This is a genomic window from Moorena sp. SIO3A2 (assembly GCF_010672265.1).
GTDB lineage: Bacteria > Cyanobacteriota > Cyanobacteriia > Cyanobacteriales > Coleofasciculaceae > Moorena > Moorena producens.
Genome location: NZ_JAAHHC010000005.1, coordinates 173,015 through 230,685, shown reverse-complemented (window position 1 = coordinate 230,685; position 57,671 = coordinate 173,015). Strand labels below are relative to the sequence as shown.

Annotated in this window: 56 protein-coding genes, 1 tRNA gene and 1 pseudogene (2 of these 58 running past the window's edge); 33 read left to right on the top strand and 25 right to left on the bottom strand. The window is 43.8% G+C overall.

The genetic code is table 11. From position 1 onward, the window contains the following. From F6K64_RS07220 to F6K64_RS07210, 3 genes are all read left to right on the top strand, one after another. On the top strand, positions 1–3 hold the 3' portion of the coding sequence (locus tag F6K64_RS07220; RefSeq protein ID WP_287265138.1) for an NADH-quinone oxidoreductase subunit M. 1,494 nt of this gene lie to the left of the window's left edge; the window shows 3 of its 1,497 coding nt (coding positions 1,495–1,497); the start codon falls outside the window, past its left edge; it ends in the stop codon at positions 1–3. 153 nt (positions 4–156) lie between these two features. Beyond that, entirely contained in the window at positions 157–438 is a 282-nt protein-coding gene (locus tag F6K64_RS07215) for a hypothetical protein (RefSeq protein ID WP_131827181.1), read from the top strand. Beyond that, positions 428–1,573, top strand: coding sequence for a CO2 hydration protein (locus F6K64_RS07210; RefSeq protein WP_008185059.1), 1,146 nt, complete (start codon positions 428–430; stop codon positions 1,571–1,573). The genes F6K64_RS07215 and F6K64_RS07210 overlap by 11 nt, the downstream gene beginning before the upstream one ends. Here F6K64_RS07210 and F6K64_RS07205 read toward each other — a convergent pair. The 5 genes from F6K64_RS07205 to psbZ all read right to left on the bottom strand — a co-directional run bounded on the left by F6K64_RS07205 (position 1,570) and on the right by psbZ (position 4,524). Beyond that, positions 1,570–2,838 (bottom strand): glutamate-5-semialdehyde dehydrogenase, encoded by a 1,269-nt coding sequence (locus F6K64_RS07205; RefSeq protein WP_052308445.1) that lies wholly within the window; start codon positions 2,836–2,838, stop codon positions 1,570–1,572. The genes F6K64_RS07210 and F6K64_RS07205 overlap by 4 nt on opposite strands. Before the next feature lie 6 nt (positions 2,839–2,844). Further along, the gene (locus tag F6K64_RS07200; RefSeq protein ID WP_287247643.1) at positions 2,845–3,252 is read right to left on the bottom strand and encodes a hypothetical protein; all 408 of its coding nucleotides are present in this window, start codon (positions 3,250–3,252) and stop codon (positions 2,845–2,847) included. 249 nt (positions 3,253–3,501) lie between these two features. Continuing rightward, positions 3,502–3,573, bottom strand: a tRNA-Gly gene (locus F6K64_RS07195). Positions 3,574–3,686: 113 nt separating this feature from the next. Beyond that, on the bottom strand, positions 3,687–4,274 hold the full coding sequence (gene ribH / locus F6K64_RS07190; RefSeq protein WP_287247641.1) for a 6,7-dimethyl-8-ribityllumazine synthase: 588 nt from the start codon (positions 4,272–4,274) through the stop codon (positions 3,687–3,689). Positions 4,275–4,335: 61 nt separating this feature from the next. Beyond that, a complete protein-coding gene (psbZ, locus tag F6K64_RS07185; RefSeq protein ID WP_070394766.1) occupies positions 4,336–4,524 on the bottom strand; it encodes a photosystem II reaction center protein PsbZ in 189 nt (62 codons plus the stop codon). A 337-nt stretch (positions 4,525–4,861) separates the two neighbouring features. Between psbZ and F6K64_RS07180 the strand changes: the two genes are divergently transcribed. Next, entirely contained in the window at positions 4,862–8,053 is a 3,192-nt protein-coding gene (locus tag F6K64_RS07180) for a CBS domain-containing protein (protein ID WP_287265137.1), read from the top strand. Positions 8,054–8,375: 322 nt separating this feature from the next. Next, complete coding sequence (locus tag F6K64_RS07175; protein WP_008188364.1) at positions 8,376–9,533, top strand: histidinol-phosphate transaminase; 1,158 nt, start codon at positions 8,376–8,378, stop codon at positions 9,531–9,533. A gap of 96 nt (positions 9,534–9,629) precedes the next feature. Here F6K64_RS07175 and F6K64_RS07170 read toward each other — a convergent pair whose 3' ends face one another. From F6K64_RS07170 to F6K64_RS07160, 3 genes are all read right to left on the bottom strand, one after another. Next, positions 9,630–10,841 carry a site-2 protease family protein gene (locus F6K64_RS07170; protein ID WP_008188362.1) on the bottom strand — a complete coding sequence of 404 codons (1,212 nt, stop codon included), beginning with the start codon at positions 10,839–10,841 and terminating at the stop codon, positions 9,630–9,632. A 69-nt stretch (positions 10,842–10,910) separates the two neighbouring features. Beyond that, positions 10,911–11,282, bottom strand: a complete 372-nt coding sequence (locus F6K64_RS07165) for a hypothetical protein (RefSeq protein ID WP_008188360.1) — start codon at positions 11,280–11,282, stop codon at positions 10,911–10,913. A 161-nt stretch (positions 11,283–11,443) separates the two neighbouring features. Then, entirely contained in the window at positions 11,444–11,590 is a 147-nt protein-coding gene (locus F6K64_RS07160) for a hypothetical protein (protein WP_154659917.1), read from the bottom strand. 71 nt (positions 11,591–11,661) lie between these two features. On the opposite strand from F6K64_RS07160, the gene F6K64_RS07155 reads away from it, so the two are divergent. The 4 genes from F6K64_RS07155 (at position 11,662) to F6K64_RS07140 (ending at position 16,611) form a co-directional block, all read left to right on the top strand. Beyond that, a complete protein-coding gene (locus F6K64_RS07155) occupies positions 11,662–12,501 on the top strand; it encodes a pentapeptide repeat-containing protein (RefSeq protein ID WP_044494810.1) in 840 nt (279 codons plus the stop codon). A gap of 569 nt (positions 12,502–13,070) precedes the next feature. Continuing rightward, positions 13,071–13,289 carry a hypothetical protein gene (locus F6K64_RS07150; RefSeq protein ID WP_131827195.1) on the top strand — a complete coding sequence of 73 codons (219 nt, stop codon included), beginning with the start codon at positions 13,071–13,073 and terminating at the stop codon, positions 13,287–13,289. 561 nt (positions 13,290–13,850) lie between these two features. Next, positions 13,851–14,942 (top strand): hypothetical protein, encoded by a 1,092-nt coding sequence (locus F6K64_RS07145; protein ID WP_008188351.1) that lies wholly within the window; start codon positions 13,851–13,853, stop codon positions 14,940–14,942. 511 nt (positions 14,943–15,453) lie between these two features. Beyond that, a complete protein-coding gene (locus F6K64_RS07140) occupies positions 15,454–16,611 on the top strand; it encodes a tetratricopeptide repeat protein (protein WP_229419070.1) in 1,158 nt (385 codons plus the stop codon). Here the strand turns inward: F6K64_RS07140 and F6K64_RS07135 are convergent. Both F6K64_RS07135 and F6K64_RS07130 read right to left on the bottom strand, forming a co-directional pair. Continuing rightward, positions 16,588–16,713, bottom strand: coding sequence for a hypothetical protein (locus F6K64_RS07135; protein ID WP_267872096.1), 126 nt, complete (start codon positions 16,711–16,713; stop codon positions 16,588–16,590). The genes F6K64_RS07140 and F6K64_RS07135 overlap by 24 nt on opposite strands. Before the next feature lie 340 nt (positions 16,714–17,053). Continuing rightward, positions 17,054–17,209, bottom strand: a complete 156-nt coding sequence (locus F6K64_RS07130; RefSeq protein WP_154659916.1) for a hypothetical protein — start codon at positions 17,207–17,209, stop codon at positions 17,054–17,056. 194 nt (positions 17,210–17,403) lie between these two features. Between F6K64_RS07130 and F6K64_RS07125 the strand changes: the two genes are divergently transcribed. After that, entirely contained in the window at positions 17,404–18,309 is a 906-nt protein-coding gene (locus F6K64_RS07125) for an AAA-like domain-containing protein (protein ID WP_052308480.1), read from the top strand. Here the strand turns inward: F6K64_RS07125 and F6K64_RS07120 are convergent. Continuing rightward, the gene (locus F6K64_RS07120) at positions 18,252–19,472 is read right to left on the bottom strand and encodes an RNA-guided endonuclease InsQ/TnpB family protein (RefSeq protein ID WP_008188345.1); all 1,221 of its coding nucleotides are present in this window, start codon (positions 19,470–19,472) and stop codon (positions 18,252–18,254) included. The genes F6K64_RS07125 and F6K64_RS07120 overlap by 58 nt on opposite strands. A 64-nt stretch (positions 19,473–19,536) precedes the next feature. Between F6K64_RS07120 and F6K64_RS38760 the strand changes: the two genes are divergently transcribed. Genes F6K64_RS38760 through F6K64_RS07110 form a run of 3 tightly spaced genes read left to right on the top strand, consistent with a single transcriptional unit; the run spans position 19,537 to position 20,548 of the window. Then, the gene (locus F6K64_RS38760; RefSeq protein WP_008188343.1) at positions 19,537–19,710 is read left to right on the top strand and encodes a plasmid mobilization protein; all 174 of its coding nucleotides are present in this window, start codon (positions 19,537–19,539) and stop codon (positions 19,708–19,710) included. Then, on the top strand, positions 19,707–20,207 hold the full coding sequence (locus tag F6K64_RS07115; RefSeq protein WP_008188340.1) for an AAA-like domain-containing protein: 501 nt from the start codon (positions 19,707–19,709) through the stop codon (positions 20,205–20,207). The genes F6K64_RS38760 and F6K64_RS07115 overlap by 4 nt, the downstream gene beginning before the upstream one ends. Continuing rightward, complete coding sequence (locus tag F6K64_RS07110; protein ID WP_008188338.1) at positions 20,204–20,548, top strand: hypothetical protein; 345 nt, start codon at positions 20,204–20,206, stop codon at positions 20,546–20,548. The genes F6K64_RS07115 and F6K64_RS07110 overlap by 4 nt, the downstream gene beginning before the upstream one ends. Here the strand turns inward: F6K64_RS07110 and F6K64_RS07105 are convergent. Next, a pseudogene (locus F6K64_RS07105) lies at positions 20,509–21,731 on the bottom strand (IS4 family transposase). The gene F6K64_RS07110 and the pseudogene F6K64_RS07105 overlap by 40 nt on opposite strands. A gap of 68 nt (positions 21,732–21,799) precedes the next feature. Here F6K64_RS07105 and F6K64_RS07100 point away from each other — a divergent pair. Next, a complete protein-coding gene (locus tag F6K64_RS07100; RefSeq protein WP_353813882.1) occupies positions 21,800–24,133 on the top strand; it encodes an AAA-like domain-containing protein in 2,334 nt (777 codons plus the stop codon). Positions 24,134–24,215: 82 nt separating this feature from the next. Here the strand turns inward: F6K64_RS07100 and F6K64_RS07095 are convergent, their stop codons facing one another. After that, entirely contained in the window at positions 24,216–24,656 is a 441-nt protein-coding gene (locus F6K64_RS07095; RefSeq protein ID WP_008188331.1) for an FHA domain-containing protein, read from the bottom strand. 416 nt (positions 24,657–25,072) lie between these two features. Beyond that, positions 25,073–27,472 carry a heavy metal translocating P-type ATPase gene (locus tag F6K64_RS07090; protein WP_287265136.1) on the bottom strand — a complete coding sequence of 800 codons (2,400 nt, stop codon included), beginning with the start codon at positions 27,470–27,472 and terminating at the stop codon, positions 25,073–25,075. A 674-nt stretch (positions 27,473–28,146) separates the two neighbouring features. Here F6K64_RS07090 and F6K64_RS07085 point away from each other — a divergent pair. From F6K64_RS07085 to tftA, 7 genes are all read left to right on the top strand, one after another. Then, on the top strand, positions 28,147–29,541 hold the full coding sequence (locus tag F6K64_RS07085) for a methyltransferase domain-containing protein (RefSeq protein WP_008188327.1): 1,395 nt from the start codon (positions 28,147–28,149) through the stop codon (positions 29,539–29,541). Between the two features lie 24 nt (positions 29,542–29,565). Beyond that, positions 29,566–30,171 (top strand): ureidoglycolate lyase, encoded by a 606-nt coding sequence (locus tag F6K64_RS07080; RefSeq protein ID WP_008188325.1) that lies wholly within the window; start codon positions 29,566–29,568, stop codon positions 30,169–30,171. Between the two features lie 523 nt (positions 30,172–30,694). Further along, positions 30,695–31,180 (top strand): aspartate 1-decarboxylase, encoded by a 486-nt coding sequence (panD, locus tag F6K64_RS07075; RefSeq protein ID WP_008188324.1) that lies wholly within the window; start codon positions 30,695–30,697, stop codon positions 31,178–31,180. A gap of 175 nt (positions 31,181–31,355) precedes the next feature. Continuing rightward, complete coding sequence (locus tag F6K64_RS07070; RefSeq protein ID WP_008188321.1) at positions 31,356–32,675, top strand: TauD/TfdA family dioxygenase; 1,320 nt, start codon at positions 31,356–31,358, stop codon at positions 32,673–32,675. 47 nt (positions 32,676–32,722) lie between these two features. Beyond that, a complete protein-coding gene (locus F6K64_RS07065) occupies positions 32,723–34,024 on the top strand; it encodes a TauD/TfdA family dioxygenase (RefSeq protein WP_008188319.1) in 1,302 nt (433 codons plus the stop codon). Positions 34,025–34,629: 605 nt separating this feature from the next. Next, entirely contained in the window at positions 34,630–35,736 is a 1,107-nt protein-coding gene (locus tag F6K64_RS07060) for a peptidoglycan-binding protein (RefSeq protein ID WP_008188316.1), read from the top strand. 233 nt (positions 35,737–35,969) lie between these two features. Next, a complete protein-coding gene (gene tftA, locus F6K64_RS07055) occupies positions 35,970–37,283 on the top strand; it encodes a hormogonium tapered terminus morphoprotein TftA (protein ID WP_287265134.1) in 1,314 nt (437 codons plus the stop codon). A gap of 75 nt (positions 37,284–37,358) precedes the next feature. Here the strand turns inward: tftA and F6K64_RS07050 are convergent, their stop codons facing one another. Next, the gene (locus F6K64_RS07050; RefSeq protein WP_287262971.1) at positions 37,359–38,969 is read right to left on the bottom strand and encodes a CPBP family intramembrane glutamic endopeptidase; all 1,611 of its coding nucleotides are present in this window, start codon (positions 38,967–38,969) and stop codon (positions 37,359–37,361) included. Positions 38,970–39,199: 230 nt separating this feature from the next. Between F6K64_RS07050 and F6K64_RS07045 the strand changes: the two genes are divergently transcribed. The 3 genes from F6K64_RS07045 to F6K64_RS07035 all read left to right on the top strand — a co-directional run bounded on the left by F6K64_RS07045 (position 39,200) and on the right by F6K64_RS07035 (position 41,494). After that, positions 39,200–40,561, top strand: a complete 1,362-nt coding sequence (locus F6K64_RS07045; RefSeq protein WP_008188306.1) for a histidine phosphatase family protein — start codon at positions 39,200–39,202, stop codon at positions 40,559–40,561. Between the two features lie 161 nt (positions 40,562–40,722). Beyond that, the gene (locus F6K64_RS07040) at positions 40,723–41,019 is read left to right on the top strand and encodes an acylphosphatase (protein WP_287265133.1); all 297 of its coding nucleotides are present in this window, start codon (positions 40,723–40,725) and stop codon (positions 41,017–41,019) included. A gap of 166 nt (positions 41,020–41,185) precedes the next feature. After that, entirely contained in the window at positions 41,186–41,494 is a 309-nt protein-coding gene (locus F6K64_RS07035) for a P-II family nitrogen regulator (protein ID WP_287265132.1), read from the top strand. Positions 41,495–41,531: 37 nt separating this feature from the next. Here F6K64_RS07035 and F6K64_RS07030 read toward each other — a convergent pair whose 3' ends face one another. Continuing rightward, positions 41,532–41,942 (bottom strand): J domain-containing protein, encoded by a 411-nt coding sequence (locus F6K64_RS07030; RefSeq protein WP_008188298.1) that lies wholly within the window; start codon positions 41,940–41,942, stop codon positions 41,532–41,534. 631 nt (positions 41,943–42,573) lie between these two features. On the opposite strand from F6K64_RS07030, the gene F6K64_RS07025 reads away from it, so the two are divergent. Continuing rightward, positions 42,574–43,749: a pyridoxal phosphate-dependent aminotransferase gene (locus F6K64_RS07025; protein ID WP_287265131.1), complete on the top strand. Its 1,176-nt coding sequence runs from the start codon at positions 42,574–42,576 to the stop codon at positions 43,747–43,749. Positions 43,750–43,978: 229 nt separating this feature from the next. Here the strand turns inward: F6K64_RS07025 and F6K64_RS07020 are convergent, their stop codons facing one another. The 4 genes from F6K64_RS07020 to F6K64_RS07005 form a co-directional block, all read right to left on the bottom strand. Beyond that, positions 43,979–44,410 carry a helix-turn-helix domain-containing protein gene (locus F6K64_RS07020; protein ID WP_008188291.1) on the bottom strand — a complete coding sequence of 144 codons (432 nt, stop codon included), beginning with the start codon at positions 44,408–44,410 and terminating at the stop codon, positions 43,979–43,981. Positions 44,411–44,489: 79 nt separating this feature from the next. After that, positions 44,490–44,690 carry a hypothetical protein gene (locus F6K64_RS07015; RefSeq protein WP_131827196.1) on the bottom strand — a complete coding sequence of 67 codons (201 nt, stop codon included), beginning with the start codon at positions 44,688–44,690 and terminating at the stop codon, positions 44,490–44,492. Between the two features lie 235 nt (positions 44,691–44,925). Next, positions 44,926–45,246 (bottom strand): NfeD family protein, encoded by a 321-nt coding sequence (locus tag F6K64_RS07010; RefSeq protein ID WP_008188289.1) that lies wholly within the window; start codon positions 45,244–45,246, stop codon positions 44,926–44,928. Positions 45,247–45,485: 239 nt separating this feature from the next. Next, positions 45,486–46,736 (bottom strand): RNA-guided endonuclease InsQ/TnpB family protein, encoded by a 1,251-nt coding sequence (locus F6K64_RS07005; protein ID WP_008188286.1) that lies wholly within the window; start codon positions 46,734–46,736, stop codon positions 45,486–45,488. Positions 46,737–46,805: 69 nt separating this feature from the next. On the opposite strand from F6K64_RS07005, the gene F6K64_RS07000 reads away from it, so the two are divergent. The 3 genes from F6K64_RS07000 (at position 46,806) to F6K64_RS06990 (ending at position 48,555) form a co-directional block, all read left to right on the top strand. Continuing rightward, positions 46,806–46,979 (top strand): ribbon-helix-helix domain-containing protein, encoded by a 174-nt coding sequence (locus F6K64_RS07000; RefSeq protein WP_071986943.1) that lies wholly within the window; start codon positions 46,806–46,808, stop codon positions 46,977–46,979. A 66-nt stretch (positions 46,980–47,045) separates the two neighbouring features. Continuing rightward, positions 47,046–47,171, top strand: coding sequence for a hypothetical protein (locus F6K64_RS06995; RefSeq protein WP_267872095.1), 126 nt, complete (start codon positions 47,046–47,048; stop codon positions 47,169–47,171). Next, positions 47,161–48,555 carry a sugar porter family MFS transporter gene (locus F6K64_RS06990; protein ID WP_008188284.1) on the top strand — a complete coding sequence of 465 codons (1,395 nt, stop codon included), beginning with the start codon at positions 47,161–47,163 and terminating at the stop codon, positions 48,553–48,555. Before F6K64_RS06995 ends, F6K64_RS06990 begins: the two co-directional genes overlap by 11 nt. Before the next feature lie 17 nt (positions 48,556–48,572). Here the strand turns inward: F6K64_RS06990 and F6K64_RS06985 are convergent, their stop codons facing one another. Together F6K64_RS06985 and F6K64_RS06980 are read right to left on the bottom strand one after the other, a co-directional pair. Further along, on the bottom strand, positions 48,573–48,701 hold the full coding sequence (locus F6K64_RS06985) for a hypothetical protein (protein WP_287265129.1): 129 nt from the start codon (positions 48,699–48,701) through the stop codon (positions 48,573–48,575). A 25-nt stretch (positions 48,702–48,726) separates the two neighbouring features. Continuing rightward, the gene (locus F6K64_RS06980; RefSeq protein WP_008188282.1) at positions 48,727–50,781 is read right to left on the bottom strand and encodes a M48 family metalloprotease; all 2,055 of its coding nucleotides are present in this window, start codon (positions 50,779–50,781) and stop codon (positions 48,727–48,729) included. Between the two features lie 870 nt (positions 50,782–51,651). Here F6K64_RS06980 and F6K64_RS06975 point away from each other — a divergent pair. The 3 genes from F6K64_RS06975 (at position 51,652) to F6K64_RS06965 (ending at position 53,917) form a co-directional block, all read left to right on the top strand. After that, positions 51,652–53,094, top strand: a complete 1,443-nt coding sequence (locus F6K64_RS06975; protein WP_008188281.1) for a sensor histidine kinase — start codon at positions 51,652–51,654, stop codon at positions 53,092–53,094. Positions 53,095–53,174: 80 nt separating this feature from the next. Further along, positions 53,175–53,588, top strand: a complete 414-nt coding sequence (locus tag F6K64_RS06970) for an element excision factor XisH family protein (RefSeq protein ID WP_008188279.1) — start codon at positions 53,175–53,177, stop codon at positions 53,586–53,588. Continuing rightward, on the top strand, positions 53,576–53,917 hold the full coding sequence (locus F6K64_RS06965) for a XisI protein (RefSeq protein WP_008188276.1): 342 nt from the start codon (positions 53,576–53,578) through the stop codon (positions 53,915–53,917). The genes F6K64_RS06970 and F6K64_RS06965 overlap by 13 nt, the downstream gene beginning before the upstream one ends. A gap of 104 nt (positions 53,918–54,021) precedes the next feature. Here F6K64_RS06965 and F6K64_RS06960 read toward each other — a convergent pair whose 3' ends face one another. Then, positions 54,022–54,474 (bottom strand): MerR family transcriptional regulator, encoded by a 453-nt coding sequence (locus tag F6K64_RS06960; RefSeq protein WP_008188274.1) that lies wholly within the window; start codon positions 54,472–54,474, stop codon positions 54,022–54,024. A gap of 65 nt (positions 54,475–54,539) precedes the next feature. Further along, positions 54,540–54,677 (bottom strand): hypothetical protein, encoded by a 138-nt coding sequence (locus tag F6K64_RS06955; RefSeq protein WP_154659915.1) that lies wholly within the window; start codon positions 54,675–54,677, stop codon positions 54,540–54,542. Positions 54,678–55,000: 323 nt separating this feature from the next. Here F6K64_RS06955 and F6K64_RS06950 point away from each other — a divergent pair, with 323 nt between their 5' ends. Together F6K64_RS06950 and F6K64_RS06945 are read left to right on the top strand one after the other, a co-directional pair. Beyond that, complete coding sequence (locus F6K64_RS06950; RefSeq protein ID WP_287253416.1) at positions 55,001–55,222, top strand: hypothetical protein; 222 nt, start codon at positions 55,001–55,003, stop codon at positions 55,220–55,222. A gap of 117 nt (positions 55,223–55,339) precedes the next feature. Beyond that, positions 55,340–56,251 carry a DUF4351 domain-containing protein gene (locus F6K64_RS06945; RefSeq protein WP_287265128.1) on the top strand — a complete coding sequence of 304 codons (912 nt, stop codon included), beginning with the start codon at positions 55,340–55,342 and terminating at the stop codon, positions 56,249–56,251. A gap of 244 nt (positions 56,252–56,495) precedes the next feature. Here the strand turns inward: F6K64_RS06945 and F6K64_RS06940 are convergent, their stop codons facing one another. Next, positions 56,496–57,671 carry the final stretch of a choice-of-anchor E domain-containing protein gene (locus F6K64_RS06940; protein ID WP_287265127.1) on the bottom strand. The gene runs 2,379 nt beyond the window's last position, so the window shows 1,176 of its 3,555 coding nt (coding positions 2,380–3,555); its start codon lies beyond the right edge, outside the window; the stop codon is at positions 56,496–56,498.

Sequence of the window (57,671 nt, the reverse complement as noted above, 5' to 3'; positions counted from 1 at the left end):
TGAAGGTTAACCCGTTGAAGGTTAATAGGTTGAAGGTTAACAGGTTGAAGGTTAGCTAGTTGAAGGTTAACAGGTTGAAGGTTAACAGGTTGAAGGTTAGCTGGTTGAAAGTTAGCTGGTTGAAAGTTAGCTGGTTGAAAGTTAGCCCTTTGACTGTTGAAGCTACCCTTCGGGAACGCCAAAGGCGAACAACCAAACAACCTTCAACCTTCACCCCGAAACAACCTTCAACCTTCAACCCTTCGGGAACGCCAAAGGCGAACAACCAAACAAGCTTCAACCTTCAACCCTTCGGGAACGCCAAAGGCGAACAACCAAACAAGCTTCAACCTTCAACCAAACAACCTTCAACCAAAACAAACCTTCAACCTTCAACAACCTTCAACCAAACAACCTTCAACCCGAAATAACCTTCACCCTAATTATTATGTTAGTTAGCCAGAAAACCAAACAAAAGCATCCCCTAGAGGAGTATATACAGCGACTACAAACTGGTAGTGCCCTGCTATCGGATTCCCCAGAAAACCTTATGGAAGTAGTGGGTATACTTCACAGTTACGGGATTGTTTTAGATGCTTACTCCCGCAATCTTATCTACACTGCCGATCATCAATTTTTAGTGTTTTTTCCCTTCTTTAAATACTTTAATGGGGAGATTTCATTCTCAAAGCTTTTACGTCATTGGTGGCACGACCGAATTAACTTTGAGTACGCTGAATACTGTATGCGCTCGATGTTATGGCACGGTGGTGGGGGGTTAGATACTTATCTCGATACCGATGAATTTGAGCAACTATGTGCCAAAGCAATTCAGGCAAAGTTTAAGACCAATCCCCTGATGCTGGGAATGAACAAGCTATTTCCTGAATTCTTGCCCGAACAAGTGCGAATGCTTGCCTATTACAGTGGATTAGGGCAATTCTGGCGGGTGATGAGTGATATATTTATGTCCCTATCTCAGGGCTATGACCAAGGGGAAATTAAGTCGATTCCCCAAGTGGTAGACCATATTAAAGCAGGGTTAGTCGCAGCAGCAAACAAACCCATTACCTATGCCCCTAAGATTGGGGATAAAAGGTATGAGATTATTCCCGAATCGGTTGGTTTGACCTTCCTGTCTGATACAGGAATACCCTATGTAGAGGCAATTTTCTTCCGGGGAACACCCTTTCTGGGCACAGTATCTCTCAATGCCCAAGCGTACCAGATTTCCCCAGATCAAACTCGATTTACCTATGGCGCGTTGTATGCTGACCCATTGCCTATTGGTGGTTCTGGAATTCCACCGACATTGCTGATGCAGGATATGAGGCATTATCTACCCAACTATCTCAGAGATTTTTATATGCGATCGCATCGGGGTGAAATTGACTTGCGGGTTAGAATTTGCCAAACCTTCCAGAAATCTATGTTTTGTGTAACTACAGCTGCGATTTTGGGGCTAGCCCCTCATCCCATGGATACCACGGATCCTGCTGAACTTGACGAAAATCGAGCGTATTTGGAATACTGGATGGATCGATTTATCCCCTCCCGGTTGAGAGCAGCTAATGGTCAAATGACCAACGCCTAAAACTGCCCATTACCCTGAACTACGTGTTTAAGGGTAGTGAGAGTCTCCAGGCTAATCATGCCGCTATGATGTCCTTTTTGGTTAGACATACCTAGAAACACGGAGTCTCCTGGTTGCGGATTCCGTGAAAATCTTGGTGAAGAATTAATGTAAACCGATGCACTATCTACACCTAAGGCAAACTGACGGCTTTCCTGATAAGAATCTGTCACCAGGCAGTCAGCATGACCGCTGCTATATTGATTAATCCAAGCAATCCCTGACTCTATGCAATCTACCACTTTCAACGCAATAGTTTTGGTCAAATAGGCTTGACCCCACTCGGATTCTGCTGCTAAGGTCAATTGTTCAGGAAACTTAGCCACTAGATGGGCATCACCTCTGAGTTCAAAACCGTTTTCCTTGAGGTTGTTCAACAGGGTAACTAAGGCAGAGGTTTTTTGATTCTGGTTAATCAGAATTTTTTCAATAGCATTGACCGGATCCGGCTGACTGGCGTGGCTATCTAAAACCATATGCCTAAGCAGATCGACGTTACCATTAGCAGACCAGTAAAGGTAGCAGTTACCAATGGCCGATTGCAAAACTGGTGCAGTTGATTGCTGGATCACCTGCTTGAGCAGGGTTGGTCGTCCGTGGGGAATTACCAAATTCAGATATGGATTTTGAGTGACCAAATCCCGAATCGAAGCTCCCTGTCCAGAGGGGAATAGTTCCAGACATCCCGTTGGCAAACCGACCTCATCCAAAGCATTTTGCAACGCTTGAGCAATCACCTGGTTAGATTGACTGGCTTCGCTACTGCCTTTGAGAATCAGGGAGTTACCAGTTTTGAGACAAAAGCCTGCGGCAATTGCACCTAGTTCAGGGAATGCCTCATAAATTAGAGCAATCACTCCCAACGGCATTAGCTGACAGTAGGTCTGAGATTGGTCAGTTTGATAGGAAGCGTTCATCACCCGCCGGATTGGATCAGATAAATTTCCAATCCTTTCCAGGATCCCGATAGCCATCTGTAGCCTTTCTGGTGTTAGCTTCAGCCAGTCCAAAATTAGGTCTGGCACTGCCATGTCCCTACTGGTTTCCAGATCTAGGGTGTTAGCTTCCAAAATATCATCAAAGGAGTTTCCCATTGCTTGAGCCATGGCCTCGATGCCACGAGAGCGCTCTTCTCCCTTGGTGTTTGCCAATGCCCGAGAAGCATGGTGGACACTGGCCATTAAATCATGTAACTTCGAGGCCTTGCTCCCAGAGTCTGTGTTCATTGTTAGTTAACGCCGGTAAGCTAGCCAAACCATCATAGCCGGAAGTACTGCTAGCAGTACTGCCAGTAATGCCCATACTATGATACCTGGCCCTTTTTGGGAGTGAAGTGCCAAAGGCAACCAGACAATCAGCAGAACTAAGACAATACCCAACGCTACAGGTAAGTAGCTTTCCCCAAGACTACCATGGATTGTATTCCAACGATGTCCTGTCCAAAGCCAAGCTTTTTTATAGGGGTAGTGGGTGGATAGTTGCTCAATCACATAACCACTTTCGTCTACCACAAAAATTTGCTGACAGCGATTGCAGCCAAGGGCTTCGGTCAGTGTAATTGGCACTAAATGACCCCGACGCCGACAAGGGCAGGGATACTCAGAGTTTAAGTCAATCTTTTGACCTTTTTGAGATTGCACAAGCGTTATTAAAAACCAAAAGACATCTGGTTAGGTTTATCAAAAAACCTTGAATTGGTAGTGCTGCATGATTATTTAAATATTGGGACACTATAAAGCGTATGGTGTCCCCATCTATTATAATAAGCTTATTCTTTAAGGTTATTGATGGACACTGCCACGGTTTGCATCAAGTTGGATACTTGAGCTGAAGGCAGCATGCCCAAAGTTGTATTACTTCAGCTATGACAGGTTTATTGACTATCAGTAAGCGGGTAACGCGATTCGAACGCGCGACATTCACCTTGGCAAGGTGACGCTCTACCACTGAGCTATACCCGCACCTCAACTTATCTCTTTCTAGTATGTCAGATCAGCCAAAATTTGTCAACCCCTTTTACATAAGCTTTCAGATTCAAGAAAATTAGGAAAATCTCCCAAGATTAACTCATATGTTAGGAATCAGGGTCAGATTCTGAAGCAATTGTCCAATTTGTCGAGAATGGTAGAGTTTGTTGGCTTAAAGTTCCCTGTTCAGACTCTTCATAGCCTAATATTGACTCTTGACCCCGAAAACTCCGGATCAGGTTAGCCATTTCTATGGCATTCATGGCATATTCCCAACCTTTATTGCTCTTGATTCCCGCCCGTTCTAGAGCTTGCTGCATGGTATCTACAGTTAAAATACCAAAAATAACAGGTACCCCGGTTTGAAAACCAGCAGCAGCAATGCCCTTGGCTACTTCAGCAGACACATAATCAAAATGGGGAGTTTGACCCCGAATCACTGAGCCCAAGCAAATCACTGCATCATAACGACCGCTAAGAGCAGCTTGGCGAGCCATCAATGAAATTTCAAAGCTACCCGGTACCCAAATATAGTCAACTTGAGTACCTTGGGGATTGGGATCAATGCCATGGCGTTTTAAGCAATCTTTACACCCGTTTAAGAGTTTACCTGTCACTAGGTCATTAAACCGACCAATGATAATCGCAAACCTCAGGGAGGTAGATGATGTAAAATTTCCCTCGAAAACTGCCATGACTATCGTTCTAAAGGCTGATTACAGTAATAATTTAGGTCTAGCTCAGGGAAATTATAACCTAAACCACCAAAAAGTTGAGGGCACCGACTAGAAGGACGAGAAGCACCCAGACCCCTGAACCAAGCCAAAGTAAGCGTTTTGATTGCTCCCAGTTCTGAGGTGTGGCATAAGCTACTGGTACACCGACTACCAAGACAAATGACAATAGGACTAGGGCAGTGAGTAATAGTTGGAATATAATAGTCATTTTCTGTGCTGATACCTTGACGCTAAACTTTCCTAAAACTTGTTTAAAACAGGCTAATGCCTAGCTAAGCACTATAGATTTTACCAGATGGTTTTACCTTTTCTGCCAAAATTTGTTGCAATCAATGCCCTTTTAACTTTCCCATGCAGGTGATGAGTGTGGGGCGCGGGCGCGGGGCGGGGGCGCGGGGAGTGCCATAAAAGGGATTATAGGGATTAAAAGGTCAAAGTAGTGTAAACTATTAATAGCATCAATAAAGTCAATAGGGAAAAATGGAGAGATGGCCAGATGAAATTGATGTGTAGCCTTAATTTCCAGAATTGGTAGACTAATCACTATGGATCTGATTTTGTGTCATACCACCGTTGACTTTGATGCCCTAGGAGCAGCTGTAGGACTGACTCGCCTCAAGCCAGGAGCCAAAGCGGTACTAACTGGGGGGACTCATCCGGCTGTAAGAGATTTTTTGGCACTGCATCGGGATGAGTATGCCCTGATCGAGCGCCGCTCTGTACAATTGGCTCAGATTAATTCCGTAATTATTGTAGATACTCAAAAACGCGATCGCTTAGGCAAAGCAGCTGAGTGGTTAGACTTACCACAGTTAAAGGCTATTGAAATTTACGACCATCATCCCGTACCCCAAACTGATATCCCGGCTACCTATACACAGATTGAACCTGTGGGAGCAACCACCACCTTAATTGTTGAGCAACTACAGCAATCCCAAATCCAGTTAACTACTGCTGAAGCCACGGTGATGGCATTGGGAATCCATGTGGATACAGGTTCCCTGACCTTTGACCAGACAACACCAAGAGATGGGGCTGCTTTGACCTGGTTAATGGAGCAAGGAGCTAATCTGCGTCAGATAGCTCAGTATGTTGAGCCAGGGCTATCTCCTCAATTGGAAAAATTATTTAGGCAATCTTTAGACCTTTTGCAGCGACAAACCCACTTGGGTTACACCATTTCTTGGGTATTCCTAAACACTCCTGGGCATGTGCCTGGCTTATCCAGTTTGGCGTCACGCTTACTAGAAGTAACTGAAAGCGATGCCCTGCTTTTGGGGGCTGAGTATCAACGAAACCCCAAAGGAGAAACCTCACAACCGGCAGGTTTACCAGTTGTAAGGTTTCAGGTTGAAGGTTATTCACCGTTGCCGGTTGGCGGTTTAACGGTTGAAGGTTATGAAAATTATTATAACAAGCAAAATTCAAAAATACAACCTTCAAGCCAAAATAACCTTGAAACTCAAACCCAGACTAACTTTCAATCAAATCACCTACCCGACTCGAACCCCAAAGGCGAACAAGCTTGGCCAAAAGGCCACCCTACGCGAACACCCCAAACTAACCTTGGCCAAAAGGCCACGCTTCGCGAACAACCAAATAACCTTGGCCAAAAGGCCACGCTTCGCGAACAACCAAATAACCTTGGCCAAAAGGCCACGCTTCGCGAACAACCAAATAACCTTGGCCAAAAGGCCACGCTTCGCGAACAACCAACAACCGACACGAACCTACCCTACTCGAAGGCCAAGGGTGAACAACTGTCAACCTCAGTTACAAAGCTAACGATAATTGGGCGGACGCGAATTGAGGGAACGGATTTGAACCAGTTGTTGCAACCCTTAGGAGGGGGTGGACATTCCCAAGCCGCTGCGGTTACCTTACGAGACTGTGAGGCCCAGACAATCCTAGAGCAGCTGGTCAACCAACTAAAAGACCAAATTCCCCAACCTCTGACGGCTCGGGATTTAATGTCATCCCCCGTGCGCACCATTCGCCCCAATACCAAGATTAAGGAAGCCCAGAGAATTTTGTTGCGCTATGGTCATTCGGGGCTTTCAGTAGTAGATCAACAGGACCAGCTGGTAGGAATTATCTCCCGACGAGACCTGGATTTAGCCTTGCACCACGGTTTTGGCCATGCCCCAGTCAAGGGCTACATGACGAAGCATATTAAGACCATTACTCCAGAAACCTCGATGGCAGACATTCAGTCCTTGATGGTGACTTACGATATTGGGCGTTTACCCGTTCTAGAGGATGGGCAACTAATGGGGATAGTGACCCGCACTGATGTATTGCGGCAACTGTTTCAGGAAGAGTTGAATGTTAAGCAGTTGAAGGTTGACGGGTCAAACCTGAAACCGGCGAACCTTAAACCAGCTAACATCAAGCCTCTGTTGGCTTCGAGCCTGTGGGAACTTTTGACCATAGCTGCCGAAAAAGCTCAGGAGCGGGGTTGGCATCTGTACGTAGTTGGAGGAGCTGTCAGAGACTTGTTACTAGCGGATGGGAACAAGCCACTACTGCTAAATGATATAGACTTGGTCGTAGATGGCTTTCACCGCTCAGCGGATGCGATCGCAGGAGTCACCCTGGCCAAGGAACTCCGTAAAATTTACCGTAAGGTGCGCTTGGAAGTACACGGGTCTTTTCAAACCGCTGCCTTGCTATGGCATAATGACCCGAAATTTGGCTCCCTTTGTGTAGATATTGCCACTGCTCGTACCGAGTTCTATCCTTATCCCGCTGCTAATCCTCAAGTCGAAGCTAGTTCCATTCGTCAAGACCTTTACCGCCGAGACTTTACCATCAACGCCATGGCAGCAAGGCTGACAAAGGTTAATCCCCAAGCTCAATTGCCCCTGTTGGACTTCTTTGGGGGTATGTTAGATTTGCGATCGCAAAAAATTCGAGTCCTACACGCCAATAGCTTTATTGAAGACCCAACCCGAATCTATCGAGCGGTAAGGTTTGCGGTGCGATTGGGATTTGAAATTGAACCCCAAACCAGGGAATATATCCACTATGCCATTCAGAGTGGGGTATATGAGCGTACTAAAGCGGAAAACACCAAAGTCCCAGCACTCCAAACCCGACTCAAAGCAGAACTTAACTATATGTTGCAAGCCCCCTACTGGCAACCAGCATTGCAGTTATTGTCATCATTAGGAGCGTTGCGGTGTCTTCATCCTACCCTGACCCTAGATAAACCATTATGGTGGCGAGTGCGTTTGGTTGGGCGCTGGCTACAGAGATTTGACCCAAAGCAAACCTTAAGACACTGGCAGATGCGTTTGGAAGTATTGATTGCTGATCTAGCACCAGACGAACGGGTTAAGGTAGCCAAGAATTTACAGTTGCCCGTAGACAGTGTTGAGCGTCTTCAAAAACTTGAGGGATGGCAAGGGGATTTCCTAGAATCTCTACCAACATGCCAGCTAAACAGTCAAATCGTCCACATGTTGCGCGAGTATAAATTACCTACCTTAGTATTGATTGGGGTGTATAGTCCTAGAGCGATCCGACGTAAAATTTGGCAGTATCTCACCACTTGGAGGAATGTTAAAGCGCCACTGGATGGCAATGATCTCAGAAAGTTAGGCTATAAGCCAGGAGCACACTATCGGGAAATTCTGGATGCACTCTTAGAGGCAACCCTAGACAGGGTGATTCAGGATCAGGCTGATGCTAAAGCATTTCTAGCCATACACTATCCACCTCTTGAGAAAGAATAAGGTAAAAGGTATAAAGGCGTAAGCATTCAGCAATCAGCTATCAGCAATCAGCTGATGCGCTACGCCCACGCTAGGCGAACAGCTTTTGAATAAAACAGGTAAGGATTGGAATAATGCTGAGTTACCGGAAGCTGCGATGGGATTCATAGTCTTTGGCTGATGGGCAAATCCCCAGACTTCCAATTCTCATTAATCTCGAATTATTAAATTGTCCCGTTCGCCTAGCGTGGCCATAGGCCTGCATAGGTTTATTTTAAGCTGACGGCTGACAGCTGACGGCTGAATGCTTAGATAAAGGCAAACCGACAACAGAGAACTGATAATGCTAGAATTCATCCGGTCTGATCTATCCGCATTAACGGCCTACACACCTCATCCTGGGGGCGAGGAAGGGAAAACACCAGAATCAACGGTTCCCCTAGATCGCCTGGATACGAATGAATGCCCCTTTGACTTACCAGGAGAGTTAAAGGAAAAATTAGCTTGGAGCTATCAACAGCTGATTCAAGCTAATCGATATCCCGATGGCGGACAGGGGAAACTCAAAAATGCGATCGCAGAATACGTTAACGAATCTGCTGCCTTAGACGACCGAGTAACAGCAAACCAGATTTCCGTAGGCAACGGTTCCGATGAACTAATTCGTTCTATCTTAATTGCCACCTGCTTAGGAGGAGAAGGCTCGATCCTAATCGCTAATCCCACCTTCTCCATGTATTCGATACTGGCACAGACCTTAGGAATACCAGTAGTGAGTGTAGGGCGTCGGGAAGAAAACTTTGAAATCAAGATCGACGATGCCCAAGCAGCCATTGAACAGACCCTCACAGAAACCTCGACCCAACGAGCAGCAATACGAGTAGTATTTGTAGTTCATCCTAACTCTCCCACCGCCAACCCCTTGACTCCCCAGGAATTAGACTGGTTGCGTGGTCTACCAGAGAATATTTTAGTAGTTATTGATGAAGCCTACTTTGAATTCAGCCAAGCCTCAGTAGTCCAAGAATTAGCCGACCATCCCAACTGGGTAATATTGAGGACATTTTCCAAAGCATTTCGTTTAGCCACTCACCGTGTTGGTTATAGCATCGCTGACCCAGAACTAATTGCTGCTCTCGAAAAAATGCGCTTACCCTACAACTTACCCAGCTTTTCTCAAGCTGCTGCCATAGTCGCTCTCAATCACAGACAAACTCTGCTAGCATCAATTCCCCAGGTTATCGCCGAGCGAGATAAGTTACTAAAAGCCCTATCAGAACATCCAGCCTTACAGGTTTGGCCAAGTGCTGCCAACTTCATCTACCTGCGTCTACGACAATCCGGCAACGAGTCTACTAGCAAAGACCTGACTCAGGTAACTCAGGCCATGAAAGATCAAGGCACCCTAATACGTCATACTGGAGGAGGATTGCGGATCACTGTGGGCTCTCCTGAGGAGAATACTCGTACATTGCAACGATTACAAGCAGTTCTGGGCTGAAAAGCTATTCATAGTAAACTTTTGCCTTTTGCCTTTTGCCTTTTGCCTTTTGCCTTTTGCCTTTTGCCTTTTGCCCTTGCGGGTAGCGCTATATCCTCAAGTGTTTGTCACCGAACTTAGAGTTTTAGCAATCTCTACCAGCTGAAACCCAGGAGGATAAACCCCCTCAGCTTTGATGCGCTGGATAGCAGCCGGTGGGATAGCCAAATTTAGCTTTCTAGCAACAGCTCTGACTATATCACCCCGGTCAATGACACCTGCCACAGTTTCTGCGGGAGAAAGTACGCTTACACGCTTAATGTTAAGCTCCTCTAAGCTGTTAATCACCTCCACCAAAGGTGTTTTCTCCTCCACTGTGGGAATTTCTGATAAAGGACGCACTATAGTTTCCAAGGTCTCAGTGTCCCAACGACTACGCTCCACAAAATGTAAATCCTCAATTTTCACTAGCCCACGATAGCGTCCATTAGTTGCAGCGTAGTAGGGCATTGGGTTTTGCCTATCGGTTAAGATATACTCATCAGCAAAAGAACGTAAGGTCTGGTTGGCTTCCACCACCCGAAAGTCACGGGTCATGGCATTAGATGCCATCAGCTTAAGTAAGACTTCTTGCAAGGTGGTTAGCTGGTCATAGGCACTGGCATTGCGAAAAATAAACCAGCCAATCAGAGTTGGCCAAATGAATGCCAAGGTACCGGTCAGCAGAGTCATGCCTAATCCTAGGGATAGGGCTATCAGCCCAAACCCCTTACCCGTTCTGGCAGCCCAACGCACACCTGTAAACAGATCTCCAGTTAGTTTCCAGACTGCTGCTTTCAACACTTGTCCACCATCTAAAGGTAGACCAGGAATTAGGTTAAATAATGCCAAGACTAGGTTGATTCTCGCTATCTCATTGGCGATAGTATATGCCCAAGCCGAGGTGGGTAATGTCAGAGTTAGGACATAAAACAGACCAAAGAGGATGAAGCTCACTAATGGTCCTGCGATCGCTACTTGAAAGGCTTCTCCTGGAGTCTTCGATTCTCGGTCAATCGACGCAATCCCGCCAAATATAAATAGGGTAATCGAATTAACTTTGATACCCTGGGAGAGGGCAGCTAGACTGTGACCTAATTCATGTAAAAGTACAGAACTAAATAACAACAGTGCCATCGCCAATCCAGCTACCCAAGCTAAAATCGACCCTAGGCTAGAGTCGAACTCTCGCGCATTAATCATCGTTACCAGTAGCAAGATGAAAAACCACGATGGGTCTAGAAACAGTGGGATTCCGAATAGAGAGCCAACTCGCCAACCTGATAGCATCACATTTTCCTTATCTGAGACCTTCCATAGCTCTACATACCAGCATAAAGTAACTCCTATGTTCTGGGCTCATGGAACTGCCACAGGCATCCGCTCACTCAGACGAGTGTTTAGGTCTGCAAGTAGGTCATTGCCACTACGACGAGCTTGCCAAGGACCAGTGTTATACTGATCGATTATCCATTGCCCATTCATCAAGTCTTCTGACTCAGCCAAGGTACCAATGTACTGGATTGGAGTCGATGAGCTAGTGATGTATCGCTTAGTAAATTGGATGCGCCGTCCGATTACCTCTCCACTTAGCTGGGCTTCTCCTAAGTAACCGTCGTCCAAAATATTCCCAGTGATTGTATTCTTGCTTTGAACCAGAGTTGCTTCAAACCGGGTGGGTACTCCCCCTTGCCAGTAAGTTCCGAGCCAAGTGCCAGTTAAGTCTGCCATGAACACCAAATTTTAGTGAGGAGTTAACTAACCATTATAATATAATTTTGGTCTATATAGCAAATTTAGATAAGTAAGTGGTGAGATTAAGAAGAAACCGAAAGAGGAGGAAGACACCGGAACCAATCGCACCTTTATCTCTTGGTTAACACAAACACACTCTAGTGATTCCCCCGTCCAAATTCCCGATTCCCGATTCCCGATTCCCGATTCCCTAATATTTCATAATTGTCTGACCAATACACGATTACACTATCATTGCGCTTTTTGCTGGCACTTTGGCAAATAAAAGTAGCATAGTCTAGCAATAATAATTCATATTAGATGCCATAGAGCAATACCACCTAGCTTATTAGTTGTCAAGGTTACAGGAATGATGATGGATGGGGAAGAATTACTGAAGCGATATGCTGCTGGAGAACGGGACTTTCCAGAAGCTAATCTACAGGGAGTATCTCTGGCGGGAGTAAACCTGAGCCAAGCTAACCTACGACGTGCTAATCTCAGCCAGAGTTGTCTCAAGGGCGCTATTCTTAAAGGTGTCAATCTGCGAGAAGCGAATTTATCTGGTGCTAATCTACAGGGAAGTGACCTGTGTGAAGCCAACCTTATTGTTAGTAACCTGAGTCAGGCAAATCTAACTAAGGCTAACTTGAGTAATGCTAATCTACGCAGTTGCCGCCTGATTGGAGTCAACCTCAGTAAAGCTAATCTGAGTGAAGCAATTCTGAGTGAGGCAATTCTCCAGAATGCTAACTTGAGTCACGCAAAACTGATTAGCACATCCTTGAACCGAGCCAAGCTTTCCCAAGCCCTCTTGGACGGAGCGATTTTGGAGGGAGCATCCCTCAACAATTGTATTCTGATCGAAGCGAATCTGATTGGGGCAAATTTGTCCCATACCCTGCTCAGTGGAGCCAACTTGACTAAGGCCAATCTCAATCAAGCAGACTTGAGTGGTGCAATAGCAAGTGGCTGCACCATGAGAAACACTATCCTAACGGATGCGAATCTCAGAGGAGCAAGGATGAGTTGGACAATTCTCCATGGTGCTAATCTCACCAAGGCTAATTTATACCGAGCTAACCTGTGTTGGTCGAATCTTAGCGAGGCAATATTGATTGAAGCTGTTTTAATTGATGCTAATCTGAATCAGGCTAACCTGCGTGAAGCTAAACTTAGCAAAGCGATTATGCCAAGTGGCAGTCAGCATCAATAGTTGAACCCAGTTTTTGATCAGCCCTGGCTTGTTTCACACATCAAATCGAAACGCTATAGCAAAATTAACAACTGATATTATGTCTGGTTATAAATTACCACTTAATAATTACAAATAACCTGTTAATAATTAATTGTAAAATGTTACTAATTACCTTTTACAATTTACTAATTACCTGTTACCTGTTACCAATTACCAATTACCAATTACCAATTACCAATTACCAATTACCCTCAATCATTCCATTAATCAGCAAAGCTGTGCAACCCAAACCACTTATCCAGTAAAGGTCTTCAGCAGTAACAATTGTGCTAACTCGCAAAAGCCCTCAGATTCTTTAGCATAAGTGACATAGGCTGGCACGCATCTGCAACCAACTCGACAACATCCAGCCCTGGCCAGGGCATTAGACTCTGATTCGAGTGGAAAGTGTTCGACAATTCAAAAAGGGGAGGCAACACCGTCTGGAAAAGGAAACACGCTACTATGTTGCTTCTTACGCCCTTGTCTGCTGAGTCCTTTGCCCAGGGCATCCCTTGGATATTGGGGTGTAGAGAACAAGGTTGATTATGTGCGCTTCGGTTACTCAGGGTGAAGATGCTTCACGTATTCCCATGCATCAGTTACCTCAAATCTTTGCCGTTGCTCGTAACTTTGCTCTAAATATCTATCGTTCTCATGACTTTTCAAATATGGCTCAGGCTCAAAGACGGTGCCAGTTTGGACTAGACACACAAAGAGCGCATTTTCAGAAATGTTATAGCCCTGGAAACAAGCACTGTCTTTAACTAAGACTTTCAGCTAGTTTTGCGTTCACAACTCATTTAGAAACGCTATATCTGATCATTGTGTTGTTTTTTTAAATAAACTTTAACAAAAATTAACATAATGATCATGAATCACGTTTATCATGTGTATAAATAATACAAACACTAAATAAGTGAGGGCAATTCAAGGGAATCTGTTTGCAGAAGATGGCGAAGATGGGGAAGATGGGCAAGATGAAACTGGCGGAGATTTTAGTCATCGGTTGGAACCTCCGCAATTTTCCTGACCTCCTCTGACAAAATTTTATTTCTATGACAATGGGATGCACCTACTCAAATTACCCATGACTCATGACCCATTACCAATTCCTCATTACTAATTCTTCCCTAGCCATTACCTATTATTCAGGGGATTTATTTGTTGTAAATCTACCGAATAATTGGTATTTGCTATTAGTTGTCATGGAGTGCTCTACAGCTTTTTTAAAGCTTTCACAATTAATTGTTGGATTTAACGCCACAATGAAAAATTGACTTAAAGGGATTATAGAAATAGTTTTTTAGACATCCGAGGAAAAAGCTTTGCTGATCAACACTCCAAGATTCAACAAAACATCGGTTGAGCGATTAGTAAATTTTTGGTCAAATCGCTATGTACCCGATTTATCAATTATTGCTTCCAAAAATGGTGTTTTAAAGATTTATGATTTGCTAGAATTTGCTTCCAGAAAGGGGCGCAATAAAACGGTTACCAAGTTACAGCGTTTAATCCAGATTAACTGTGAGTGTGCGGGAATTAAAACAGATGCTATGTTCTCCTATATTCCTAATGTGGTTAATTTGACCGAGGCTAAGCGAATTGCTGAATTTGTTTGCTCCGTTTACGAAAAGGTACTGGAAATTTACCAAGAGCAATCACCGAATCCTAGTTTAATGGCAGCAATACGACTAGGGGAGACAATTAATTTCTTCACAGATTTCTCTAGCCCGTGGACAATGGTAGCGCTAGAGTTGCCAGCTATAGAAAAGCTAGCCACCTCTCTCGAACCTGTATTGCGGCAACTGCGGCAGCAACATATATCAGCAAAAGACCGTCGAGCCATTGGTTTTGTTACCACACAGTTTCACTTCAGCACTCAGTTAGTACTCAATCGGCTGACATTGCCAGAACAAATTTTGCTCAGTCCCTACTTTAAGTTTGTCGAGGAGCAAGTTTCTATCCCCTGGCAACGAATCTGTAATGCAGCGGCTTTGCATGATTTTAACTCACCTACCTTAGCCTTAGTGGAGCAACTCTTACCTGTTAGTCAGGATATTGCTCAGACTGTCTACCAACGCACAGAGGAATTGCACTCTGGTCATTTTAGCCGTCGGGGAGGGTTGGACGATCCAGGAATTAAGGCTTCGACTATCAGAGATTTAGAAATGTTCCAGGGTTACCTATGGCTATGTGCTTTGGAGGGGAATATGACATCAATAGAACAGGAACTGTTGCCGTTGTGTTTACTGGTATTTCCTAGCGTAGACGTAAGTTGGAAGCTGGCGGAAAAAATGTTGCAGTTGCTGGTGGATGAACTAAACGCTCGTATAGAGTCAGATCAGATGTACCTCTTGCTTCCTTATACTAAAGGACTGCTGGAGTTATTCTCTGACCTGGAGCAGAAGGCGTTATGATATCATCTAGCAGTCCTAAATCTTGGTGGCAGGAACAAACTTCGTCCCGGAAGCGGTCAGACTAGTGCAGGCAGGCAGAAATAATACCAATTCTTCAAAGTAGGACTACAGATGCAGATGGCCAGGGTGCATCTCATATTTGTAAAAAAGACGGGAAGTGTGGGGCCCGGGCGCGGGGCCCGGGCGCGGGAAGTCTGGAGATTTTATTAGAATTTTTGCCTAATTGCATGCATTAAGATGCACCCGATGGCCAGATGGGGAGATGGCCAGATGAAATTGATGTGTAGGTGTGTAAGCCCTAAGAATTGGTATAACTCCCCAGGCGGATCAGGTGGCTTACTGCAGAATAGGGCCAGATGTCAGTTTGAACCTAAAATCGCTAGTCTAACTGGTAGTAACCTTCTTTAGTTTCCTTATGGCTACCTTGGGCTTACATCATTTCGCACCCAAACTAAAAAAATATATAATTATAGCATTATCGGCTGCTATACTCCCGTTATGTTTTGCTAGTGTGACCTTATCCCAATCTAGTGATAATGATAATCCCAATCCATTGGAACTGACTGCTCCTGATCCCCTCCTTCCTTCCTTATCCCCAGACGAACCTCTCAACCCCTCCGAACGTTCTAGACTCAAGCAAGCGTTGGATGAACTGAATGCTGAAGCTGAAGCTGAATTCAAAGCTGGTAATCAATCCAAAGCCTTTGACATCTGGTATCGGGAAATCCGGCTGCGGCGAGTGCTAGGGGATCCCGTGGCAGAAGTGCAAACCTTGGGCAGAGTAGGAGGAGTTGCCTGGAATGAAAACAATAAGCAGTCAGTACAACTAATTACGGCACGCTTGGAAGAGATTCAGCAGGAAAATGAAGCAGAAGACTCGATCAATCTGCCACTGTTAAAAGCTTTGGGTAAGGCTTATGAACAGATTCGATTGCCAGGACAAGCTTTGACAGTCTATGAGCAAATTCTCGCTGATGCTCGAAACCAGGGCGATATGGCAGCGGTTGAGGCTACCTTGAAGACCATGGGTGAATTGCACATGGCTTGGTTTGATTATCCCAAAGCAGCAGAAACCTATGAGGAATTACTGGCTCAAGTTCAGACCGATGTTCCTTTGGAACCGCTTCGCGAACGCATAAATGAAGAAGTGGCTTATTTACAAGAGCTAGCTTATATCTACGACCAAGACCAACAACCGGACCAGGCATTGCCCAAAAAGCAGCAATTAGTGGACATTTACCTAAATCAAGGTAATGATACCCAGATTCCAGCCCTGAAAATTGCGATCGCATCTGACTACAACAGCCTCAATCAACCAGAAAAAGCTAGTCAAACCTATCAGGAAGCCTATTCCTTAGCCTGGTCTCTACAGCAGTTTGCCCATGCTAGCGAAGCACTACAACCTCTAGCACAACTTTACCTTACCTCTAAGCAGCCAGAGTTTGCCTTGCAAGTTTATGAGGTTTTGCTGCAAGTTGAACAACAGTCCTATAATTACTATGGCTTGATGAATACTTACGACAACATTGGTCAAATTTATCTGGATATGAACAATTATCCTCAAGCCTTAGCAGCATTTCAAAAGGGGCTAGACTTGGCTGAGTCATTGCAGCATCGAGAAGCTTATTTTGTCAATAAAATTCAGCTAGTCAATCGGCAAAATTTGTAGTAATATTTTAGGTCTATAGTTGTTAAAATAACGACTATAGTACAGGGAATCGGGAATCGGGAATCGGGAATCGGGAATCGGGAATCGGTACTTGTGTATCAAGTAGTTATCGATGAAGTTGGTATCTTGGCATTGCTGAATTAAGGAATGAATGCGCGATCATCTGTTTTTGTTAAAGCCCCCTAAATCCCCCAATTCTGGGGGACGCAAGAAAGTTTTGTTCCCCCACCGGTGCGCTTTCCGTCGGCGAATTAAATTCGCCACGGGTCGCACCGCAGAATTGGGGGGCTAGGGGGGCGAAACCATACCCATAATCAGGAACGCCGGTATATTTATACCAATGCTGGAAATTAGGAATAAAGATCAATTTCATTTCCCTATCTTCCTATTTCCCTATCTTCCCATTTCCCTATCTTCCCATCTCCGGAGCTAGACAACCGCTTCACTCCTCACCTTGATCTGAATCATCAGAGTCGCTCAAGAAATACAACAATGCACAAATAGCAGCAACAATACCTAACAATGGAGATTCACTAGAGAGGGTTAGAACTAGTAACACAATTTCCAGAAGGGTTTGGAAGCTTTCGAGATTGTTCATGAAAATTGTTTCAGGTGAACTACAATTTCATCAAACCCTGGGGCTAAAGCAGTTCAAACCTTGGAAGCTGTTGAGCTGACATGAGTTATGGCCAACTTATAATTCATTGCCGACTTGTACCTGAGTTGTACCTGAGTTGGGCTGAGTGACTATAAAAGATAGTTATAGTTTGAGTAGTTGATCAGACCGAACCTATGTCTCGCTCACTCAGAGTTCATCCCGAGTATATTGACCAGGTTAAATTAGCCCTTAAGCGCAACGGTTATCCTCGCCAGAAAGACTTAGCTGAGGAATTGGAGATATCTCTATCAACCCTCAATAATTACCTCAATGGCCGACCTGTCGATAACCTGAATTTTCAAGAAATTAGTGAAAAATTGGGACAAGACTGGAAAGCGATCGCTCTTCTAGATCTTGAAAGCACACCAAGCAATAGCAATGTTAATCCAGATCCGTGGAAACCGGATTTAGATCAGGACGAAGCTATCCCTGACGTTGACTATTATGTTGAACGTCCTCCCATTGAAACCACTTGTTATCAAACACTTTTACGTCCCGGTGCCTTGGTGAGAATTAAAGCACCAAGTCTAATGGGGAAGACCTTACTGATAGCTAGAGTGCTGAGAAAGTTGGTTGCCCAGCAGGGCTATCAAACTGTGTATATTAACCTGCACCTGGCTAACCACGCTGACCTTGCCAATCTTAATTCATTACTAAAGTGGTTTAGCTTCTGTGTCAGTGAGAGTTTAGGATTAGCTAATCGATTAGCTGATTACTGGTACGAAGGATTATCGACCAGTAAAATGGCTTGTACCAACTACTTTGAACGGTATTTGCTAAGGCAGGTTAACAGGCCAGTAGTCCTATGTTTGGATGAAGTTGACCGAGTTTTTCCTCACCGTGATGTGGCATCAGACTTTTTAGGAATGCTAAGGGCTTGGCATGAGAAAGCCAAGATGGGTAAACGTTTAGAACGCCTCCGATTAGTGGTAGTTCATTCCACAGAAGTTTATATTCCCGTGACATACTCCTACACTGATCTTTACAGATTCAGTGTAGGCTTCTTACCAAAACCACCTAACGGTTCGGTTACTCGGTAAGCTTTACTAGTGACGGGATGCCCCACCGCCAAATTCAATATATTCCTAGCCGCATTAACATCTCTATCCTCGATATATCCACAATGAGGACAGGAATGAATGCGGTCTTTTAATTCCTTTGGTACTTTTTGACCACAATTAGAACAGTTTTGACTGGTGTTCCGAGGATTTACTGCAATCGTGACCAACCCAGCATTTTCGGCTTTGGTTGACAGGATAGACAGAAATTGACCCCAGCCAGCATCTAGGACGGATTTGGCCATTTTAGTCTTAGCCAATCCCTTTATATTCAACTTTTCATGAGCAATTAGATCGTGATCATCTAACAACCCTTTAGCTGTCTTGAAATGAAAATCTTTTCTGGTATCAGCTACCTTTTTGTGAGCTTTACCTAGTTTAACAACAGCCTTCTTTCTGTTGTTACTGCCTTTCTTAGATCTACTGACAGCTTTCTGAATTTTCTTTAATCGTTTCTGAGCTTTCCGATAGTACTGGGGGATTTGCACCTCTGTCCCGTCGGACTTGGTCAAAAATGACTTGAGACCCATGTCTATACCAACAGGATTTGATACTTGTTCAATCGGGATCACCTCAGGGACAGTATCATCCTGTAATGACAAGGTCACATAGTATCCATCAGCTTTACGTGTAACCGTGGCAGTTTGAATTCTAAATCCGTCTGGAATTGGTCTATGGTAAACCATTTTGACCCATCCAAACTTAGGAAGGTTCAACCTGTTCCCTTGAATAGGGTTTTTGGAAAAAGCAGAAAAAGTTAAAGACTTATACCTGTTCTTACTCTTGAATCTGGGTTTGCCACTTCTCTTGCCATTAGAGTCACCTTTTATGAATCTCTTAAAGGCTAAATCAACCTTCTTGACGCAGTCTTGTAGTACATTGGCATGAATAGCTTTGTACCAGTGCCTATCTTTCTTTAATTGAGGTAAAGTTTTTTTCTGTGAAAAGTAATTAGGATTATTTCTAAGTTCAGGCAAATGGCAAATAAGAGGACAGGAGTTAATAGAGCAGCGATTTTGTTCGTACCAGCTAAACCTGTCAGCAAGTAAATAGTTGTATTGGTGGCGCAACATGTCCAGCCATCTTTCTATCTCCATCACTTGCAATTTTGTTAGTCTTAGTCTGTACTGGTACGCCGTTCTCATTGATTTCTCCTGTTTTTCGACCTACTATTAGTATAACAGTCGTGGCAACAGGTATCAACCCATAATGAAAGATCAAAAGCTCGTAGTCAGAGTGACCAATTTTGAGAAAAAGCAATTACAGGAAGAGGCTGATCGTAGGGGAATGACCTGCTCCGAATTACTCAGAAGCTTCATAGCTCGCCTCCCTGTGCCGAAAGACTCTGTGCAAAATTCCTCCCACACTCATACTACGTATTGAGATGTGGGGCTCCTTTTGCCAGAAAGCTGAACCTTAACGAATCCCCGTTTAATGTTGGTGTTCCGATTGAGTTACCGGAATTGACCCAAGAGCAAATTATTGAATTAGCGCAACAATACCAACTTGATTGTACAGCATCTGAGGTTGAGCAATTGCAGGGGTTAGTAGGGGGACATCCCTATTTAATTGGCGAATGCTTTAACCATCTCAAATTTAATGGTACTGGTTACCTTGAGCAAGTATTAAACAATGCTGCCACCGAAGCTGGGATTTATCGCAATCATCTACGACACCTCTGGCAGATGCTACAGCAACATCAAGCTTTGGCTGATGCCTTTAAAGATGTGATTGAGGCCAGTTGTCCGATTCCCTTAGAATCCCGATCAGCTTACAAACTACACAGTATGGGATTAGTGAATTTACAAGGACATCAAGTCACTCTCCGTTGTCAGTTGTATCGGGAGTATTTTCAAGCGCGATTCCAGCAGACCCCATGATGGAAACCCAGACTATGCAAATCTATCAAGTAGGCGGCGCATTACCCCTTAATGCTAGCAGTTATGTCAAACGTCAGGCCGATGAGGAGTTGTATCAATACCTAAAAGCAGGGGAATTTTGTTATGTCTTAAATTCCCGTCAGATGGGGAAGTCTTCTTTGAAAGTTCAAACAGTAAAACGGTTGCAACAAGAAGAAATTGTTTGTGCTTCTATTGATACTACCATGCTGGGGTCGCAACAGATTCCCCCACGGGAATGGTATGGCGGTTTGATTAGTGGGTTGGTGTCTGAGTTGGAACTCTACGACAGCTGGGGGGGCGACATGAGAGCTAAAAAGTAGACTGTATAAGCTTCATAGCTCTCATACCTCGTAAATAATTATCGAGCTTATGACGACTTAAACGCATCAAAGCATAAACTAATTCCCAACATTTATCCATAAAATTAATCCATTTGTGAGCATACATTCCAATATAAAAACTGCTATGCCTTTTAGTTAATCGCCCATAGTTTTTGACTCTAGTAACATAGTTCTGAACTCCTTTTTTATTAATTATTTCTCCTTTGATTGTGGCAATAAAATAAGCAAAAGACATGATGATAACTAAAGATATAAAACGTTTTCCGACTACATTGCTGCCTTCCATATTATATCCACCACTTTTATAATCTCGAAACATTTGTTCAATATTAAAACGTTTTTTATAAGCGGAGATTGCCTCAGAGGCTTCGTTCATATTTGTTAAAATAAACCAACCTTCTTTGGTCACGGATTTTCGATAACTTTTTTTCCATTTACAAGCGACACTAAATCCTGATATTTGTTGAGTTTTTGTGACTTTAACCTTTTCAAAAAATAATGAAATTCCTGGTTTTAACCCAGAGTTTTCTAAGGAGATCCACCCCTGATTTTTTAATTCAATTTGCTCAGATTTTTTAAGTCTTAAACAAAAGTTAAAGCCTTGTTTGTCGAGCCATTCAGCCAATTTTACTGAACAAAATTCTCGGTCTCCTAAAATTACAACTTTATAGTCATCAAATAGCCCTATGATATTTGAAAATAGTTGTTTCTGCTCCGAAAAGTTACTTGAGCCAAATTTTGATAGAAGTTCAAAATAAACGGGAAGTGCTCGGTTTTTATAAATTAAGCTAACCATCAATAAATTCTTGTTATTCCAATTAGTTCTATCGATAGCTAAATAAATTGTTTCCTGTTTATCAAATGTTTGATAGACCCATTCTCTAATAATTGGAAACCACAGTTTTTTGACTTTAAATATTGGTAATGACAAAAATCTCTGTAACTTTTTACGCCTTGAGTTACATTTAATAGGCAAAGGTAGCGGTGCAGCGCGGTCTTGGGGGTTTCCCCCATGAGCGACTGCACCAAGACAAGATTCAGCCATTTTTTCGAGTTTAACATTTTTGATATCTTGTACAATAATTACTACAAGGTAAAAAAACAATAATTGAGATTCGGAAAGTAGATTTTTTAGATGTTTTTGATATAATTCTTGTATCATTCTCGATTGGTAGGTCGTATTGACAATTTATGACCTATCTTTTTTTACCATAATTCGCTCAATTTAATATATATCAAGGGTTACAGGCCGCTTGTCGCCCCCCCAGCTACGACAGGTTTGATGAATACCATTGGCTTCAACAGCACCAAAAGATTTCTCCGGTACAGTGCTTTGGTAAGTTTATCAAAGAGGTATTGTTTGAATATATTGCTCAACCAATTGTTATTTTTATTGATGAAATCGATAGTGTTCTGCAATTAAGCTTCAAAGATGACTTCTTTGCCCTAATTCGAGCTTGTTACAACAAACGGGCGGAAAATTCTGCCTATAATCGCCTTAGTTTTGTGCTGTTGGGGGTGGCTACACCAGGGGATTTGATTGGAGATAAAGACCGAACCCCTTTTAATATTGGACGGGCGGTAGAGTTACATGGCTTTCAAAGAGATGAAGTTGAGCCGTTAGTCAGGGGATTGGCGGGACAGGTCAGCAACCCCCAGGCTGTTATCCAGGAGATATTAGACTGGACAGGAGGACAGCCCTTTCTTACCCAAAAGCTGTGTCAGTTGGTGGTTAGTTCTGCCTCGGTTTTCGATCCCTTAAAAAAGGGGGAGAAGGAATGGATTGAGAAATTGGTGCGATCGCATGTGATCTCGAACTGGGAAGCTACCGATGAGCCAGAACATTTGAAGACCATACGCGATCGCATTCTCAGTAATGAGCAACGGTCTGCCTACTTGTTGGAATTGTATCAGCAGGTGTGGCAACAGGGGGAAGTTGTTGCTAATAACAGTTTTGAGGAAGGTAAGTTACAGTTATCTGGATTAGTATTCAAGCAGAGAGTTGGAGCTTTTCCAGTTCTTAAAGTATATAACCGTATCTACCATCAAGTCTTTAATCAAGACTGGATTGAACAAGAATTAGCTGCATTACGTCCCTATTCAGAAGGGTTTAGGGCTTGGGTGGCGTCGGGATGTCAGGATGAATCGCTATTGTTGCGGGGGAAGGCTCTCAAGGATGCTCAGGCTTGGGCGAAAAGAAAGAATTTAAGTTATTTGGATCAGCAGTTTTTGGCGGCCAGTGAAAAGAAGGGGATTGAGGAGCAAATTGCTCAATTAGACAGAGAGAGGAAGGATCGGGAAGCGACCCAGAAGAGAAATCAGGTACTAACTGAGGCGAATCGGAAGGCTCAACGGCGGATTCAGATTGGCGCTGTGGTGCTCAGTATAGCTGTGTTGGGAGCAATTGTTTCAGGATTAGTGGCAGCAAAAGAAGTGATCATGGTAGCGGAAGCTAAAGCTGCTCATAAAAAAATCAAAGAAGATATCCAAACCATTAATAGGCTCTCTGAACTTGCTACAGAACTCCAACAAAAGGGGCTGTATTCTGAAGCACAAGAGGCATGGTTTCAAGTCAGTCAGTCTACACTAATCCAAGAAGACAAACGCAATATCAAGCAAGCCATGCTCCTAGCTTCGATTTCTTTAGCTAATCAGCAACTTAGTCAGAAGTATCAAGAAATAAAACAGAATAGTAAAGCAACCGAACGTTGGAATGAGGCTACAAAAAAAATTGAACAGATAGAAGAAAAAAATCTCTTATCCTCACAATCAAATGTAAATGTCCCCGAAGAATGGGCAATTTACGTTCATGTCAAAAGAGTCCAGGGGAGTATACTGAGGAAAGAAGGGAATATAGAGGAAGCATTACAAGCTTACAAGCAAGCCTTTGATAGACTTGATACTGCTTGGAAAAAGTTTCCAAACGTTGATCTCGATACAGAAATTCCTATACCTAGCTTTCTTCCTCAACAACAGTCAATACTTTCAACGAATGCCGTAGAAAATTTTCATCGAGAATACATTGAGTTACTATCTGAAAACGGTCAAGACTATCAAATGGTCAAAAACTCTCTTTTCAATCACTTCCTAGCTGAACTTCACTTCTTTATGAAGTCGGCAAACTGGAAAGATGCTGACCTAAAAAATGTTCGTATCATGCTTTACATAGCTGATCGAGAAAAAGAAGGTTGGCTCAATGTCGAACATATTGAACAATGCTCCTGCCAAAAGCTACTTACTCTTAACACCCTTTGGGTCAAACACTCAGATGGCAAGTTTGGCTTCAGTGTACAAAAGCAGATCTTGGACAAAATTATTGCTGAGCGTGGCTTACCCAAGGGAGAGTATGATAAATTATTAGATGAAACATGGTACGAGTGGTGGGAAAAAGTCAACTGGTTTGCAGAAATTTTCAACAAAAACAAAGCCGAGGAAGGTCACTTACCCTTGGCACCGTGGAACACCAAGGATAATCGTACTGCGACTTTCCGGGGAGGAGACCCCCCAGTGACTCCTTGGCGCAAGTCTTTTCTGAGTGTTCTATTCTCCCGTTGCGACTGGTAGACTTTAACATCCTGTAGCTAACCGCTCAAACTATAACCTTAAAATTATCAATTTTAAGGTTATCTTGGCGGTCATTTACTTACTAATTATCCCATTCTTCCGAATCATCAATCATACCGGGATTAATTAGGGTAATATCATACTCATCCATTTGATCTACTGGATCAGTTGGGGTATTCTCTCGCTTGAGTAGATAATATTTAGCACTGACCTTAGGCGCAAAAATTACCTCATCTTCATCTTCGAGATCATGGGCTTGAAGCTTACGACCATTGATTAAAATGCCATTGGAACTAGCCTTACCTTTGAGGTTACCATCAAAAATTCGGTAGTAGGGACTACCATCAGAACGTCTACGCCTTACTAAGGTGGCATGTCGGCGAGACACAAACTTTGAAAACAGGCGGATATCAGACTCTGGATCTCTACCGATAGAATATACCTCCTCTTCCAAAGGAATCTGCTTGCTTCCCTTGTCATCCTCAATAATCAATAAATGGTTGTGGTCAGATTGTGTAGCCATGAATCGCTCGTGATCAAAAGGGTAATTGGTTGAGAACAATGCTCTTATTTACTTACATTGACACAGCTCTCAACCAGCTTGCGACTGACTTAGGAATTGCACAGTAATAAGTTTACCATTTGTGCATACTAATTCAGAGGTGTAACTCTTGCTGCTCAAGGAATGGCGTTATTAAATCCTTGTTTCAACTAACCTGTAATAGGTAAGTTATTTTTGCGCGATTCCTTAGGTACTGATTTACCTAGAAAACTCTCCTGATTGCTGAGCATTATCTGATTATCCCTTGAATCAATAAAAGTAAACTACCAGACGCGAAGCTTACCCTATGGCGGTGGCTTCCGACGACCCAGGATACTGTAGCCTTCTGAAACCTTGCTGCTCTGATGGTCTATTATAGGTATTCAACTGGACTTGATCTAATTCCGTAAACGGGTTAGCAGCAGTGAATTTGTGACAACACTGATTGAGCTGAAAGCCATGAAGGCACCAGCAGCAGCAGGAGAAAGTACCATGCCAAATCCTGGTAGTAGCCCACCAGCGGCAATGGGAATACCCAATATATTGTAACCGAATGCCCAAAACAGATTCTGGCGGATTTTGTTGAAGGTGGCTCGTGATAGATCTATGGACTTGACCACATCGAGCAAGTTATTTGTGATCAGAATAATTCCTGCTGTTTCCGCTGCCACATCGGTTCCCCCATGCAAGGCAATCCCAACATCAGCTTGTGCTAGAGCTGGACTATCATTGATGCCATCTCCCACCATAGCCACACAGTTTCCCTGGTCTTGAAGGTTTGCGATCGCATTAGCTTTGCCATCGGGAAGCACCCCAGCAATAACATCCTCTGGCTCTATTGACAAAGTTTTGGCCACAGCAGCCGCCACTTCGGGTCTGTCACCAGTTAGCATCATCACCCGCAATCCCTGGTCTTTGAGGTGTTCTACTGTTTGTTTAGCCTCGACTCTCGGAACATCATTCACAGCAATTAACCCAACTAGTAGCCCATCAACGGCTACGTAAACTACTGTTTTCCCCCCATCTGCCAAAGCCTTGACTTCAGCTTGAGCAGTATCACTGATGGTAACACCCTGCTTACTCAACCAGTCTGCACTGCCAAGCACTACCCGTTGGTTTTCTACTAAAGCTGATAGTCCCAATCCTGGTTCTGTGTAAAAATCTTGAGCCCCTAACATCGGTAACTGTTGCTGTTGAGCTTCGGTAAGAATTGCGCTACCTAAGGGATGGGATGTGCCACTTTCTGCTGCTGCTGCCAGTTGCAGCAATTGGCTAGCAGAAGATAGAGCAATGGTTTTCGTACCAATAGCGCTCTGTTGGTCATTCTCTGTCTCAGGTTGAATCAGCAGGCAATCGGTAACCGTAGGTTGACCCTGAGTTAGGGTACCAGTTTTGTCAAAAACCACAGTATCCAGCCGATGCACCTGTTCTAAAATGTCACCACCTTTGATTAATAAACCCCGCTTTGCCCCCAGGCTGGTACCGACTAGAATGGCGGTAGGTGTGGCTAGACCCAAGGCACAGGGACAAGCAATCACTAAAACTGCGATCGCTAATTTCAAACTCAACAGTAATGGAGAAGCCGCCATGGTTGACCAGACCTCTGGCCAGATTTTAGTCCCAGCCACGTACCAAAATAGGAAGGTTAAAAATGCGATCGCCATCACCCCGTAGGTAAAATACCCTGCTACCAAATCCGCTAACTGCTGTACTGGCGCTTTCCGAGTTTGCGCTTCCTCCACTAGTGCTACAATTTGTGCCAGAGTAGTTTCCCTACCAGTACGGATTGCCTTTACCACCAGCACTCCCGATTGATTCAATGTACCACCAGTAACCATGTCCCCTGGTTGCTTCAATACTGGTCGGGATTCCCCCGTCAGCATTGACTCATCAATCGATGACACTCCCGTAATCACTTCCCCATCTACAGGAACTTTTTCCCCAGGTAATATCCTTAAGCATTCTCCCACCCGGACTTGCTCCACAGGAATTTCGATACCCGTTTGATCACCTTCTGTACTGTCTAATGTTCCAATCAAACGGGCGACCTGAGGCTGTAGGGATAGCAAAGACTCAAAATCAGCAGTAGCTTGATATCTTGCTCCTTGCTCTAAGGTCCGACCTAAGAGAATAAAACCCAGCAACATCACTGGCTCATCAAAGAAACATTCCCATCCCAGGTTAGGGAATAGTAATGCCACACAGCTAGTGGTGTAAGCCGTCACTGCCCCCAGTCCGATCAACGTATTCATATTGGGAGCACCGTGCCACAAACCGCGCCCACCCTCCACTATAATAGAGCGTCCAGGTAATAATAGCGCTAGAGTTGCCAGTCCCCAATGGAACCACAAAGTACTCAATACTGGCAGCATTGGTCCATGGAACCAATGACCGATATGTCCGACTGTAGAGAAGACAATCAGGACAGCAGCAATCACTAGTTGCTGGCGGTATGCTCTAGCTTCTTGCTGATGTCTCTGGGCTGGTGTTAACCTATCCTGGCTCTTAGTTCCCTGTTCAGTTTCAGGTAAACGGGGTTGACTAGGAAACCCTTTTGATGTAAGCAGCTCAGCTAAGACAGTTGGTTCCACCTCACCAGCTTGATACTCGACCACAGCTACCCCAGTTACCAGATTGACACAGGCTTTCGATACTCCAGGGTTACTGCTCAGTTGCCGTTCCACCACACCAACACAACCAGCACATTTCATGCCAGTTACATCTAATGTGATCGTTTCTACAGGCAAAGCTGGTTGGGTTAAGGTAGTCTTGGGATAAGTTGGGATAGATTTTGGCATAGATTTAGTGAACAGCTTCAGGAATAGTGGCAAAGCCTAGAGGATTAAGAGCAACATATTCCTCTAATTTCCAGCTTAAGCTAAGAGCTGCTCAACTAGGCTACAGTGGGTATTATTAATGGTTATCATTATTTTATTTTTTATGTTAATCACGACAGCAGAACACTTGGAAAAAAAGCTCCGTCAGCTTAGATAATCGAGATAGCACTAACTTAAGGGTTTCGACAAGTTTTGGAGGTATGAATAGTGTAGAAAAAAAAGCCCCAAATCAATGAGCTTTGCCAGCAGCTTAGTCAATAGAATTGCGATTGCAATTTCCCCATAGGTAAAGTACTCGGCTAAACTATCCCCTAGCTGCTGTAATGGAGCTTTCCAAAATTAATTGATACTCCCAGGTCGCGCTAACATTGGATTTTCAGAGTTGACCCCAGGGCTAACGATACCTTAAAACGCCCGATCCCGATTTTTAAAAAATCTGTTCGCGTAGCGTGGCCGAACGCGCACGCGTGGCCTAAAGGCCAAAAGGCCAGGAAATATGAAGGAAAATATCAAGGAAATATGAAGGAAATATGAAGTATTTCAAGAAACGAGCACTTATGAATTTACTCTCATGAAGGGAACTTCCCTGAAAATCTAGTAAGTCTCACTTGTAAGTCTCAACTTAGACGGAGCAAATGACACAGAAATATACAGAAGCAGACACAGAAGCGTTTTACGATCACGAAGACAGCATGTATCGTAGCTTCTGGGATTCTGAAGGCAGTTTACATTGGGGCTATTTTGACAACTTAGCTGACGCTCGTGCTCAAGACTTTGTCCCAGCTTGCCACCGTTGGAATGAATATATGCTCGCCTGCAGTGGGCTGACTAGTGAATCTCGGGTACTTGATATCGGTTGCGGCAACGGCAACACCGCTATCTGGCTAGCCCAGCAGACAGGATGTGAAGTTGTCGGCATTGACATCAGTGCAGTCCGGGTTGGCAATGCCAACGCTTTGGCTCAGGAGTATCCCTCCCTACGCCTGTCCTTTCAGAAAGCATCAGTAACTAGCCTACCTTTCTCAGACAATTCCTTTACCCATGTGTGGAGCCAAGCCACCATTTACCATGTCCACCAGCGAGAGCTAGCTCTGAAGGAGATTTACCGTGTTCTTCAGGAACAAGGCATCTTCCTGTTCGATGATCTGATCACTCCAGTGTCCGAGATCAGCCCAGAAGGCCAAAAGCACGTTTATCAACGACTACTGTTTGAACCAACATTTAGCTATGAGTCCTACGCAAAAACACTCAGAGAAATTGGCTTGATGGTGTTGGAAGCTAAAGACTTGAGCGAACACCTCAATAAGAGCTACCAACTGTTGTCAGAGCTAGCTCTGAGCAAGTATCCGAAACTTAGCGCTTCCTATGATAAGATGTGTGCGGCGATTGTAGCTCGGGAACTGGGATGGAGTTTCTATCGCTCTCAAAAGGTCAGCGATCGCCTCTCGTGGATCTACGAAACCAATGAGGAAAAAACCTTACAGGATAAGTACGATGCTTGGGCTACCATTTACGATGCTGACTTAGACGAGCCCTATCGCTGCTCTCCCGTTCAATCCGCAAAGGCTCTGGCAAACGTACTGCCAAATAAAGCAGCAAGCATTCTTGATGTTGGTGCAGGTACAGGAATGGTGGGTGAGGCTCTGGCAGAGCTAGGATACACCAACATTACAGCAGTTGACCTCTCCGAGGAAATGCTAGAGGTAGCTAGGAAAAAGCAAGTTTACACTGCCTTGCACCAAGCAAACGTGTCAGAAGCTCTAACCTTCTCTACTCCTGAGGCATTCGACGGGATTTTGGCGGTGGGGGTATTCACCTTTGGTCACGCCCATCCTCAAGGGTTGCGAAACTTATTCGAGCTATTGAAGTCTGGAGGATATTTTGTCCTAACCCTGCGAGTTGACTACCACGAAAGCAACGATTCATTACAAGAGGTTGTCCAAGAGCTTTCATGGAGTATAATCGATCGAGTAGAGTTTAACATCTTTGAAACAGAACCAATGGTTGCTCTAGTGCTGAAAAAGCACTAATTGCTGATAGTTTAAGGGAAAATCATGGCTACACCATGCAAATACTATGACGTTCCATTAAAAAAGCTGAACTCAAAAAATGCTGAAGGATTAGGAACTGTATTCACGGATTTTGAAGATGTTGAAATAGAGTTGTGTAAATGGCCAAACCCAGGAAAACGACCTCTTATTGCTAGGGGGGGTTATGGTACATTTATTGAAGACGAGTTCAAAGTATATTGGCGTGGTTCTACCGTGCTTTCCGCTGACCATAAAAATGCTCGCGGTGGTGCAGCAGGAAAGGCTATAGTTGATCCTGAGACTAACTCTAACTATGTGCTAGTGAATTGGCTTAGCGCCCATCTAGATGCAGGAGAGGCTTTTATTCCTAAAAATGGTGAACCTAGCATTTTTTTATTAGCTCCTCCTGGGGACAATGTCAAACCAGAAGATTTTGTAGCGCTTTACTCCGATGGTAGTTACGGCATATCAATTCATCCTGGAGTATGGCACACAGCTCCCCTACCGCTTTCTGGAGAAGTAGTCTATAAAAATAAGCAAGGCAGTATCTATGCTACAGTAGATTGTCTATTGTTGAAGGAGCAAGATACTTGTCTAAAGATTCCCCTTCGTAAACCTGAAGAAGACTGACAATATAGATAGCCAACACAGCACGGAATAGATAGAAACAGATGATTTTCTATAATTTGAAGTGCAAGTATTTTCCTTAGCCGCTTCTAAAGGAGCTAGAGCGCCAGTTACAAAAAAATTCGCCCCCCTAGCCCCCCAAGTTTGGGGGGAAATAGACTTAAAGTCCCCCATAATTGGGGGATTTAGGGGGCTTAGGGTGGGAGGGAGAAAGGTAAATCGATGTATTTTCTGGAAAATGATGTGTAAAAAAATGTGTCAACTTCTATTACTGAATAGCTGCTAAAAATCGCCTATTTAGTAATCATGGCAGACGAAAAAAAATCCGTATTTATAGACTCATAAATCACTGAAGAACCGAAGTGATTTAGGTTTTTAGTGATTAGTGGAGCGATGGTATAGCAATCTCAAATAGAGAGCGTAAAATGCCAATGGCTAAGTCCAGAAATAGGCTCGTTCACGTCAATTGAATTTCAATTCATTCAATTCATTCAATTCATTCATTCAACTCAACGGAGAATAAATCATGGCGACCATCAAACTAATGCACGCCAAGCTACATCGAGTGCGTGTAACTGAGGCAAACCGCCACTATGTGGGCAGTGTCACGATTGACTCCGACTTGCTGGCACAGGTAGGGATCCTACCCCTCGAAGAAGTAGAAATTGTCAACATTGACAATGGCAATCGCTGGTCAACCTATGTTTTGCCAGGAGAAGCAGGTTCAGGAAAAATTTGTCCCAATGGAGGGGGAGCGCTACTGTGCAAAGAGGGAGATACCTTGATTATCTGGGCAAACGAGCAATGCGATCGCGCTGAAATTTTGAGTAGCGGACACCAAGCGCGGGTACTGATTGCTGATGAAAACAACTGCTGTCAAGAAGTTTTTTACCAGACTCTCACCCCTACTCTCACCCCTAATGGAGAGAAACTGGAATACAACGGCTATCAAACCAGTAACGGCAAACAATTGACCTCTAAGTCAGAGGTAATGGTGGGGGCTGAAGCCTAGTTTTCCAGGAATTACGCATTTGCCTCCTAAATACCCCAAAATTGGGGTATTTTGACATCATTACTTTCCATAAATATCCATAATTTGGTAGATAGGGGTGCTAAATACACTTAAGCGCGTAAGTCCTGTTTTCAAATAAATCGGAAGCAAGTAATACAAAGCATAAAGGTGAAAGATGACAACCCTACTTCGGCAACTCAAAGCCGCTTTTCGGATTGAATCAGTTGCAGTGAACAACAACGGTGTACAAGTCACTTGGAAAGATGGTCATCATAGCTTTTACCATAACCTCTGGCTGCGGGATGCTTGCCACTGTCCCGAATGCTTCCAGCAGGATACATTGAGCCTTAACAGCTCAGAAGGGGAAGGACATGACCCCCTGAAAATGCCACTCAATCCCATCACTGAAGCGGTCAAGATTGATCGTGAAGGCAATTTGGATATAGTCTGGGGCGGTCAAGAACCTGGACATCACAGTGTATTCGATCCATCTTGGCTGCGAGTTCACTGTCAAACAGACCCCGCTCTCAAACAGCGACGAAAACCCCAACTGTGGGATTCATCAGTGTCCATCCCTCATTTCGATTACTACGAAGTGATGAAAGACGATTGGGCACTGTTGCTGTGGTTGGACAAGATGCTGGAATTGGGAGTAGTCATCATTGACAACGTGCCCAAGAATCGAGAAAGTTTTCAGGCACTGATAGAGCGGATTGGACCGATCCAAGAACGATATCATCCCACCCATATCTTTACGTTGGATACAGCAAACAAACTGGCAGGGAATATTCACCACGCCTATCAGTATATGCAACGTTTACATAATCACACAGACCATGTGTCTTACAACGTTCCTCCCAGACTGCAATTTCTCGGATGTATCCAATACGACAACCCAGACTATGACAAACAGGCATATTCCACGTTAGTGGATGGATTTAAAATTGCCCAAGTTCTCAGAACCCAACAGCCAAAATTCTTCGAGTTGCTGACCACAGAGTATGTGCCAACAGGTCGCCGTCGCCTGGGTGTGGAAGAAAAAGTATCTAAGCATGAAATTGGCACCAAGAAGTACCAATGGGAAACTTATCATCGTCAGCATGTAATTAATTTGGATGAAACGGGTGAAGTCTACCAGATTCGTCACCATGAAACAGACCGAGTGCCACTAGAGGTTTCTCCTGATAAGATTCAAGACTTATATGCAGCCTACCAAGCATTTACAGCGCTAGCTGAAGCTCCTGAATATAACGCCGAATTTCTGATCGCTCCGGGACAAGTATTAGTTAACGACAACTGGCGATTACTCCACGGGCGTACCGCCATTCATAATCCTCAGCTGCGACGAGTTTTACTGGGAGCCTACATGAAGCCAGAAACATTCCGTAGCAGGCGGCGACTGTTACTAGGTAAGAAAAGCGGTATGTCAGATATCTGGTTAATGGGATGCTCAGACCGTGCTTTAGAAATTCTGGCAGACCGCACCACAATCTAAAGAAACGACATACATAGCAGCTTGATACATAGGAGCTTGAAATTAACATGACCACGCTACTTCGACAACTCAAACCTGCTTTTTGTATCAAATCCATGGCAACCAGTGACAATGGCGTAGAGATCACTTGGAAAGATGGCCATCAAAGCTTTTACCATAATCTCTGGCTCCTAGATAGCTGTCGCTGTCCTAAATGCTTTCAGCGAGATACCTTAAGCCTCAATAGCGGACATGACCTCCTCAAAATTCCTTTAAACCCAACTACTGAAAAGGTGACAATTGATCCTGAAGGGAATTTGGATATTGTCTGGGGTGGTCAGGAAACAGGGCATCACAGTGTATTCGATCCTTCCTGGCTACGAGTTCATTGTTACAATGACCCAGCCCTTAAACAAAAATCAAAACCTCAACTTTGGGATGCATCAGTATCTATCTCTTATTTTGATTATCATGAGGTGATGAATGATGACGACGTTTTATTGTCTTACTTAAATCAGCTCGTCGAACTAGGGGTAGCAATAATTGAGAATGCTCCAAATGACGAACAAAGCTTTCGGGCATTGGTGGAACGGGTGGGGCCTTTACGGCAACGTTATCATCCCACCAATGTATTTACTATGGATAGACAAAACACAGTTGCTCAAGCTATCCAACACTCTTATCAATTGGGGCGTTTAAGAAATCATACAGACGTTACTGCCTTCGATATTCCCACTGGAATCCAATATCTGCAATGTACCCTCTACGACAACCCGGATAACGACAGACAAGCCTATTCTACCGTCGTTGATGGTTTCAAATTAGCAGAGGTAATCAAAACAGAAAACCCCTACTTCTTTGAGCTACTTACCACAGAATATATACCAGCAGGTCGTCGGCGACTCTCTGTAGAAGAGAAACTATCGGAAAATGATTTCAGCCCCCGAAAATACGAATGGGAAGCTTATCGACGTAATCATCTAATTAACTTAGATGAAAATGGAGAAGTTTATCAGATTCGGTATAACCACAACACCAGGATACCTCTAGAAGTTTCCTACGATAAGATTCAAGACCTATTGACAGCCTACCGAAGATTTTCCCAACTGTTACAAGATCCTGACTATAATGCCGAATTTCTACTGACTCCTGGACAGGTGTTAGTAGTTGACAACTGGCGAGTGCTCCATGGACGTACTGGTATCTGGAGTCCTTTCCTGAAACGAACCTTGCTAGGAGCCTACTTGGAGGAAGAAACCTTCCGCTGTAGACGGCGAATTTTGCTAGGGGAGAAAACTGGGATGTCAAACCTGTGGTTAATGGGATGCTCAGACCGTGCTTTGGAAATTCTCGCAGATCGCTATGTTTGAGATGCATAATCTTAATCGATGGGAAGTGAAGCGCTGTCAACAACAAACAGCGCTTGCATCAGAAGATTAAAGCTATTTTTAGGGCGCACCTCGGTGCGCCCTAACTATTATAATAGTTGCTCATTATCACAAATCGGTAATTTATTCCTAAATAATATGCTAGTTATTAAACTGGCACAAGCAAAAAAAATTTTTGTCCTCCCATTTTAATAGAGGTTCCCGAGGGATTGTTAAAGCAGACATAATAGGACTTAAGGCTCGAATGCTGATTACAGTAACAGGGATTGGGCTTAGGAATCGAGTCAGTAGCTGCTCACTGTCTAACCAAGCACCAACATTGATATCCTCTTGACTCTAACCGTTACCAGAGGAGGATTATGGCTAATTTTTCAAGGATTTGCCCATAATCCCAGGCTCTAGTATTGAATATAAATATATAGTGTAAGAGTCTTGAGTTAGGTACCGCTAACAACAGCTAGCTTGAAACGTCCTAATAACTCCTCCTAGGCAGGAGTGTACTTGAACTAACAAACACCAATTACCACTCACCAATCACGACTCACCAATCACGACTACTGCCACCATTTCATCTATGAGGGAAACTGATGGTCTTATCTTTGAAAATCGTACATGATACCTTCCTAAAACAGCAACCTGTACCCAGCCAGAAGATCGAAAATGAAGAGGATAAAGTTTGGGTCAAAAAAGGCAGGGAACTAGAGCTGCACAGCTGGGTAGACCTCAAAGAAGAGAAGTCTTACCTGCGGGTTGCTTTGACCAAAGATGAATTTAATGGCAAGAATACCTGGTACGTCTACGAACCCCATGTGGAAGTTTGGGATGACGACAAGCAGTTGTTCCCTAAGAAAATATCCATCAAGGTCAGGAATGTTACCTCCTGCTCCACAGAAGTGGTTCGGGGGCTAGACAAACAGATTATTGATGAAATGAACCGACTCATCCCGAATGTACTAATCAGTTTTGATGATTTAGATGTGGAACTAGGTCCTGCTGTCTGGGCTATGCTGCAACCCGCTGCCAAAAGAGCCCTCGAACGTGCTATTCAAGACCGGGGCGTTCCCATGGTAATCAATTCAGCCTATCGCACCATTGCCCAGCAATTAGTGTTATATAACCACTACAGAAATCGCCGTTGCGGTATTCCCATTGCTGCCCGTCCGTCTCGAAGTAATCACCAAAGTGGTCTAGCCATTGATATTTCAGATTACCTGAGCTGGCGACCTTACCTCCAGAAGTACGGCTGGCGATGGCTCGGTTGGGGGGACCCAGTTCATTTCGACTACGTAGGCGGACGGACCCGAGACATTCGCTCCCTAGCAGTGCGGGCATTCCAGCGAGTTTGGAACCGCTATAATATCAATGACCGGATTGCCGAAGATGGTTCCTACGGACCATCAACCGAGAGACGACTAAACAATAGTTTTTCAGAAGGGTTTTCGATCTCGGTACCCCCCAAGACCGAATCTGACAAGTCAATACAATTTCGGGTACTGCGCCTAAGCCAACCTTACATGAAGGGAGAAGACGTACGTGCTATTCAACAAGCCTTGGCCAAAGCAGGCTATAGTCTGGAGCCGGATGGTGTCTATGGACCAGGTAGTGAGGGAGTTGTAAAGCAGTTCCAAGAACAAAACGGCTTAGATGTAGATGGAGTTGTCGGCCCAGCAACCCGTGCCAAGATGGGACTTTAATCGAGAACCATTGACCCTAACCCAATGGTCAATGGCAAAACAATGTATCATTCATTCACAAGTTCCAGAGGTATTCATCATTCCTAAGTCATCATTGATTGTTTCATTGATTGTTTCTCCGTAACTGACAATTTAAATGCGAAATGCGTAAGCTATTAGCACGACTTTTTAAAGCTATCTACCGAATTATTTTCCGACCAAAAAACGGTAAACTAAGGAGAAGAGACCAACCCATGGCACGTATTCTAATTTCCGCTGGTCATGACCTCAAAGACCCGGGAGTAGTGGCTTTAGGCACAACAGAATCTCGGGAAATGATACTTACCCGTAATGAAATTGTTAAAGAGCTTGAATTACGGGGAGTAGATTGTATTGTTGTTCCTGACTCTCTCAGTCGTCGAGACACGATTCGATGGATCAATACCAATGCTGTGCCTGGTGACGTAGCCTTGGAAATCCATGGTAATGCCTTTAACGGTTCCCTGCGAGGGGCTCAAGCTTTTTACATCTATGGTAACGATGAAAGGCAGCTGGATGCTCAGCTCTTACTGAATGCCTTACTCCAAGAAATTCCTGAACTTCCCAGTCGTGGCGTTCAACCCGATATCCACTCTCCAAATCGGCGTGGCTTATCCTTTTGTCGTCAGGTAGCAGTCTCTTCGGTACTCATGCAGTTGTGTTTTATCGACAATCCTCAAGACCTAGAGTTACTGCAAAATCAGCGGGAAAAATTTGCCAAAGGGATTGCTCAAGGGTTAATTCAATGGAGCGGTCAGACTCCAAAAACTCCTGAATTTCCTACTATCAATATCTTTATTAAACAACAGAAGTATGACGAAAAAGGTATTTTAATTAATAGCAATGCCTTTATTCCCGTTGATTTAGTGGAAATGCTCGGGATTAGCCTAACTGATCGGGAAGATATTCGCCAAATCAGTTATGGAAATGTTGTCTATGTCAAAGCGGTAGACTTACAGGATTTTAATATAGCTGCATCCTGGGAAAATCAGACAAAAACTGTAATTTTAAATTCACTTCCCCGCACCTTACTGGAAGATGGTGACCAAATTATGGGGATGGGAAATGCCACGGAAAGCCAATTGAAAAGCTTTCTTGAGAAAAACAATGAAGACGGTTTAAAACAATTTCCTGACTTACCCAGACTTTACATAGAAGAAGCGGAAAATGAGTTAGTTAACCACGATGTTGCCTTCTGTCAGATGTGTTTGGAAACCGATTATTTACGCTTTGGAGGGAAGGTCAAACCTGAGCAGAATAACTTCTGTGGATTGGGTACTGTTGAGGCTAGTGCTGCTGGTGCTACATTTCCTGACCCGAAAACAGGAGTTAAAGCTCACATTGAGCACCTGAAGGCATATGCCAGTACTGATATGATTAACGAGCCCCCGATAGTAGACCCTCGTTTTGACTATGTGCCCAGAGGTGTTGCTCCTTCAGTTTATGACTTAGGCAGACGTTGGAATCCAGATTTGGAGTACGGGAATCAGATTATGGTACTTATTAAACAGCTTTATGGTGTTTTTTGAAGGATGAATAATGTAATACGTCATACTTCACACTTAATACTTAACACTTGATACTTCACACGTCATACTCAATTGTTAACTACTGCCTAAAACAAACAAACTCAGAAGCGTACCACTATTCCAGAGACTATGGAGCAGCATGGGAGCTAGGAGATTACGCGATCGCGTGTAAACGAATCCCAAGACAATTCCCAATGTGGCTAGGGGTAGGACTTCTGAGAGACTCAAATGAGCGATCGCAAAAATCAGACTACTTAATGCGATCGCTCCCCAAACTGGTAGATAACGAGTCAAAGAGGGTAACAAGAACCCTCGAAAGATTATCTCCTCAAACACTGGTGCTGCCACAGCTGCTGTCAGAAAAAATATCGTCAAAGCTATGCTGTCCTGTCCCTCCAAAGCTAGGGGCAACAGTGGGTTACTACCGCCATTTCCTTGCCATAACTGTTGGTTAATCAGAGATACCACAATCACCAAGGGGAGTGCTATCAAATAGCCACCGACTCCCCATACAATCCAGTTGCTGCGCCACTTGAAACGAAACCAATCCTGTGGCAGGGGCAAAAAGGGCTTAATGGAAAGGTACATCACTAACAAGCCCCCAAATGCCATGATTAGGTAAGTTAGCAACACATAGAAAGCACTCATCTGTACCGTAAAATTGGCTGGGTTAATCCCAACAATCCCCAGTGAGAGCCCAATTAAAAGCGGTAACAGGAGTTGACCGATGGCGAAAAAACCAAAAATCAGCACTTGCCAAATAATTTCCCCATCCCAAGCTGTTTTCCATGGGAGATTATGATTGGTTGCTAGAAGGGATTGCTGACCTTGAAACAACAACTGACCAACCAAGCACACTAAGATTATCAAACCCAATAGGGTGTTAAATCCTGGGATGACAGCGATAACGAATAATTTGACAATTGCTTGTTCAGCCGTTTCTTGTTCTTGGGTTTGGAGTGACAATAGGTCACTTTGGCGCTGCTGCACTTGATACAGCTGACTCAAAGCGCGATAGCGGAACCAATTATCTAAGTTTTGTTCAATTTTTTCCTCAGCATCTGGTAGTACCAGGGGTGGCTCACTCCATAGACCCATTAATACCCCAGCAGTTTCTAATGAGCCATTAGGGTATGTCTTTGCATCCCAGGTTTCAATAGCAGCATCGGTTTTTCCTTGTTGAGCTTGGAGAATTCCAATACGCAAATCCAGCCGAGCAATCAGCTGTTCGATGTCAGACAATGACTCTTGCAATTGCTGCTGCTCTGAGGGATAGGAGTTTTCGGTCAGGGGAGTGGCTGGTGATTGTGATGGCGCTCCATCATTTGGTGTGGTTACCTTCCCTATGGAAAATTTTTGGAGTTTGGTCAGAACCTTTGACTGATTGGTCTGAGCCAATTGACGGGCTGTTTCATACTGTTTTTGAGCAGATTGAAACGGCTCAGCACCAATTAAAGCATTTCGAGCCACAGTCCAATCTACCTTAGACTCCTGATTAGACTGCTCAGATGTAGCAGAATCAGAGGTTGTTTTCTGCCACTCCCAGCCATGAAGTACTAGATTGGTTTGGCGAAGTTCCAGATTAGTTTGAATCTGGGGCTGACCCCAGCTTTCTACCAGAGAAAGGCCAATTCTAGCGATCGCAAAAATCGTCAGTACAATTAAAACCAACCGTTTTATAGTCATCGAACCCCCCAACACACAAGCATTTTGCTCATTAGTTACTAGTTATTTTTTGCTGCTCAATGGACTACTAACCAATAACTAGTCACCAACTTTACACTGCCAGTTTAGGGATGATCTAGCTAGGTTACAATGACCTTGATGATTCGGAATCATCTGAGTATACCCAGTATACATTTGTCACCCTAGCTGACCCGGCTGAACCATATACCTGCTCATGGAGGAATAAGAGATTGGCTACCCGCGTCGTTATTGTCCGTCACGGTCAAAGTACTTACAACATTCAGCAGATCATTCAAGGACGCAGTGATCAGTCAGTCTTGACCGAAAAAGGTCGTGCTGATGCCCAAAAAGTTGGTACTGCCCTCAGTAGCCTCAGCTTTGATGCCATCTACTGCTCCCCTTTACAACGGGCAAAGCAAACCGCAGATATTATCCTATCCTATTTGCCAAACCCTCCCCAGTTACAGCCATCAGATCAGCTGATGGAAATCGATTTACCCCTTTGGCAAAATCTCCAAAAGAACGAAGTTAAGGAAAAATTCCCAGAAGACTACCAACGCTGGAAAGAACGCCCCCACGAATTTTCCATGGTCATTCCCACAGGGGTCGGGTCTAAAGAACACTTTCCTGTGCTTGAACTATACAAACAAGCAGAGCAGTTTTGGCAAGAGGTTATCCGCCTCTATCAAGGAGGTACGATTTTAATCGTAGCCCATAATGGTATCAATCGCTGCTTAATTAGCAGTGCCATTGGGGTAACTCCTGCTCGTTACCATAGTATCAGGCAATCCAATTGTGGCATCAATGTGCTCAATTTCACTGGTGGTTGGGGAGAAACCGTACAATTGGAATCCCTCAATCAAACCTCCCACTTGGGAGAAACCTTGCCAAGGTCAAGCGCACCTAAGGGAGATATTGACCTTGGGTTGCGTCTGTTGTTGGTGCGCCACGGTGAAACCGATTGGAATCGTGCCTCTCGCTTCCAGGGACAAATTGATGTACCTTTAAATGAAAATGGTCGTAAACAAGGACAGCAGGCGGGTGAGTTTCTAAAAGATATCCCCATTGATTTTGCAGTCAGTAGCCCCATGCTGCGTCCTAAGCAAACTGCTGAAATTATTCTCCAGTCTCACCCCAATGTCAATTTACAAGTTGATGATGGACTCCGGGAAATCAGTCATGGCTTATGGGAGGGCAAATTAGAATCAGAGATTTCCCAAGAGTATGGTGACTTGCTCAATCAGTGGAAAGTTGCCCCAGAAACGGTACAAATGCCAGAAGGAGAGAACTTACAGGATGTTTTGGAAAGGGCAGTGCCATCCTGGAATGGGATAGTTAAATCAGCTACGGCATCTGGTTCTGGATTTCAGACTGGCTTAGTGGTGGCTCATGATGCTATCAATAAAGTAGTACTTTGTGACATTCTTGGCTTGAGTCCAGCATTAATTTGGAGTATCAAGCAGGGAAATGGGGCTGTCAGCGTAATTGATTATCCCCAAGGCTTAGACAAAGCCCCAGTATTGCAAGCGATGAATATCACCACACACCTATCTGGAGGTGTATTGGATAAAACAGCCGCTGGTGCGCTGTAGCTAAACAATACGATCAATTTCCATGCTTTGGGGTAAGTATGTTGAAGGTTGGTTGAAGGTTGACCCTAAGCCAAAGTGTTACAGTCAACCTCGCCGACAAAGGATGCTTAAGGCGAACAACCTTCAACATTAACTTGATGTAGTCAACAGCAAACTGCTAAATGCAAAACTCATCAACACCACACAAGCAAATCCGCACCCATGTTTTCATTTCCGGAAGAGTTCAAGGAGTTGGTTATCGTTACTCCACAATGCTTCAAGCTAAGCATCTAGGGGTGAATGGCTGGGTGAGAAATCTTCTTGATAAGCGTGTGGAAGCGGTGTTTGAAGGGAATACCGCAGCAGTAGAAGCTATGGTGCGTTGGTGTCATACCGGACCGTTAAATGCTGTGGTTGACAATGTGGTGGTTAAGAATGAGACACCGGAAGGTTTGCAGGGATTTGAAATTACCCACTAATCGGTATAGTTGAGCTTAGTTGTCAATGGGTTCGCTTAGCGTGACCATAGGTTAATCTCGTAGCCTGATCTACCGGCAACCCCGTTGACAACTAACCATTGACAACTATAAAAGTCTATACTAGATGCTTATAGACTAATAGATATCAGGAATTAAGGAATTTCCTATGTCTACAGAAGATGCTCCCATCAATAGTGCTGTCTTAGTCACCATCATTGGTGAATCAGTAATTCGAGAAAGCCTTGTGAAGCTCATCAAAAGCCACGGGGCTACTGGTTATACTGTTAGTGATGTACGGGGAGAGGGGGGTCACGGCAAACGCCTAGGAGATATTCCGGGCTACAACACCAATGTTGAAATTAAGACGATCGTATCCCGGGAAGTGTCTGATGCAATTCTGCGTGCTATAGCCGAATACCGGAAGCGTCACGCTTTAATTGCCTACCGACAGGATATAGAAACGTTAAGCAATTAAAGCAGCGATCAAGTGATCACAAGTAATCACCAGTTAGTTAATCTAACCAATCATCGATTTTCTGGCTGCGATAGACACGCCTAGACTTTGGACTTCCCTGATTCTGACTCCCAGTTTTACTTTCACTAGCTTCGGTGGTTACAGGATTAACTTCCCGTTTATATAAGTCTGACTTACGATATTGGTTCTTTAATGGTGATTGCTTCTGGGGTTTAGGCTTGGGGTGTCTATTTTTCCAACCGAGAGTTCTTTGTAAAGACCGCAATTGGGCATGAGCTTCATTGATTTGTTGCAGCTTGCAGTGAGCTTTCTGTTGTAGCCGGGGATTACCAGAAAAACGGTCAGGATGCCATACCCAGGTCAAATCGAGGTAGCCCTGGTGAATCTCCTCCTGTGAAGCTCCAGGCTCCAGCTCCAGGATTCTGTAGTATTTCTCTACCTCTAACATTTACAATATCCTCTTCCGACAGTGACAGGAAAATCAATTAGTAGACACAAAGAAGCCCAAACAAACTTGTCGGGGCAAATTTCACGCTGTGATCAAAACCCTTGAGTCAGTTCCTAACTAAAAAACTCAGGACTTTGACACTTAGAACTAACAAACTTTTTCTTTTATAGCTACCTACTTAGTGCAGGGTAAACACATCTTGTTTTGAAATGCTTACTCGATATAAGAGTGATTTGATAAGTAATTTTGCTTATTAATTTGACAATCTTTTCTGAGTAAGGCTTCTAGAATTTAGATGCGTTTGCCCTGCTAGTTAGTCAAGTAAACAATAAATTTAAGTCTGAATTAATTGCCAGTCAATTGCAGCAAAAAAACACATCAATTTAAGAAATATATAGTTTCTAGTCTTTAGTTAACGTAAGTTCATGGTTTGACAGCAAACCTCTACAGCCTTGATTAGCCCTGATTAGCCCTGATTAGGTAACAAAGGGACAAGGCTGAAAAATAAAATAAATATTAAAATAAATCTAAAATAAATCTAAAATTAGTCCAAAATGGCTATGCATTATGGGATAATTATAAGATTGTCAAGGCAATCGCATTAACAATTCCTCAGTTATTATTTGTGAGAATGAAGCTGGCATCAAGAGTTGGTCAAGTTACCCCTTCCTTAACTTTAGCCATTGCTGCTAAAGCCAAAGCCATGAAGGCAGATGGGATTGATGTTTGTAGTTTTAGCGCTGGAGAACCGGATTTTGACACTCCCGCTCATATTAAAGCAGCCAGTAAGCAAGCCCTGGATGAAGGAAAGACTAAGTATGGTCCAGCCGCTGGGGAACCGAAGCTAAGAGCTGCGATCGCAAATAAACTGCGCCATGAGAATAACCTCAATTACGATACACAGAACGTTATTGTCACCAATGGCGGTAAGCAATCCCTATTCAACTTGATGCTGGCTCTGATTGAAGTGGGAGATGAGGTGATTATTCCTGCTCCCTACTGGCTTTCCTATCCAGAAATGGTGAAGCTGGCTGGTGGTAAACCTGTGATTGTTCCTACAGATGCCACTCAAGGGTACAAAATTACACCGGCTCAGCTCCGTTCATCCATTACACCCCAAACTAAATTATTTATTCTCAACTCTCCGTCTAATCCCACCGGTATGGTTTATACTCCCGCAGAACTAAAAGCCTTGGCGGAAGTAGTGGTAGAGCAAGATATTCTGGTGGTTTCTGACGAAATTTACGAGAAAATTCGGTACGATGGGGCTCAACACCTTAGTATTGGGGAAGTAAGCTCAGAAATATTCAAGCGCACTATCATTAGTAATGGGTTTGCTAAAGCTTTTGCTATGACTGGCTGGCGTATCGGTTATATAGCAGGTCCAGTAGAGCTAATTAAAGCAATGACCACGATTCAAAGTCATAGCACCTCCAATGTTTGTACCTTTGCTCAGTATGGTGCGATCGCAGCTTTGGAAGGTTCCCTTGACTGTGTAGAACAGATGCGCCAAGCCTTTGCCCAACGGCGACAGGTGATGTTAGAGCGGCTCACGGCCATGGCTGGACTGACTTGTCTGAAGCCAGACGCTGCTTTCTACTTATTCCCTAACATTAGTCAAACGGGTTTAAGCTCTTTGGAATTTTGCGATCGCTTACTCAGTTCCGAGCAAGTTGCTGCAATTCCTGGTATTGCCTTTGGTGCTGATGATTGTATCCGTCTTTCCTATGCTACGGATATGGCTTCCATTGAGAAGGGGATGGATCGCTTGGAAAAGTTTTTGCATCAAGTCAATGGCCACGGATAAAATTCGGGGGCTTTCCATAGCTTTGTGATCACAATTTTGTGATCAGTTGTTGCCATTCTCGACAAACGTTGATACCTCTGTTCTGCTGTCGATAACTAGCAACTTTTGCTTCAACCACGAGCAGAAAAACTACCACCAGCGATGCAGAGGTGCGACCCGTGGCGAATTTAATTCGCCAACGGAAAGCGCACCTAAGCGGTCTTGGGGGTTTCCCCCATGAGCGACTGCATCAAGAAATAAAGTGAACATCACTGAAGGTTTCGATCCACAGACGAGCGCCACAAGGCAGTGGGTTATCCGGCTGATACGTAATCCGGCAAGGACCAAGGATTTCTACTTGGTTGCCGTATAAATTGTTGCCACTTCGTTTTACTGAAATCACTGGCTTGCGCTCTTCCGGACTTTTGTGGATATTGGAGCCAATGTGATTGCGGTTGACATTAATCTTGGCTAGACCTGGAGTACGACTGGTACGCCATTTTCCTTTTGGTCCTCTAGTACCTTTAATGATTTGGGGCAGATTGTTGAACAGGGGAATAATCCAGAATTTCCCACTTTTATAGGCACCCCGGACGCGACCCTTTTCAAGGAGTTGGCGCAATCGCCGAGGAGAAATACCTAAAAGAGATGCGGCTTCAGTAGTACAAACGCACTTATTCATAGTTGTCTCCAAAAACTATACCGATAAAACTATTATAACTTAAAAAGTTACCTTATTGTCAAAGTTCTAGTAAACTCACTTATAAAGTAGGATGATTATTAATAACTAACTTTAGCGGTAGAGTTATTTTTGGCGTTGCGTCAGTCTTCGCGCTGAATAGGAGTAGAGTGGGCATCCTGCCCGCCCGACAATAAGCATGAAACTGGCAAGATGCCAGTTCTACACAAGATGCCAGTTCTACACAAGATGCCAGTTCCACGCAAACATGCCCATTCCACAAAACTATTAAAAATTAAGCAACGCCTTATTTTCTAAGTCCGTCAAAAAGTGATCTTTAGGGATCAGTGTAGGAATTGTGATAATTTTTGTTTTCTACTCCGAGATCCGCTGTTCCCTATTCCCTTTGCTATTAGTGCCAAAGTTCAAGTAAACCCAGAAGCCCAATACTGACCCGTGGACAGTATTGGGCTTCTGAAGTTAATTAGTTTGGTTTAATGTGAAAATACTGTAAACACTCAAGCTAATCGTTGAGTCCAACTCAACAAGCGTGAGACAATCCCTGTGGCTAGGTTTTGGCTCGACTCTTGGGAATCGTCGGGAAAAATATAACCCACTGGTACCACAATCAGGGTAATGCCCCGCCGACCAACAACTGTAACTGGGTCTTCAGGTTCAAGGGTGACTTGAAAATCGGAGCATACTTCTGCTGGCCAGTAAGTTGCTTTATACTTGACTCGTCCTGGCTTATGAGGAGTAATTGTCTTTTCTACCTTGCCAGTGCCAGGCTCTGAGAATAGGTTCATCTCTTCCATGGTGGGGTTTTTAGTTGATTCCATTTGCTGCCTGCTCCCTGAGCTTTACCTTACCTTTAAACTCTACTTTCGTTATCTAAAGCCTGGTGAGGTATCCCATGCCACTATTTAAACCTGTACACAATCCCGTGGTAGTTAGGGTCTTGGCAATATTTGGCTCTAATCCTAGCTCTGTCTATTATTGGAGCCTGCTATGCCTAAGGTGATAGGTCGTTCTTTCGATAGACAGTTGCTTAACTGGCAACTTGTCCACGTGACAGCTCCTACAGTGAACCTGTAAGGTCAGTGTAGGCTTCCCAGCCAATCCGGGTATCCCTTAGGAGGCGCTGGGCTTTAAGAACGGACTGCCCTTCCGCTCTATTTTTTATGTTTATTGCCGCATTGTGATCACGTTCGCGTAGCGTCGCCTTCGGCGAATCAAGACTGCATCCACAATGGGGACAATCATGCCAACGGATATGCAGCTTTTTAGGTACTTTTTTGCCGCAACTGGAACAATTCTGCGAAGTATTTCGGGCACTTACTGGGATCGTTAACAAGCCAGCATTTAAGGCTTTGCTTGATAGGATTGTCAGAAAGCTTGACCACCCGGCGTCTAACACAGACTTAGCCAATCGGGTTTTATTTAGTCCCTTGACGTTTAATTTTTCGTGAGCAATTACATCATATTTTGACAACAAATATTTGGCGGTTTTAAAATGGAAGTCTTTCCGCTTGTCAGCAACTTTTTTGTGTTGTATTCCAAGTTGCTTAATAGCCTTGAGCCGATTTTTTCCTCCCTTCTTCCTTCGAGATACTCGTTTTTGTATTACTTTTAAGCGTTTTTGCGCTTTTCGGTAATATTGAGGAGTCTTAATGGTTTCCCCTTCGGAAGTAGTTAAAAATTCTTTAAGTCCAACGTCAATACCGATGATTGAGCTAGGATTAAGGTCAGCCTTGGTTTCAGGAATTGTTTTGTCTTCTAGGGACAAAACCAAATAGTAGCCATCACACTTTTTAGTGACTGAGGCTGTTTTTATTTTGAACCCATCAGGAATGGTGCGGTGTAAGACAATTTTGACTTTTCCTATTTTAGGCAAATCAATCAATTCACCTTGCAAGCACCCCTCTTTCATTTGGGGATAAGTAAAGGTGCGATAACGGTGTCTCTTTTTGAATCTGGGTCTGCCGCTTTTATTTCCGTTTTTGTCTCCCTTGATGAATCGATCAAAAGCTAACTTAACCCTTTTGACAGCATCCTGAAGTACTTGGGAATGAATGTCCTTGTACCAAGGACGAGCCTTTTTGAGATCGGGTAAAGTCTTTTTCTGGCTGTAATAATCTGGATTATCTCTTAGCTCCGGAAGATGACAGACGAGGGCGCAAGCATTAATAGAACACCGATTTTGTTCATACCAAGAGAATCGGTCTGCTAGCAAGTAATTGTACTGAGCACAAAGCATCGACAACCAATTATCTATGATAGCTTTTTGTGATTTTGTCGGCTTTAACCGGTATTGATATGCAGTCCTCATTTGACTTGCTTTTTAAGCTTTTAGACCTATAATGATAGTAACACAGGTACGGCCACATGGCAAGCGAAAATGAAAAACAAAAAATTAACAATCCGAGTTACCGATTTTGAAAGAAGGCAATTGGAACAAGAAGCGAATCGACGTGGAATGACTCAATCCGAGTTGATCAGGAGTTTGATAGCTCGCTTCCCTGATCCAAAAGACCCTGTCCGCGATTCATCCCACACTCATGCTACGCATTGAGATGTGGGGCTTCTCGCGGGTTCAAGCTAAAGAATGAGGGCAAAAAGCTTCCAGGTATGCATCAACATGGAAAATTCAAAAGCGATGCAGCGCTACTCCCTACTCCCTACTCCCTACTCACTACTCCCTACTCCCATTAACCCAAGACGAAAGTACCTCACCCCATTGAGAACTGCTATAAATGATAAATGACAAACAACAATACCATATATCTTTTGTACTCCTGATTTCCGCAGTAGCTGCCATTGGTGGTTTTTTATTCGGTTTCGACAGTGCAGTGATCAATGGCACGATTACAGCACTGCAAAAAGCCTTTCACTCCACTAGCGTCGGGACGGGATTTTCAGTATCTTCGATGCTGCTAGGTTCTGCAGTTGGGGCGTTTTACGCTGGACAGATGGCGGATTGGTATGGCCGCAAAAAGGTGATGCTGATGACTGCTGCTTTATTTACTATCAGTGCCATTGGCTCTGGTATAGCGATCAGTATCTGGGATTTTGTAGTCTATCGACTGGTGGGTGGCATTGCTGTGGGTGCCGCTAGTGTAATTAGTCCAGCTTACATCGCAGAGGTTTCTCCAGCTCACCTGCGGGGAAGGTTAGGTTCTCTGCAGCAATTGGCAATTGTTATTGGTATTTTTATTGCTTTTGTCAGCAACTACTTGATTGGTATGGCTACCGGTTCAGCAGAAGCACCACTTTGGTTTTCTATACCGGCTTGGCGCTGGATGTTCTGGATGGAGCTGATTCCAGCAACTGTTTATTGGGTGGGGGCTTGGTTGATTCCTGAATCTCCCCGGTTTTTGGTCTCTATTGGCCGATTGACAAAAGCTGCTGCTGTTTTCGCCAAGATTGAGAGTGGTGATGTCCAAGCCAAGGTCTTGGAAATTCAGCAAACAGTTCTAAAAGAGCGCAAGCCTAAACTGTCTGATCTGATTGGGAAAAATGGTATGCTGCTTCCCATTGTCTGGGTAGGCATGGGGCTATCTATATTTCAACAGTTTGTGGGAATTAATGTAGTATTCTACTATGGTAATGTGTTATGGCAAGAGGTAGGGTTTTCAGAAGGGGATTCCCTGCTAATTAATGTTATTACTGGCGCTATTAATCTTCTTACTACCCTTTTAGCGATCGCATTCATAGACAAGTTTGGACGCAAACCCCTTCTGCTCCTTGGGTCTATTGGCATGACCTTGACCTTGGGGATAATGGCATTTATTTTTACTTTCGCCCAGTTGGATAGCGCTGGTGAATTGATTCTGACTCACTCTCAAGGGATTGTTGCCCTCTTAGCCGCTAACCTGTATGTGTTCTGCTTCGGCTTTTCCTGGGGACCAGTGGTCTGGGTGATGCTAGGGGAAATGTTCAACAACCAGATTCGAGGCTCTGCACTGTCTGTTGGTGCTTCAACTCAATGGCTGGCCAATTTTTTCATTACCATCACCTTCCCCATTCTCCTGACTAGATTTGGTTTAGGTACTGCTTATGGTCTTTATACCATTGCTGCTGCTATCTCCTTTTTCTTAGTTGTTTTCGCAGTTCGGGAAACCAAAGGTAAGGAACTCGAAGCAATGTAATCGTAAGTATTCAGCTATCAGCTATCAGCTATTGAATAAAACGTAAGCATTGGTTTAATCTCAGTGAAGTCACAGGCTGGAAGCCTGTGCCACAAAGCTGACCGCTGACCGCTGATCCCTGTTCGCGTAGCGTGCGCGTAGCGCATTAGCTGAATACTTACAATATTACTCCTACTGTTGTTGCTCCTGCTCATTTTCTGGTTTTAGCTCCTGTTCTTTATCCTGTGTTTGCTGCTGCTCATCTTCTTGTTTTTCCTCCTGTTTGCCCTCCTCTTCTTCCTTCTGTTTTTCCTCATACTCTTTCAGGAGTTGAGCAACTCGCTTCTGAATCTCTAGGTGCTTTTCTACACCTTCATAAGTATAACGGTTATAACCATTACTGTCGATTATAGCTTCTAAATTATTAATCCGTTCTTTAGTTTCTGGGTGGGTTGAAAGCCAAGGAAATAATGGTTTTGGTCCACCTTGATCATGGAGGGTAATCATCAAATTGCGCAATCCATCTGCTGCATAGCCACTAGCAGTAAGAATTTTATTTCCTAAATCATCAGCCTGACGTTCCATATTTCGGCTGTAGTTAAGTACAATTAAATTAGCAGCAGTGCCACCATAGGGAATAAATTGGGCAATGTTAGCGGTCAAGTTACCTTGAGTGACTAACTGGAAACCGTGGGATAAGACAGCATGGGATAGTTCGTGAGCCAGTAAACCAGCTAATTCTGCTTCGGACTTGGTTTTTAGGATAGCCCCAGCGTTGATAAATATTTTACCTCCTGGTAGAGCAAAAGCATTGAGTTGGTCATCCATGACTACATAAAACTCGTAGTTAAACTCATCGCGACCTGTTACCTTGGTAAGTTTATTGCCTATCTCGCGCACATACTCCAACACTTCTTCGTCTTCTAGCATCGGTAATTGCTTTTGTGCTTGCTTAGCAATTCTTTTCCCAATCCCTGATTCTCCCTGGAGCATTAATACAGTTGACTCTATTGCCGATAGCGGACCAAAAAGATTGCCAGTAAAAACATAACCTAATGTTCCAGTAATCACATTCATTATTGTATTACCGGTCATTTCATTCCGGAGATGGGAAATGTGGCGGTCTAGATGTTGATCAGCGAGCTGGAGAAACTCTTCCGATTGAGGATGCTCAGTATTAAACAGGGCAAATTCACGAGCTACCAGAGATGCTTCAAACCAATTTTCTGATTCTGCTAGCATTGCCATGGTTACCTTGATTAATTCCGGCTCATGGGGATATAGATTTTTAGCTTGCTTTAAAACTAATAAGCCTTCATCAAGCCGCTCATAATCTTTTAGAGCTTGAGCGTAGCGTATATGACCGGGAATAAATTCTGGTTGCTGCTCTACTAAAAACTTGAGGGGAATCAGAATTTTACTTTCTAAATTCTTTTCTAACCCTGACTCATAGTTACGCCAATACACTCCCCCAGCAGGAGAGAGTTGAGCGGTGTCGTAAATTGCCTCCGGTAGTTCTTGAACTGGTTCTGGAGTATCAAAAGGATTCTTTGCTTCACGATATAACTGTTCAGCAGCAATTATATCTCCACTTAGATAAAGTCTATCGGCTTCAATAAGTTTCTGCTGTTTTGCCAGTTCTTCTGGGCTAAGTTCTTCAGCTTCTGCTTCCAGGTCTTTTTCTTCAGCGTCTTCAGCAGTTGTGCTTTCTTCTTTCTCTACCTCTGTATCCGAAGTTTCTGTATCGAAAGTTTCTGTATCCAAAGCCTCTGTATCCAAAGCCTCTGTATCCAAAGCTTCTGTATCCAAAGCTTCTGTATCCAAAGCTTCTGTATCTTTGGTATCTGAGTCTATTGTAGGTACAGTTGTCGTAGAAGTGTCTGTTTCTGGAAGTTCCCTATCCACTAAGATATCTGGCTGCTCGGTGTCTTCAGTGGAATTATCCGGTAATGGCACTTCTATATCTATAGGATTTATAGGTATAGGTATACCAGTATCCGAAGTTTCGGTAGGGGCATCGGTAGTCGGTGCTTCAGTCTCAGATATATCCTCTGACCTAAGGACTTCAGTATCCTCTGACATGTCAGAAACCTCAGTAGCCCCTAAATGTGAGACAGTTAGAGGTTCACTACTGTGTTGGATTGGTTCCGATTCCCCGATTTTAGGAGACTCAGCTAAGGCAGTTGAGGCTTCACCCGCCATTAGGATTCCTGACAAAATTAGCACTAAATTTCCAAAACGTTTCATAATTAAATGGTCGCTAATGACTAGAACGGGATATTGATAAAACTAGAAACTAGACTTCTTACAGAAGTAGAAAACTTCGGATATCTGATCTCGGAAGGATTATGGAGACTACTTTTGGACTTTGGCAAGAGGTCTAATATACCCAAGCTTAGATCAGGTGATAGGGTAATAGAGTTATCGGGTGATAGGTAAGCCTCTCACCACTTGTTATTGTTCACAAATGAATTACGATTGGTAGATAGTATAAATATACGTTATTTTACTGATTACCGATACACATAATTGCGCTATGTTCATCAAATGAAATATAAGCATTCAGCAGTCAGCTGTCAGCCGTGAGCTAAAGGCTCACGCTGCGCGAACAGCAGATTGAACTCAGATTAAACGAATGGTTGCTTGTTTTATTCAAAACCTTTTGTCGTAGCTTGCCCAAGCGGCCATAAGCTAATAGCACCATCTGTAGCACCATCTGTCGCCCATTAGCACCTCAAGTAACACCTCAAGTAGCCCATTAGCTGATAGCTTAGACTGTTACTAACCTTAGGCTGGGTGCATCTCAATGGATGAAATTAGGAAAAAATTATTATAATAAAATTCCCACACTTCCCACACTCCCCACACTCCCCTTCTTTTTGACAAATATGAGATGTACCCTTATCGGTAGTGTTTCTAGTCCAGTAGTTATGGATAAATAGTAATTATAGTTACCAATTCCCAATTCCCAATTCCCAATTCCCCTAGCTTGACAATCCCCATGGTCCCGAACAAGATATTAGTTATCTGATTCTAACTAGTCTATCAGTAATTTCTCAGATTGTTCTGTCAAACTGATAATCAGTAATATTAATATAAATATTCCTACAAAGACTGATGAAGTTCCCCAGCCGTTTGCTGGAAAAATTCTTGAATAACTCCTACCTAAAGCTTGATTTACGTTCCCTACGGGTAAGACTAACCTTAGGAATTGCCGCTGTTTCAGCCTTAGGTATGGGCAGTTTGGCAATTTGGACCAGCTGGAAAATGCAGCATATTCTGGTTTCCACTCACAAACAGAGTATTAGTTATATTGCAGAGCGCTTCCCCCAGGATGTGGAAATCTATAGCGATATGGTTACCCCGGAAACCGGGATGCAAAAGGCAATTGATAAACTCAGCAATAGTAACACCCTACTCTGGGTAAAGCATCCCAACAATGGTATTGTTGCTCAATCTGAAGCCCTAGAGGTTATGGACACTCTGACTTCTCCAAAGTATTTGTCACGGATACCGCCCATGCCAGAAGTCTTGGAAGTAAATGGAAGTTACTGGGTGGTTTGCGGCACTACTTTGGAAGTTAAGCAAGCCAATCTCGGTAAGTTTTACATTGCCCAAGACATTACTAGTGATCAACAGATGTTTTTGCAGCTGATCCGGAGTCTGGGGATTGCTACAGCACTGGCTATTGGAGGGATGTGTATTGCGATCGCATTCTATATTAAGCGATCGCTCCAACCACTACAGTTGATGAGTCAGCTAACTGAGAGTATTTCTGCTGATGATTTGGGGGATGTGCAAATACAGCTCGATAATGCTCCCACTGAAGTCAGAGAATTGGCACAAACCTTTGACGAAATGCTAGTGCGTCTGAATGAAGCCTTAGAAAATCAACGGCAATTTGTTAGCAATGTATCCCATGAATTGCGCACTCCTTTAACCTTAGTCTCTGGCTACGTCCAAAGTACCTTACGTCGCGGTGCTAATTTGAGTCCACCTCAGCGCGAAGCCCTAGAAATTGCTTCTTCAGAAGCTGACCGCACTGTGCAAATGTTGCAGGATTTACTGGATTTGGCACGAGCGGATAGTGGTCATATACACTTCAATCTAGAATCCTTTGTCCTAGATGAGTTGGTCGAAGAGGTGGCTGAGATGGCAAGACAATATACTAAGCGAGTTATTAAGGTTGAGTGTATTAAACCTGGAATTTGGGTCAAAGGTGATATCAATCGCCTCAAACAAGTCCTACTGAATTTGATTGATAATGCCGTAAAATACTCTAGTGTCGATAAACCAGTCACTGTTAAGTTAACTCAGGTGGATGGCCGTGGCAGAATTGAGGTCTGTGATCGTGGTATTGGTATTCCTTTAAAACAACAAGCCCGTATTTTTGACCGCTTCTATCGGGTCGATGAAACTAGAACTCGTTCTACCGGTGGCGCGGGTTTGGGTCTATCCATTGTCAAGACTTTGGTCGAGGGGATGGGGGGGAGTGTGAAAGTGCGATCGCAGTTAAACAAAGGAAGTATATTTACGGTTTGCTTACCGTTACAGTGGTAGGGAATACTGCCGGGCATCAGGATTTTGGTATCACTATTTTATTATCGGTAGGGTTTTCCAGGAGATGTTGCTATTCTACTATGGCAAGAGACAAGTATCATGAATTAGTAAAAGCAGCGCTAGTCAAGGAAAGATGGTTGATTACGGATGACCCCCTCATTGTAGAAGCTGGCAAACGTAAGATTCAGGTTGATTTAGGAGCTGAACGGTTAATTGCTGCTGAAAAAGATGGTGAAAAAATTGCTATAGAAATAAAAAGCTTTATTGGTGTCTCAACGCTTCATGATTTTTATCAAGCTTTGGGTCAGTTTAGTTTTTATAAGTATGCTCTTGAAAAAAAGATGCCGGAACGAACATTATTTTTAGCTGTACCAGATGATACCTATGAAGATTTTTTCAAGGAAGACTTTATTACAGAACTACTGGCTCGCTATCAGGTTAAAATGTTGGTGTATCGGATCGATGAAGCAACTATTGAGCGATGGATAAACTAGGGAAGTATAAGTCAATTGTTCGTAAAATTACCATAGAAACTGGGAAGCTGGGTGAGCGTCCTGATGATCAGGTTAAGAGTCAGATTATTTTAGATGATGAGAGGGGACACTACCTGCTGTATTTCAACGGATGGCGTGGCTCTAAACGCACTTACGGTTGTTATCTACATATTGATGTTAGTCATGATGGAAAAGTTTGGGTACACTACGATGGCACTGATTTGCGTATTGCTGAGAAATTGGTAGAGCTATCAATTCCTAAATCAGATATTGTATTAGGATTTATCTCACCAATTAGGCGAGCAGATACTGGTTTTGCTATCAGGTAAATCTTAGGATTGGCGAATGCGTTCGCGTAGCGGCTCGTACCGAGCATCGCTTAGCATAACCTAGGGTCAATCCCGTTTACAGTCCCTGACTCTGACTATGATGATCAGCTACTAGCCGGGAAACTGCCACCAATGAAGTGAATATCACTGAAAGTTTCGATCCACAAACGAGCGCCACAATCAAGTGGATTATCCGGCTGATAAACAATCTTACAAGGACCGAGGATTTCGACTTCGTTGCCGTAGAGATTAGTGCCCTTTCGTTTTACTGAAATCACTGGCTTCCGATCTTTGGGGCTTTTCTTGATATTCGAGCCAATGTGATTGCGATTGACATTAATCTTAGCTAAAGCGGGGGGACGACTGGTACGCCATTTGCCCTTTGGTCCACGGGTACCTTTAGTAATTTGTGGCAAATGGTTGAACAGAGGAATAATCCAGAATTTCCCGGTTTTATAGGCACCCCGGACGCGACCCTTCTCAAGGAGTTGTCGCAATCGTCTAGAGGAAATTCCTAATAAAGATGCTGCTTCAGTAGTACCAACACACTTGTTCATCAGTTGACTCTCCTTTAACTATTCCTATAATAATAGTCTAATAGATAAAAGAAAAATTGACAATGTCAGGGAATCGGGAATCGGGAATCGGGAATTGACGGAAGATTTAGGATATGGTTGGTGGATGCGTTCGCGCAGCGGCTCGTACCGAGCATCGCGTAGCGTGGCCTAAGGCCAATCGCGTAGCGGCTCGTACTGAGCATCGCGCAGCGGAGCCAATCCCTATCGCAATAGTTAGTTCACTAAAATAATTAATCAATTAATTATTGAGCTTGGTACACAGGATTTTTCCCCACTCCACAACTCCCTGCTCCCTGCTCCCTGCTCCCTATTCCCTACTCCCTACTCCCTACTCCCTAAAAAATTTGTTACAAAAATTTTCAAAATATGTTATAATTAAAGATTATTTGTGTTATAATAAAAATACCGTGGGCGCTAAAACGCTCCACGGTAAGAGCCAGCCGACAGTTTCTCCAGGACCCCAGGCTGGCTCTAGACCCCCAGTTAAGGAGATACCTAATATTTTATGTCCTACTCTCAACGCCTATATCCATGGGCGCTCATTCGTCTATTGCCGAAGATGCAGCGGATGGTTGTGCGTCGTTTTCGCAACCGATCAGATGCGGAGGGGCACTTGCAGGCTCTGAAACGACTGATGCCTGATGCTGATTTTATTATTATCTTCGATTTAGGAGACCCGATAGACGGCCAGCCTATAGACGACCAGCCTATAGACGAAGAATCTTAAGGAGCAGGGAGTGTGGGAAGTGCGGGAGACCCAGCTTCCCAGTAATCAAATTTTAGTCCGACCCCAGAAACAGCCCTGGGCGTGACTCAGTAATTAGTCTTAATTCGGTAATTGTCTATGGCAAAACGTGCAGATATTGGTAGCAAACGCTTAATCAGTTTAGCACCCAATGCTTGGGTGCAATGGGTAACTGGTAATCCTCAAGTGCGAGCATCGGAGTTACTCGATGCTGAATTTCAATGGATTAGTCGAGAAAGCGATGTCATTGTAAAAGCTTATAGTCCTGAACATCAAGAATTTCTGATTCTCAATGAATTGCAACTACGCTATAGTCAGGCAATGCCTCAGCGTATGCGCAATTATGTCGCCTTAGCGGAAGAAAAATACAACCTATCCACTTATCCAGTATTAATTAACATCTTGCCGCCTCCAGCCACCGTTACCATTGAAAATTGCTACGAAAGCGAATTCATGGGATTAAAGGCGTATCAAGATTATCGGGTAATTAATCTGTGGGAAGTAGATGCTGACTTGGTACTGGCACAACCCTTGACATCATTATTACCATTTGTCCCAATTTTATTTGGAGGTGGTAGTGAAGCGAAATTGCGCTCAGCCGTCCAGGCACTAAGAGCAGATCAAACCTTGAACCAACTAGAACCGTTGTTAGCTTTTTTCGCTAGCTTTGTATTAGAAATACCCTTAATTCAACAAATCATGAGGTGGGATATGACAGTATTACGTGAATCACCCTGGTATCAGGAAATTTTACAAGAGGGTGTTGCTCAAGGGATTGAACAAGGGATTGAACAAGGCATTGAACAAGGGATTGAACAAGGCATTGAGCAAGGCATCCAACAAGAACGTCGAGGCAGTTTAGAGCGCATCCTTAAACTGCGATTTTCAGAGATTCCTTTAGAGATATCCCTGAGAATTCAAGCTTTAACTCTCGAACAACTAGAAGAGTTGATGGCAATAGCATTAACCGTTAACTCTTTAGATGAGTTTAGTGAACAGTTGCGAATGTAGAATTTAGAATGTAGAATTTAGAATGTAGAATTGGGAATTAATAATGTAGAATGTAGAATTGGGAATTTAGATAGAATGTAGAATTGGGAATTCACCATTCTGTCTTCACCATTCTGCCTTCACCATTCTGCCTTCACCATTCTTAATTCTAAATTATTCATTCTTAATTTTTAATTCACCATTCTGCCTTCACCATTCACAATTCTAAATTCTACATTCTGCATTCTAAATTCTTAATTCTGCCTTATTTGACTAAAGCCCGGAAGCGAATAAATCCATAGGAATTGGGTGGGTTTCCGGGTGAATCAGCGTTTGGCACATCCCCAACTTCCACTACTACTACTCCATTTTGATTGAAGGTGACATTACATCCGGCTGGCACTGAGGTTCCTGGCCCGTAATACCGACCGCGATCGCTATCGGGAATATTAGTAAGATAGATGTTCGGTTCAGCTGGACCACCATTGGCTAAGGTAGTGGTGCTCTGGAACAAAGCAATCCCGACATCACTACTTGGGAAGCCAGCTGTGGCATTAAAGGAATCGGTAATAAAGGTAGTTTCCCCAGGCACTCGGTCACAGATGCGCAGGTTTTTAGCATCGTTGCTGCCATTGGAGAGGAAGTATACAGTATACTCTAACTCATCTCCTGGCATTACTTGCCCAGAGTTAATTAATCCCCGCAGATAAACATCAGGATTCGGCCAGTTGGGGTCATTGTCATCAGCAGCACGGTCGGAACCAACGTTATTCTCAGAACTGCCACCATCAATGCCATCGATAAAGGGTGAGCCGGATTGCGGTAGCTCTATCCACTGGTTGGTATCTTTGGGTTTAATAGCAGTAATCCGCTTGACCAGGATGACATTGGGCAAGATATTGTTATAAACTCCAACACTAGTTTGGCGTACACTCACCGTATCTGTATCCCTGGTTTCCAGGAATTCAGGACAACGGCCATTGGCATCATTACTAAGGGTATGCTCCCAGCAAGCACTAGTATTTCCGTCTTCTCCATTGGGGGTGAGACTAATCGATTGACCAGTGCTTGCCCCATCTAAGTCTCGTTGGTAGGTGTCATCCCACAGATTCAATTCAGCTGAGGGTGGAGTATTGATGGCGTTATTGGAGCCATAAGCAATGTAGTCTACAATCTTGAATTCCTCGTCATACAGCCAGATATCTTCTCCAGCATTGTTAAGTTTGGCTGCCTTTCCTAACCAATCCTGGAATGCAGCATCGGGAGCTTGATGGTCTGATGTATTGTTGCCAATCCAAATAACAGCGTATTCCCCTGGTTGGAGAGTGGTGTTGTTGGGGAAGATATAGGCCGGATTAGCAGCATCACCAGTAATGTTGCCAGTATTATCAGTACTGTTAAAAATCAGGTTGCTATCGGCTAGCTTCCAGTTACTGATATC

Bases quoted from the DNA above. Each gene is read 5' to 3' on its own strand.
- F6K64_RS07210 (WP_008185059.1), top strand. From the start codon at position 428: ATGTTAGTTAGCCAGAAAACCAAACAAAAGCATCCCCTAGAGGAGTAT.
- F6K64_RS07205 (WP_052308445.1), bottom strand. From the start codon at position 2,838: ATGAACACAGACTCTGGGAGCAAGGCCTCGAAGTTACATGATTTAATG.
- ribH (WP_287247641.1), bottom strand. From the start codon at position 4,274: ATGGCAGTTTTCGAGGGAAATTTTACATCATCTACCTCCCTGAGGTTT.
- psbZ (WP_070394766.1), bottom strand. From the start codon at position 4,524: ATGACTATTATATTCCAACTATTACTCACTGCCCTAGTCCTATTGTCA.
- F6K64_RS07180 (WP_287265137.1), top strand. From the start codon at position 4,862: ATGGATCTGATTTTGTGTCATACCACCGTTGACTTTGATGCCCTAGGA.
- F6K64_RS07175 (WP_008188364.1), top strand. From the start codon at position 8,376: ATGCTAGAATTCATCCGGTCTGATCTATCCGCATTAACGGCCTACACA.
- F6K64_RS07170 (WP_008188362.1), bottom strand. From the start codon at position 10,841: ATGCTATCAGGTTGGCGAGTTGGCTCTCTATTCGGAATCCCACTGTTT.
- F6K64_RS07165 (WP_008188360.1), bottom strand. From the start codon at position 11,282: ATGGCAGACTTAACTGGCACTTGGCTCGGAACTTACTGGCAAGGGGGA.
- F6K64_RS07155 (WP_044494810.1), top strand. From the start codon at position 11,662: ATGGATGGGGAAGAATTACTGAAGCGATATGCTGCTGGAGAACGGGAC.
- F6K64_RS07150 (WP_131827195.1), top strand. From the start codon at position 13,071: ATGTGCGCTTCGGTTACTCAGGGTGAAGATGCTTCACGTATTCCCATG.
- F6K64_RS07130 (WP_154659916.1), bottom strand. From the start codon at position 17,209: ATGAACAATCTCGAAAGCTTCCAAACCCTTCTGGAAATTGTGTTACTA.
- F6K64_RS07125 (WP_052308480.1), top strand. From the start codon at position 17,404: ATGTCTCGCTCACTCAGAGTTCATCCCGAGTATATTGACCAGGTTAAA.
- F6K64_RS07120 (WP_008188345.1), bottom strand. From the start codon at position 19,472: ATGAGAACGGCGTACCAGTACAGACTAAGACTAACAAAATTGCAAGTG.
- F6K64_RS38760 (WP_008188343.1), top strand. From the start codon at position 19,537: ATGAAAGATCAAAAGCTCGTAGTCAGAGTGACCAATTTTGAGAAAAAG.
- F6K64_RS07110 (WP_008188338.1), top strand. From the start codon at position 20,204: ATGATGGAAACCCAGACTATGCAAATCTATCAAGTAGGCGGCGCATTA.
- F6K64_RS07095 (WP_008188331.1), bottom strand. From the start codon at position 24,656: ATGGCTACACAATCTGACCACAACCATTTATTGATTATTGAGGATGAC.
- F6K64_RS07090 (WP_287265136.1), bottom strand. From the start codon at position 27,472: ATGCCAAAATCTATCCCAACTTATCCCAAGACTACCTTAACCCAACCA.
- F6K64_RS07085 (WP_008188327.1), top strand. From the start codon at position 28,147: ATGACACAGAAATATACAGAAGCAGACACAGAAGCGTTTTACGATCAC.
- F6K64_RS07080 (WP_008188325.1), top strand. From the start codon at position 29,566: ATGGCTACACCATGCAAATACTATGACGTTCCATTAAAAAAGCTGAAC.
- panD (WP_008188324.1), top strand. From the start codon at position 30,695: ATGGCGACCATCAAACTAATGCACGCCAAGCTACATCGAGTGCGTGTA.
- F6K64_RS07070 (WP_008188321.1), top strand. From the start codon at position 31,356: ATGACAACCCTACTTCGGCAACTCAAAGCCGCTTTTCGGATTGAATCA.
- F6K64_RS07065 (WP_008188319.1), top strand. From the start codon at position 32,723: ATGACCACGCTACTTCGACAACTCAAACCTGCTTTTTGTATCAAATCC.
- F6K64_RS07060 (WP_008188316.1), top strand. From the start codon at position 34,630: ATGGTCTTATCTTTGAAAATCGTACATGATACCTTCCTAAAACAGCAA.
- tftA (WP_287265134.1), top strand. From the start codon at position 35,970: ATGGCACGTATTCTAATTTCCGCTGGTCATGACCTCAAAGACCCGGGA.
- F6K64_RS07050 (WP_287262971.1), bottom strand. From the start codon at position 38,969: ATGACTATAAAACGGTTGGTTTTAATTGTACTGACGATTTTTGCGATC.
- F6K64_RS07040 (WP_287265133.1), top strand. From the start codon at position 40,723: ATGCAAAACTCATCAACACCACACAAGCAAATCCGCACCCATGTTTTC.
- F6K64_RS07035 (WP_287265132.1), top strand. From the start codon at position 41,186: ATGTCTACAGAAGATGCTCCCATCAATAGTGCTGTCTTAGTCACCATC.
- F6K64_RS07030 (WP_008188298.1), bottom strand. From the start codon at position 41,942: ATGTTAGAGGTAGAGAAATACTACAGAATCCTGGAGCTGGAGCCTGGA.
- F6K64_RS07025 (WP_287265131.1), top strand. From the start codon at position 42,574: ATGAAGCTGGCATCAAGAGTTGGTCAAGTTACCCCTTCCTTAACTTTA.
- F6K64_RS07020 (WP_008188291.1), bottom strand. From the start codon at position 44,410: ATGAATAAGTGCGTTTGTACTACTGAAGCCGCATCTCTTTTAGGTATT.
- F6K64_RS07010 (WP_008188289.1), bottom strand. From the start codon at position 45,246: ATGGAATCAACTAAAAACCCCACCATGGAAGAGATGAACCTATTCTCA.
- F6K64_RS07005 (WP_008188286.1), bottom strand. From the start codon at position 46,736: ATGAGGACTGCATATCAATACCGGTTAAAGCCGACAAAATCACAAAAA.
- F6K64_RS07000 (WP_071986943.1), top strand. From the start codon at position 46,806: ATGAAAAACAAAAAATTAACAATCCGAGTTACCGATTTTGAAAGAAGG.
- F6K64_RS06995 (WP_267872095.1), top strand. From the start codon at position 47,046: ATGGAAAATTCAAAAGCGATGCAGCGCTACTCCCTACTCCCTACTCCC.
- F6K64_RS06990 (WP_008188284.1), top strand. From the start codon at position 47,161: ATGATAAATGACAAACAACAATACCATATATCTTTTGTACTCCTGATT.
- F6K64_RS06985 (WP_287265129.1), bottom strand. From the start codon at position 48,701: ATGCGCTACGCGCACGCTACGCGAACAGGGATCAGCGGTCAGCGGTCA.
- F6K64_RS06980 (WP_008188282.1), bottom strand. From the start codon at position 50,781: ATGAAACGTTTTGGAAATTTAGTGCTAATTTTGTCAGGAATCCTAATG.
- F6K64_RS06975 (WP_008188281.1), top strand. From the start codon at position 51,652: ATGAAGTTCCCCAGCCGTTTGCTGGAAAAATTCTTGAATAACTCCTAC.
- F6K64_RS06970 (WP_008188279.1), top strand. From the start codon at position 53,175: ATGGCAAGAGACAAGTATCATGAATTAGTAAAAGCAGCGCTAGTCAAG.
- F6K64_RS06965 (WP_008188276.1), top strand. From the start codon at position 53,576: ATGGATAAACTAGGGAAGTATAAGTCAATTGTTCGTAAAATTACCATA.
- F6K64_RS06960 (WP_008188274.1), bottom strand. From the start codon at position 54,474: ATGAACAAGTGTGTTGGTACTACTGAAGCAGCATCTTTATTAGGAATT.
- F6K64_RS06955 (WP_154659915.1), bottom strand. From the start codon at position 54,677: ATGCTCAGTACGAGCCGCTACGCGATTGGCCTTAGGCCACGCTACGCG.
- F6K64_RS06950 (WP_287253416.1), top strand. From the start codon at position 55,001: ATGTCCTACTCTCAACGCCTATATCCATGGGCGCTCATTCGTCTATTG.
- F6K64_RS06945 (WP_287265128.1), top strand. From the start codon at position 55,340: ATGGCAAAACGTGCAGATATTGGTAGCAAACGCTTAATCAGTTTAGCA.